32 protein-coding genes, 1 tRNA gene and 3 pseudogenes are annotated in these 41,825 nt (G+C 70.2%); 17 read left to right on the forward strand and 19 right to left on the reverse strand.

What is annotated here, in order from left to right; translation table 11 throughout:
- Together IE247_RS32370 and IE247_RS32375 are read left to right on the forward strand one after the other, a co-directional pair.
- Positions 1 to 598: M23 family metallopeptidase (locus IE247_RS32370; protein ID WP_190126932.1), on the forward strand; the 598-nt coding region annotated here is incomplete at its 5' end.
- A gap of 159 nt (positions 599 to 757) precedes the next feature.
- Complete coding sequence (locus IE247_RS32375; RefSeq protein ID WP_190126933.1) at positions 758 to 1,549, forward strand: SGNH/GDSL hydrolase family protein; 792 nt, start codon at positions 758 to 760, stop codon at positions 1,547 to 1,549.
- A gap of 48 nt (positions 1,550 to 1,597) precedes the next feature.
- Here IE247_RS32375 and IE247_RS32380 read toward each other — a convergent pair whose 3' ends face one another.
- The 4 genes and pseudogenes from IE247_RS32380 to IE247_RS32390 all read right to left on the reverse strand — a co-directional run bounded on the left by IE247_RS32380 (position 1,598) and on the right by IE247_RS32390 (position 4,548).
- Complete coding sequence (locus IE247_RS32380; RefSeq protein WP_190126934.1) at positions 1,598 to 2,485, reverse strand: STM4011 family radical SAM protein; 888 nt, start codon at positions 2,483 to 2,485, stop codon at positions 1,598 to 1,600.
- 8 nt (positions 2,486 to 2,493) lie between these two features.
- Positions 2,494 to 2,691, reverse strand: a pseudogene (locus tag IE247_RS34655) (STM4012 family radical SAM protein); the annotation flags it as partial.
- A gap of 331 nt (positions 2,692 to 3,022) precedes the next feature.
- Positions 3,023 to 3,625 carry a SpoIIE family protein phosphatase gene (locus IE247_RS32385; protein WP_190126935.1) on the reverse strand — a complete coding sequence of 201 codons (603 nt, stop codon included), beginning with the start codon at positions 3,623 to 3,625 and terminating at the stop codon, positions 3,023 to 3,025.
- 167 nt (positions 3,626 to 3,792) lie between these two features.
- Positions 3,793 to 4,548, reverse strand: a complete 756-nt coding sequence (locus IE247_RS32390) for a DUF6415 family natural product biosynthesis protein (protein WP_190126936.1) — start codon at positions 4,546 to 4,548, stop codon at positions 3,793 to 3,795.
- Positions 4,549 to 4,650: 102 nt separating this feature from the next.
- Here IE247_RS32390 and IE247_RS32395 point away from each other — a divergent pair, with 102 nt between their 5' ends.
- Complete coding sequence (locus tag IE247_RS32395; protein ID WP_190126937.1) at positions 4,651 to 5,694, forward strand: helix-turn-helix domain-containing protein; 1,044 nt, start codon at positions 4,651 to 4,653, stop codon at positions 5,692 to 5,694.
- A gap of 67 nt (positions 5,695 to 5,761) precedes the next feature.
- Here IE247_RS32395 and IE247_RS32400 read toward each other — a convergent pair whose 3' ends face one another.
- Positions 5,762 to 6,721 carry an STM4015 family protein gene (locus IE247_RS32400; RefSeq protein ID WP_190126938.1) on the reverse strand — a complete coding sequence of 320 codons (960 nt, stop codon included), beginning with the start codon at positions 6,719 to 6,721 and terminating at the stop codon, positions 5,762 to 5,764.
- A gap of 182 nt (positions 6,722 to 6,903) precedes the next feature.
- Here IE247_RS32400 and IE247_RS32405 point away from each other — a divergent pair, with 182 nt between their 5' ends.
- The gene (locus IE247_RS32405) at positions 6,904 to 7,230 is read left to right on the forward strand and encodes a DUF8820 family protein (RefSeq protein WP_190126939.1); all 327 of its coding nucleotides are present in this window, start codon (positions 6,904 to 6,906) and stop codon (positions 7,228 to 7,230) included.
- A gap of 116 nt (positions 7,231 to 7,346) precedes the next feature.
- Positions 7,347 to 8,411, forward strand: a complete 1,065-nt coding sequence (locus IE247_RS32410; protein WP_190126940.1) for a DUF6745 domain-containing protein — start codon at positions 7,347 to 7,349, stop codon at positions 8,409 to 8,411.
- A gap of 32 nt (positions 8,412 to 8,443) precedes the next feature.
- Here IE247_RS32410 and IE247_RS32415 read toward each other — a convergent pair whose 3' ends face one another.
- The gene (locus tag IE247_RS32415) at positions 8,444 to 9,064 is read right to left on the reverse strand and encodes a TetR/AcrR family transcriptional regulator (protein ID WP_229869501.1); all 621 of its coding nucleotides are present in this window, start codon (positions 9,062 to 9,064) and stop codon (positions 8,444 to 8,446) included.
- 258 nt (positions 9,065 to 9,322) lie between these two features.
- On the opposite strand from IE247_RS32415, the gene IE247_RS32420 reads away from it, so the two are divergent.
- Entirely contained in the window at positions 9,323 to 10,567 is a 1,245-nt protein-coding gene (locus IE247_RS32420) for an MBL fold metallo-hydrolase (protein ID WP_190126941.1), read from the forward strand.
- 36 nt (positions 10,568 to 10,603) lie between these two features.
- Here IE247_RS32420 and IE247_RS32425 read toward each other — a convergent pair whose 3' ends face one another.
- Both IE247_RS32425 and IE247_RS32430 read right to left on the reverse strand, forming a co-directional pair.
- Positions 10,604 to 11,209 (reverse strand): TetR/AcrR family transcriptional regulator, encoded by a 606-nt coding sequence (locus IE247_RS32425; protein ID WP_190126942.1) that lies wholly within the window; start codon positions 11,207 to 11,209, stop codon positions 10,604 to 10,606.
- A 127-nt stretch (positions 11,210 to 11,336) separates the two neighbouring features.
- Positions 11,337 to 12,632 (reverse strand): MFS transporter, encoded by a 1,296-nt coding sequence (locus tag IE247_RS32430; protein ID WP_190126943.1) that lies wholly within the window; start codon positions 12,630 to 12,632, stop codon positions 11,337 to 11,339.
- A 616-nt stretch (positions 12,633 to 13,248) separates the two neighbouring features.
- Between IE247_RS32430 and IE247_RS32435 the strand changes: the two genes are divergently transcribed.
- The 5 genes from IE247_RS32435 to IE247_RS32455 are packed head-to-tail and all read left to right on the forward strand — an operon-like array spanning position 13,249 to position 17,016.
- Positions 13,249 to 14,991 carry a sensor histidine kinase gene (locus IE247_RS32435; protein WP_373305640.1) on the forward strand — a complete coding sequence of 581 codons (1,743 nt, stop codon included), beginning with the start codon at positions 13,249 to 13,251 and terminating at the stop codon, positions 14,989 to 14,991.
- A gap of 7 nt (positions 14,992 to 14,998) precedes the next feature.
- On the forward strand, positions 14,999 to 15,433 hold the full coding sequence (locus IE247_RS32440; protein ID WP_190126945.1) for a roadblock/LC7 domain-containing protein: 435 nt from the start codon (positions 14,999 to 15,001) through the stop codon (positions 15,431 to 15,433).
- A 2-nt stretch (positions 15,434 to 15,435) separates the two neighbouring features.
- Complete coding sequence (locus tag IE247_RS32445) at positions 15,436 to 15,807, forward strand: DUF742 domain-containing protein (protein WP_190126946.1); 372 nt, start codon at positions 15,436 to 15,438, stop codon at positions 15,805 to 15,807.
- The gene (locus IE247_RS32450) at positions 15,785 to 16,447 is read left to right on the forward strand and encodes a GTP-binding protein (protein WP_190126947.1); all 663 of its coding nucleotides are present in this window, start codon (positions 15,785 to 15,787) and stop codon (positions 16,445 to 16,447) included. Before IE247_RS32445 ends, IE247_RS32450 begins: the two co-directional genes overlap by 23 nt.
- Positions 16,444 to 17,016 (forward strand): GAF domain-containing protein, encoded by a 573-nt coding sequence (locus IE247_RS32455; protein ID WP_190126948.1) that lies wholly within the window; start codon positions 16,444 to 16,446, stop codon positions 17,014 to 17,016. The genes IE247_RS32450 and IE247_RS32455 overlap by 4 nt, the downstream gene beginning before the upstream one ends.
- An 80-nt stretch (positions 17,017 to 17,096) precedes the next feature.
- Here the strand turns inward: IE247_RS32455 and IE247_RS32460 are convergent, their stop codons facing one another.
- A complete protein-coding gene (locus tag IE247_RS32460; RefSeq protein WP_190126949.1) occupies positions 17,097 to 18,293 on the reverse strand; it encodes an acyl-CoA dehydrogenase family protein in 1,197 nt (398 codons plus the stop codon).
- Positions 18,294 to 19,015: 722 nt separating this feature from the next.
- Here IE247_RS32460 and IE247_RS32465 point away from each other — a divergent pair.
- Positions 19,016 to 19,092 (forward strand) — tRNA-Pro (locus tag IE247_RS32465).
- Positions 19,093 to 19,347: 255 nt separating this feature from the next.
- Here IE247_RS32465 and IE247_RS34660 read toward each other — a convergent pair.
- Both IE247_RS34660 and IE247_RS34665 read right to left on the reverse strand, forming a co-directional pair.
- Positions 19,348 to 19,722 (reverse strand): annotated as a pseudogene (locus IE247_RS34660) (hypothetical protein); the annotation flags it as partial.
- Complete coding sequence (locus tag IE247_RS34665; protein ID WP_229869502.1) at positions 19,649 to 19,936, reverse strand: hypothetical protein; 288 nt, start codon at positions 19,934 to 19,936, stop codon at positions 19,649 to 19,651. The gene IE247_RS34665 and the pseudogene IE247_RS34660, both read right to left, overlap by 74 nt.
- Before the next feature lie 1,211 nt (positions 19,937 to 21,147).
- Here IE247_RS34665 and IE247_RS32475 point away from each other — a divergent pair.
- Positions 21,148 to 23,220, forward strand: coding sequence for a M4 family metallopeptidase (locus IE247_RS32475; RefSeq protein ID WP_190126950.1), 2,073 nt, complete (start codon positions 21,148 to 21,150; stop codon positions 23,218 to 23,220).
- A 477-nt stretch (positions 23,221 to 23,697) separates the two neighbouring features.
- Here the strand turns inward: IE247_RS32475 and IE247_RS32480 are convergent, their stop codons facing one another.
- The 6 genes and pseudogenes from IE247_RS32480 to IE247_RS35165 all read right to left on the reverse strand — a co-directional run.
- The gene (locus IE247_RS32480) at positions 23,698 to 24,576 is read right to left on the reverse strand and encodes a hypothetical protein (RefSeq protein ID WP_190126951.1); all 879 of its coding nucleotides are present in this window, start codon (positions 24,574 to 24,576) and stop codon (positions 23,698 to 23,700) included.
- A gap of 192 nt (positions 24,577 to 24,768) precedes the next feature.
- A complete protein-coding gene (locus tag IE247_RS32485; protein ID WP_190126952.1) occupies positions 24,769 to 25,713 on the reverse strand; it encodes an erythromycin esterase family protein in 945 nt (314 codons plus the stop codon).
- Positions 25,714 to 25,846: 133 nt separating this feature from the next.
- Entirely contained in the window at positions 25,847 to 26,728 is an 882-nt protein-coding gene (locus IE247_RS32490; RefSeq protein ID WP_190126962.1) for an IS5 family transposase, read from the reverse strand.
- A gap of 520 nt (positions 26,729 to 27,248) precedes the next feature.
- On the reverse strand, positions 27,249 to 28,322 hold the full coding sequence (locus IE247_RS32495) for a hypothetical protein (RefSeq protein ID WP_190126953.1): 1,074 nt from the start codon (positions 28,320 to 28,322) through the stop codon (positions 27,249 to 27,251).
- A gap of 32 nt (positions 28,323 to 28,354) precedes the next feature.
- Positions 28,355 to 28,822 carry a DNA/RNA non-specific endonuclease gene (locus IE247_RS35160; protein ID WP_506005042.1) on the reverse strand — a complete coding sequence of 156 codons (468 nt, stop codon included), beginning with the start codon at positions 28,820 to 28,822 and terminating at the stop codon, positions 28,355 to 28,357.
- Positions 28,823 to 28,834: 12 nt separating this feature from the next.
- Positions 28,835 to 32,426, reverse strand: a pseudogene (locus IE247_RS35165) (DUF6531 domain-containing protein); the annotation flags it as partial.
- A 443-nt stretch (positions 32,427 to 32,869) separates the two neighbouring features.
- On the opposite strand from IE247_RS35165, the gene IE247_RS32510 reads away from it, so the two are divergent.
- Positions 32,870 to 35,854, forward strand: a complete 2,985-nt coding sequence (locus tag IE247_RS32510; protein ID WP_190126956.1) for an NACHT domain-containing protein — start codon at positions 32,870 to 32,872, stop codon at positions 35,852 to 35,854.
- Between the two features lie 892 nt (positions 35,855 to 36,746).
- On the opposite strand, the gene IE247_RS32515 is transcribed toward IE247_RS32510, so the two are convergent.
- The gene (locus tag IE247_RS32515) at positions 36,747 to 37,454 is read right to left on the reverse strand and encodes a hypothetical protein (protein ID WP_190126957.1); all 708 of its coding nucleotides are present in this window, start codon (positions 37,452 to 37,454) and stop codon (positions 36,747 to 36,749) included.
- Positions 37,455 to 37,733: 279 nt separating this feature from the next.
- On the opposite strand from IE247_RS32515, the gene IE247_RS32520 reads away from it, so the two are divergent.
- Together IE247_RS32520 and IE247_RS32525 are read left to right on the forward strand one after the other, a co-directional pair.
- On the forward strand, positions 37,734 to 38,054 hold the full coding sequence (locus IE247_RS32520) for a hypothetical protein (protein ID WP_373305641.1): 321 nt from the start codon (positions 37,734 to 37,736) through the stop codon (positions 38,052 to 38,054).
- A gap of 1,128 nt (positions 38,055 to 39,182) precedes the next feature.
- Positions 39,183 to 39,701 carry a pyridoxamine 5'-phosphate oxidase family protein gene (locus IE247_RS32525; protein ID WP_190126958.1) on the forward strand — a complete coding sequence of 173 codons (519 nt, stop codon included), beginning with the start codon at positions 39,183 to 39,185 and terminating at the stop codon, positions 39,699 to 39,701.
- 153 nt (positions 39,702 to 39,854) lie between these two features.
- Here IE247_RS32525 and IE247_RS32530 read toward each other — a convergent pair whose 3' ends face one another.
- Positions 39,855 to 40,001, reverse strand: coding sequence for a hypothetical protein (locus IE247_RS32530; protein WP_190126959.1), 147 nt, complete (start codon positions 39,999 to 40,001; stop codon positions 39,855 to 39,857).
- A 1,185-nt stretch (positions 40,002 to 41,186) separates the two neighbouring features.
- Between IE247_RS32530 and IE247_RS32535 the strand changes: the two genes are divergently transcribed.
- Entirely contained in the window at positions 41,187 to 41,366 is a 180-nt protein-coding gene (locus tag IE247_RS32535) for a hypothetical protein (protein ID WP_190126960.1), read from the forward strand.
- Positions 41,367 to 41,825 lie beyond the last annotated feature (459 nt).

The raw sequence follows: 41,825 nt of genomic DNA on the forward strand, positions 1-41,825 counted from the left end.
CTCCTGCCCCGGCCGAGCCGGCCGCCGAAGCCCCGGCCGTCTCCTCCGGCTACACCACCCCGCCGCCCCGCAGGCGGAGAAGACCGCGCCCGCGCCCGCCGCCGCCGCTTCCGCGCCCTCGGCCCAGCCCGCCGCCCCGGCCCCGGCTCCTGCCCCGGCCGAGCCGGCCGCCGAAGCCCCGGCCGTCTCCTCCGGCTACACCACCCCGCTCGCCTCCGCCGCGGTCACCACCGCGTACCGCGCCTCGGGCGCCATGTGGTCCAGCGGCTACCACACCGGCGTCGACTTCGCCGCGCCCACCGGCACCGCCGTACGGTCCGTCGGCCCGGGCACCGTCGTCTCCGCGGGCTGGGCCGGTGCGTACGGCAACGAGGTCGTCATCCGGCACGCCGACGGAACCCACTCGCAGTACGCCCACCTCTCCTCCCTCTCCGTCTCCGCCGGACAGAGCGTGAGCGGCGGCACCCGGATCGGCCTCTCCGGCTCCACCGGCAACTCCAGCGGCCCTCACCTTCACTTCGAGATCCGCACCGCCGCCGGATACGGCTCGGACATCGACCCGGTGGCGTATCTGCGCCAGCACGGCGTCTCCCTCTGATCCCTCCGACACACCCGAATCCCCTCGTACCGCACCGCGTCGCGAGGGGATTCGGCCGTATTCCCGTCCGGTGGATATCGTGCGGTGGTATAGATCACCTCCCGTCAACCCCTCCTTACGGTCGCGTAGGTCACATCTGTAAGGACAAGATGAGTTCTTGTGGCAGACGATTCGAGAACAGAGACCAAGGGCGAGATCGGGTCGTACGCGGCGATCGGTGACAGCTTCACCGAGGGCGTCGGAGACCCCGGACCGGACGGGAGCTACATCGGCTGGGCGGACCGCTTCGCGGTTCTCCTCGCCGATCGCAGGCCTGAGCACACATTCCGCTACGCCAATCTGGCGGTGCGGGGCCGTCTCCTCGACCAGATCGTCGCCGAACAGGTGCCGAGGGCCAGGGAACTCGCTCCCGACCTGGTGTCGTTCTGTGCCGGGGGCAATGACATCATCCGGCCGGGCAGCGACCCCGACGATGTGGCCGAGCGCTTCGAGCGTGCGGTCGCCGACCTCACGGGCGCCGTCGGCACGGTGATGGTCACCACCGGATTCGACACCCGCGGGGTGCCGGTCCTGCGTCATCTGCGGGGCAAGGTCGCCACCTACACCGCGCACGTACGAGCCATCGCCGACCGGTACGGCTGCCCCGTGCTCGATCTGTGGTCGCTCCGCTCGGTGCAGGACCGGCGTGCCTGGGACGGTGACCGGCTCCATCTCTCCCCCGAGGGGCACACCCGGGTCGCCCTCCGCGCCGCCCAGGTGCTGGGGCTCGACATCCCGGCCGACCCCGACCAGCCGTGGCCCCCGCTGCCCCCGCGCGGCACCCTGGAAGTACGGCGCGACGACATTCACTGGGCCCGTGAGCACCTCGGGCCCTGGATCGGCCGCAGACTGCGCGGCGAGAGCTCGGGCGACCACATCGAGGCCAAGCGCCCCGATCTGCTCCCGCTCTGAGGCACGGCGCCACCTTCGGGGCCTCTTGTCCGGACCGGGCAAGAGGCCCTACCCATGGCGGCCGATCGTCACGGACACCGGCCCGGCGGGCGGCCGCCGGGCCGGGATTCGCTCCCGCACACCGCCCGCGGAGACGGCGTACAGAGGCAGCGGCTCCACAAGGGCAAAGCCGCTGTGGGAGGCGCAGACCGCGCGCGGACAGGCCCGGGGCCCCAGCGCCGCGCGGTAGGAACCGTCGTAGAGATTCCCCAGCTCCTCCCGGACGAAGTGACAGCGGCGCACCGTGCCCTCGCCGTCCACCGAGATCACCGAGGCGCCCGTACGGCAGGGCAGCCCCGCCGACCGGTGCGGATCGCGGCTGTAGGGGAAGAGGCCGTCCAGCTCCGTCCACTCGGCGGCCTCCGCGTCCGTGTAGCGGTGCCCGTCCGCCGCGTTCACCCAGAGATAGATGTGCTCGGGCAGCTCGGCACGGAGCCTGCGGGCCTGCTCCAGATGTTCGGGCAGCCCGACCGTGCCGACGCTGAACCGGACCCCGAGCCGGTGCAGCTCATGGCATTTGCCGAGGAAGCGGTCGTAAGGCGTCTGCCCCGGGTGGTAGGTGCACCAGAGCGCGACGCTCTCCCGATCGGCTTCGGCGAGCCAGTCGGTACGGCAGCTCAGATTGGTCTGGATCGCCACCCGCCGCACCTGCGGCAGCCGGGACAGCTCGACGAGCGCGCGCCGGTACCAGGACCGGGTCAGCCCCTCGCCCCACGGGGTGAACAGCACCGACAGCCGGTCCTCGGTCCCCGCCGCCGCCCAGGCGGTGAACCGCTCCAGCGCCGCCCGGTCCGCCCGCAGCCGCTCCGTGCTGTCGCGCCGCTTGGCGAACGGGCAGTACGGACAGTCGTAGTCGCAGGAGGAGAGCGGTCCCCGGTAGAGAACGGTCAGATCCATGGCGTCCCTCACCTCGGCTCGTACTCGGCCATCGCCGAGCGCACGGACGGCGAGAACAGCTCCGGCCCCAGCGCGTCCGAGTACGCCAGCCCCAGCTCGCTCAGTCTGAGCAGCCCCGGCTCCGAGGCTCCGTCGAGCCGGCCCAGTTCCGTGAAACGCGCCGGCTCAACCCCGAAGTCGTCCTCCGGACCGGTCCCGAACCGCTCGCCTCACTCTCAGTCGGACGATCCCCGAGGCTGGGTACAGGCAGCGAGCGGTAGGGCGGCTGTGAGCTTGCCCGCATGTGCGGAGCGTGTTCCGTGCGCCACTGGTGGCTCAGCCTGTGATGCGGCAACAGCGGCGTCAGACCGATACCGCTTGGTCAACCCGTTCCGGCCGTGCGCGGGGTCTGGTGGCAGGGGTGGGCGCAGCGGATCGTGAGGATCGGTGTCTCGGCCGGAGACTGATGCGGGAGGCGTATCTCCTGTGGGCCGGGGCACAGTTCGCACTCGCCGGGGCGGCACTCCGGGGTGAGCCGCTGCTGCCGGGCCGGGGTGGTCATCGGGCGGGTCGCCGGAACTCCCGCACGGGCCTGTTGGCGCTGATGACGAGGGTTGTCGCGTCGTCGCGTTCCCCCTTCGTGTCCGGCCCGGCCGCCGCGACGAGGGCGTCGGCGAGGGCCTGCGGATCGGCGGTGTGCTCGCGGGCGAGGGCCTCCAGCCTGTCGCGGCCCGGGTCGGCCCCGTCGGAGAGGAGGATCAGCAGTTCCTCCGGCGGTGCGCCGGACGGGACCACGGTCGGCGCGACGGCGGTCGCGAGGGAGACGTGAAGGCGCTCGCCCACTCCCTGGGGGACCGTCCGCGCGATCAGATGCCGGCCGTCCCAGCCGTACGCCACGGCATCGCCCGCCACGCAGATCTCGACGTCCCGTCCGGGGCAGACGACCGCGACGACCACGGCCCCGTCCGGCCCGGCCCCGGGCACGGGCTCCGCCACGAGCGCGGCAGCCGTCAGCACCCCCGCGACCGCCCCCTTCCGCGCCCCGATCGCCGCCGCCGCCCACGCCAGACGCTCCGCCAGCACAGGCGCGCCCTCGTCGTGCCCGGCCAGATCGACCAGAGCGGCCGCGACCGTGCCGTCCGACGCGGTGAACACGGACACGGCGTCCGCATTGTTCGGACCAGTGCCCTGCCGAGTGGCAACGAAAACAGTGCCGAGCGGTTCGGTGCGGGACATGAGTGCTCTCACGATCGTGTTCGGGGTGGTTGGGGCGGCGGGAGCGGAGCGCGGCAGCCGGATGTGGGAACGGGTACAGGGGCTGAGGCTCATCAGCCGTGCGCGAGGTTCTGGTAGTGGTTCGTGAGGGAGAAGGTGGAGCGAGCCAGCCGCCGGGCGTGCTGGTAGGAGGCGTCCGGGCCGAAGCCGGGCGGCGTGATGAACCGCCGCCTCGCCTCGTTCAGGCCCACCCGGGCGACAAGGACCGCAGGATCTTCGGGAGCGGACCGCTCGACACGCTGCGCGACCTCGCCGATCAACAGCTCCACATGACCGCGCAGCAGTTCCGTCAGCGCCGCCAGCTCGTTCTCCGGCAGCTCGCCGCCGGAGACGAGGAGCCGCCGTGCGTTTCCCTGCATCGTGGGGAGGTCGAGCGGTTGTTCAACGTCCTGGGATCGCGCCTGCGGCCGTCGGGCGTTGAGGGGGCGCGTCTCAGCCGCGTCGCTCTCCCCGGCGGTTGTCTCTGTGTGCCCGCCCACCTCAAGGACACGGTGCCGCAGGGCGATCCTGTACTCGCCTTCGCGGTTGAGGCGATCCCAGTCGTGGATCAGACAGACGGCAGGGCCCGAGGCGAGCCCCATCGCCGTGCACAGGCCATCCAACAGCGGCCGATGGTGGAACGAGAGGGCATTGTCCCCAAGATCCACCCACGTTCCCGCGATGGTCCACCCCCGGCGCTCTGCATACTGCCGGCAGTGGTCCAGACGTTCTTCGAGGAGCCCTCCGGCCAGTGTGGCGTGCCTGTCGTAGATGAAGGCGTGGGTTGCCACTCCGGGCTCCCCGGCAGGTGTGGCCTGTTCGTTCGTCATCGTGCGTCTCTCCGAACCGACTCGGTGTGGACGAGACGATCCTGGGCGTGCAGCCCCGCCAACCTCATACAGCCCTGAAGGCTTCCGGCGTATATTCCAGTCATGAGCGGTAAGGCACCGTGGACGGACGTGAGGCTGCGTGCCGCATGGGCACGTGGAGACTGGGCCGCTGTCCTGCGCGAATTTCGCCGCGCGACAGGTAGGACGCAGCAGGCGCTCGAAGCACTGATCGGCATGCCGCAGCCTCATATTTCCGCCATCGAGTCCGGCCGCAGGCAGGTGAAGACCGCAGTGGTGAAGGCTCGCATCACCGAGGGGCTGAAGGTGCCGGACGAGCTGATGGACGTTGGTCAGACCAAGGAGTACGGAGACTGGTCGCCTTCCGGCGAACTGCGGGAACGGATCGCCCACGGACACCGGACCGGACGAACGGACCTGCGCACCGCCCGTTGGATCGGCGAGGTTCTCGCGACCCAGCGCTGCGCGGAGGACGAGGTGGGAGGCAACGAATTATGGGCGGTGGTGCGCAGCCAGACGGATGCGGTCACCCGCTTGATCCCCGGAACATCCGGGGACATCGCAGATCAACTCATGGGTCTGGCATCGGAACACGCGCACTGGCTGTCCTGGGTGGCGTGGCAGAACAAGAAGTTCGGGGCCGCGCTCTCCTGGCTGGACATCGCACACGGGTGGGCCGCCGACGCCGCACTCGCCGATATGACGAGTTGGCTTCACCGGGTGAGGGCCAACTATGCCCGGAAACACGGCGATCCCGTACGAGCGCTGCGGACGGCAGAGTCAGCACGCGGCATCGTCGGTCTGTCACCTGCCGCGTCATCCGTCGCAGCGCATGAAGCGTCGCTCGCCGCCGCCGCCGTCGGCGAGCGTGACCGGGCGCTGCGGCTTGCCGAGCAAGCTGCCGGCGATGCCGCGCGGGTCCCTGACGAGGGCGACCGCCCGGGTTGGCTCTACTGGCTCACTCCCACCCGGGCGGCGCTCCATGCCGCGGATACGGCCTATGCCTGCCACCGGTGGCAGGAAGCCGCAGCGGGCATCAGCGAGGTACTTCCGGGCCTGGAGGGGTACCCGCGAGACCACGCCCACTATCGCTCCCGCATGGAAGACGCCCTGCGGCGGAGCCGTTGACCCCCTCGGCGGGATCCATTTTCAGGACGCCAGGGGCCCGAGGCGGTTTCCGAGCCGGTTCACCGGCTCACTCCGCCACGGCGGTGTACCGGTGGTCTTCCCGGCCGTCCGGGTCGGGGATCTCGTGCCCGTCGGCGAGGTCGACTTCGACGCCCGCCGGCTCCAGGGCCCCGGCCAGCCGCTTCGCCATCGCCTCGCCGATGAAGTGGTGGTGCAGATCCAGCTTCTTCAGATGGGTGAGCGGCTGGCCGCCCAGCAGGGCCTGCGCACCCTCGTCGCCCAGGGTGCCCATGGACAGATCGAGGCTCTCCAGCCGGGCGACGACGGGAGCGCCGGCGAGCCCGTCGGCGATCAGGTCCTGCATGTCGCTGTTGCGCAGCGCCAGATGGGTCAGCCGGGGCAGCCGGGTGCCGGTGAGGAACGGCTCCAGGTCGCGGATCTCCGCCGTCGCCCCGTACTCCGAGGTGCCGAGCCAGAGGTCGAGCCGCTCCAGCGACGGCAGCTCGCTCGCCGCGATCCCTCGCACGACCTCGCCGTCCAGCCCGCCGGTCTCGACGGTGAGCGAACGGAGCCGCTTGTGCCGCACCGGGGGGAAGACCAGGTCCTGACCGCCGCGGACCCCGAACTCCAGCAGCTCCGGATAGGCGTCGAGCAGTGGTGTCACCAGGCCCTGGTTGATCCACGAGATCTCGCACTGCTCACCGGTGATGTCACCGAGGAACAGCGCCCGCAGCGCCGGGAACCGCCCGGCGGCCCCGGCCAGCGCCTCGACGACGGGCGCGGAGCCGCTGTCGTACGGCTCCAGCCACATCCCGACGATCAGAGCCCGCACCTCGGAGGTGTCGACCGAGGCGGCGAAGCGCTCGAAGGCGCTCGTCCACTTCTCGTCGGAATTCTCTCCGTACTCGTCGACGGCGATGCGCCAGGCCACGGTGGACGCGGGCGGCAGCTTCGCCTCGAAGCCGGCTTCGGGGAAGTCGAACACGGGCAGGCCGTGCAGCTCCTGCAGATGCTCCGAAATGGTCATGGCGTACGACTCCAGACACCGGGCGGCGTTGATCGGCTGGTTGGGAGAAGTTGTACCAAGCCGCACTGACAACGCCCGCCGGGGGGCCGGTCCCGAGCCGTGCGGAGCCGCGTTGTCAGACCCGGCCGTTAGCGTTTTCGGCAGTTCGGCGCACTCGGCGCCGGACGTTCGAGGGGAGAGCCATGTACCGGCAGGGAGATGTGCTGATCGTGCCCGTCGCACAGGAGGCCGTGCCGCCGCATGTCCTCGCCGCCCGGGGCGAGTCGAGGGACGCGCGGGGACGGCTGGTGCTCGCGCTCGGCGAGGTCACCGGCCACGCCCATGCCGTGCCCGGCCCCGGCCGGCTGGTGCGCGAGCCGGGTCCGTTCGGCCCGATGGTCCTCCATCTGCCGGAAGGCGGCCGGGTGGTCCACGAGGAGCACGCCGTGATCGCACTGCCCCGGGGCTGGTACCGCGTGCTGCGCCAGCGCGAGTATCTGCCGGGCTCCGTCCGCGTCGTCGCCGACTGACCGGCCTCCGCCACTCATTCGGCATCACTGACACCACCAGCGTCACCGGCACCATCCGCGATTGAGCACCACACCGATCGAACAGCGCAGAGCGCAGAGTAGGGACGGGGAGACACATGCAGGACATGGAGAAGTGGCGGGCCGTGGCGGCGGCGACCGGACCGGCGGACCGCCCGGCGGCCGAGGACGGCATCCGCCTCGCCTACCGCACCGCGGGGCTCACCGAGCCGGAGCGGATCATCTGGGCCGACTCGCCCCGCGCGGGCGTGGAGGCCGTCCGCGCCCTGAAGGACGCGGGCCGCCCGGTCCGGGAAGAAGTGCGCACCCTGCCCTGGGCCCAGGAGCGCCGCCGGGTCCACGACGAGCTGGGGCCCGCGGGCTGGACGGAGCTGTGGAGCGTCACCGGCGCCCTGCTCTGGGACGGCACCCGCGCGCTGGCCGAGCGGATCCGCGAGGCGGTCGTGGCCGAGCTGTCCGCGGCGGACGGCGCGCACACACCGTCCGCCGCGCCCCTGGAGGACGGATGGCTGCCGCTGGTCGAGATGTCCGCCACCGAGACCGAGATCCGGATGATCCTCCTGGACGCCGTTCTCGGACAGCACGACGCGGCCTGGCTCGCCGCCTTCGACGGCCGCGGCGAACGGCTCGAAGGACTCGCCCGCGTCGCCGCCCACGCCGGCTGGTGGTGGCCCTACGAGAACGCCGCGGTCGTCTGCGAACGCCCGGTCGAGCTGCACCGGGACGAGGCCGGCCGGCTGGACAGCGGCACCGGCCCGGCGCTCGGCTTCGCCGACGGCTTCGGGCTCCACGCCTGGCGCGGCATGCCGGTGCCCGCGGAGTTCCTGAAGGAGCTGTCCTCGCTCACCCCCGAGCGCGTACGCGCCGAGGAGAACGCCGAACTGCGCCGGGTGATGCTGGAGTTCTACGGCTACGACCGCTATCTCGCCGAGTCCGGGGCCCGGCCCCTGCACCGCGACGAGACCGGTGTGCTCTGGCGAATAGAGCTCAGCGGCGACGAGGACGTGGTGATGGTCGAGGTGGTCAACTCCACCGCCGAACCGGACGGGTCCTTCCGCACCTACTGGCTCCGGGTGCCGCCCGCCACCAGGACCGCCAGAGAGGGCGTCGCCTGGACCTTCGGACTCACGGAGGAGGGCTACGAACCGCTGCGCCAGACCTGAGCGGGGGCAGGGACCCGGGACCGCGGCGGTGGTCAGCGGGTGGCGGCGGTCAGGGCCTCGCGCGGCAGTCCGAGCTCCCGGGCGAGCGCCTCGTCCGTCCACTCCAGCATCGCCGCCCGGGTGAGGGAGCCGGCGTACGAGGTCATCTGCACGGCGAGCCCGTCGAGGAAGGCGGTGAGCCGCCAGGCCGCCGAGGCGGGATCCGCGCAGGGGAACTCGCCGTTCGCGGCGCCCTCCGCGATCACTTCGGTCAGCGCGGCCTTCCACTGCTGATCGAGACCGCGGGTCACCTCCCGCAGCGCGGGCTCACGCAGCGCCACCGACCAGCCCTCGATCCACAGCCGCCAGCCCTTGGCCGTGCCGGTCGGCGCGTACCAGCGGACGGCGGCGCGCAGCCGGCGCAGCGCGGAGGTGCGGCGGCCCAGCAGCTTGCGCAGATGGGCCAGGTCCCCGTCGGCGGCATGGGTGAACGCCGCCGCCAGCAGCTTCTCCTTGGTCGAGAAGTGATACAGGACCAGAGCGTTGCTCACCCCGAGAGCCGAGGCGACATCGGCTATTCGCACCGCGGCGACACCGCGCCGCTCGATCTGTTCGACGGCGGCCGCGAGGAGTTCCGCACGCCGCTCCGCCACGCTCATCCGGACTCTTGCCACGGCGACACCTTACACAGGCGATCTTCGTGGGAGGCGGTGAAATCGAAAGACGAGGAAAGGGGCTCAGCCGTTCTGTGCCCCTTTCTGCGGCCTTGCCTCGCACCCCCCGAACCCGCCGCGCAGGAACATCGGGGCCGCCGCGCACGTTGCTCCGACCGTGACGCCCCGGAGGCCCGGGGCCCGCCCGTGCGGCCGATCCGCACGCCGCACTGTCACAGCCCGCGCACATAATGAGAAGACCCGACACCAGGAGGTGCCGTGACCGGCGCCGGTTCACCCCACCCGCTGAGATCCCGGCTGCGCTCCCTGCGGTCGGCCGCCTTCGGCGCCGATCCCGCCGGAGCGCGGATGGACCGGATCAGAAGCTCGCCCAACTTCGCGGACGGAGTCTTCCAGAATCCCGTCGCGGCCAGGACCAGACCGTCCGGCGTGCCCATGACCGAGTTCGCCAGGATCTACTTCGAGAAGGAGGCCCGGGCCCGCAGGGCTCCCAAGGGCCCGATCCCCCTCCACCCCACCACGCTCACCGATCTGGCCGAGCCCCCGGCGTCCGGGCTGCGCCTCACCTGGATGGGGCATTCCACCGTGCTCGCCGAGATCGGCGGCCGGCGGGTGCTGTTCGACCCGGTCTGGGGCGAGCGCTGCTCTCCGTTCTCCTTCGCCGGACCCAAGCGGTTCCATCCCGCGCCCGCGGCGCTCGCCGCCCTCGGCCCCGTCGATGTGGTCGTCATCTCCCACGACCATTACGACCACCTCGATCTGCCCACGATCAAGGCCCTGGTCTCCACCGACACGGTCTTCGCGGTCCCGCTCGGCGTCGGCGCGCACCTGGAGCGGTGGGGGGTGGCCCCCGCCCGGCTGCGCGAGCTGGACTGGAACGAGACGGCGGAGGTCGGCGGCCTCCGGTTCACCGCCACCCAGGCCCGGCACTTCTGCGGTCGCGGGCTGCGCAATCAGCAGCACACCCTCTGGGCGTCCTGGGTCGTCGCGGGCCCCGAGCACCGGATCTACCACAGCGGTGATACGGGATACTTCCCCGGTTTCCGGGAGATCGGCGCCGAGCACGGCCCCTTCGACGCCACCATGATCCAGATCGGCGCCTACAGCCAGTACTGGCCCAAGGGGCACACGGACACCACACCGGCCCCCGGGGCATGGCCGGACATCCATATGACGCCCGCCGAAGGGCTCCAGGCCCATCTCGACCTCCAGGGGGACCGGCCGGCGGGTGTGCTGCTGCCGATCCACTGGGGCACCTTCAACCTGGCCCTGCACGCGTGGGCGGAGCCGGCCGAGTGGATGAACGACATCGCCGAGGAGGCCGGCCTGCCGGTCGCGTTCCCCGTCCCCGGCCGCCCCTTCGAGCCCGCCGGGCCGCTGCCGACGGCCCCCTGGTGGCGCGAGGCGTCCAGACCGCTGGCGCGCCCGTGGCGTCGCCGCGCGGAGCCGGACGTGACACAGGGGGAGGCCCTGGGAGAGGTCGAGCTGGCCGCCGATCACTGACATCGGGCGGCAGCCCCAAGCAGCCCCGCCCGCCGGTCAGAGCGGGCGGTCGTCCCCTTCGCCGGGTTTCCCGGGGCCGCCGGAGGGGAGCAGGATCTCCCGCAGCACGGTCTCGTACTCGTCGGCGGTCGGCGGAGTGTCGGTCAGCAGCGCCTGCATCAGCATGCCGTCGACCACGGCGACGAGGATCCGGATCCGTACCGGACTGCTGGTGTAGCTGCGCGCGAAGTCCGCGAGGGCATCCAGCCAGCGCTGTGTGGGGCCGCGGAGGCCGGGCCGGCGGGCGGCCAGGAGGAAAAGCTCGTACTCGGCGAGCAGCCGGTCGGGCACGGACACCACCTGGGCCATCAGCCGGGCGAGGGCACGCAGGCTGGTGTCGGTGCCGTCCACCTCGGCGGCGAGCCGCCGCATTCGGTCGGCGTCCTCGTCCATGCAGGAGGTCAGGGCCGCGGTGAGCAGGTCGTCGATGCTCTTGAAGTGATAGGCGGCGGCCGTGGCGGGCTGCCCGGCCTCGCGGGCGATGGCGCGGTGGCTGGCGCCCGCGACGCCCTCACGGGCGACGACCTGGAGGGTCGCCTCGATCAGCTCCCGCTTGCGGCGCTCACCCTTGGCCAGGCGTCCGTCGGTGCTCGGCTCTCCCAATTGCTCTCTCCCGATGGTCTCTCCGCGACCTCGTGCCGGGACCGGCCGCCGCGACGCCGATTCCCCGGAGACGATACCCGCTCGCGGGTGCCGTTCCCGGGGGCGGCGGGATCTCGATGACGGATCCTCAGAGCGCCCCCGCCCGCCCGACAGGCTCGGCCCCGGCGGCCCCGGCGGCCCCGGCGATCTCAGCGCCTCCGGGGGCCCCGGGGGACTTCGCCCGGCCGGTCCGGGCGAGGAGCGGGCGCTGGCCGACGAGCGCGAGGAGCACGAGGGCGACCCCGGCCGCGACGGCGACGAGGAAGCCCCCGGTGGGGCCGTACGCGTCGATCATGGCCCCGGAGACGGCCGCCCCCAGGGCCACGCCCACGCTGAGGCCGGTGATCACCCAGGTCATCCCCTCGGTGAGCTTGGCCGCGGGCACCGTCCTCTCGACCAGCCCCATGATGCTGATCATGGTGGGGGAGAAGAAGAGACCGGCGAGGAAGACCGCGGCCGCCAGCGACCGGACACTGTCGGCCAGCAGGAACGGCAGGGTGGTCAGCGCCGTGCCCACAGCGCCCAGCAGAAGCAGCCGGGGGAGCGGGGTCTTGAGTTCGAGGGCGCCGAAGACGAGTCCCGAGGCGGCCGAGCCGATGGCGTAGGCGGAGATGACGACGCCCGCTCCGGCCGCCATGTTCTGCTCCTTGGCGAAGGCCACGCCGGCCACGTCCACCGTGCCCACGATCACGCCGCCGGCGACCAGGGTGAGGGTCAGCAGCCGCAGGGCCCCGATCCGGATGGCCGAGCCGCCTCCCCCGCTGCCTCCGCCGCTTCCCCCGGTGGGCGGGAGCACGGGAGGCTCGGTCCGCTTCTGCGGTACGAACAACAGGACCCCGAGCGCCAGCAGCGCTGTCGCGGCCAGCGGACCCGCCTCGGGGAAGAACGCGGTGCACAGCGTCACGGCCACCGCGGGGCCGACCACGAAGGTCAGCTCGTCCACCACCGACTCGAAGGAGAGGGCGCTGTGCAGCCGCGGATCGTCGCGGTACAGATGGGCCCAGCGGGCGCGGACCATCGCGGCCATGTTGGGCAGCGCGCCCGCAGGCACGGCGCAGGCGAAGAGGGCCCAGGCCGGGGCCCCGTGGCGGACGCACAGCAGGAGCGCGCCCATCGAGAGCACGCTGACGCCCATGGCGGGGATCAGTGTCCGTCCCTGGCCGAACCGGTCCACGAGACGGGAGATCTGGGGACCGAGGAGGGCCGTCGACAGGGTGAACGCGGCGGCGACGGCACCGGCGAGACCGTACTCGCCGCGCGTCTCGGACAGCATCGTGATGATGCCGATCCCGGCCATCGCCATGGGCAGCCGGGCGATGTAGCCGGCGAGGGAGAAGGCCACCGATCCGGGGGCCCGGAACAGCGCGCCGTACGGATTAGCCACGTCGGCCACCGCCGTCGGCGGGACGGGATCGGAACAGCTGAGCGGGCATGGCGGGGCCTCCGTGCCGACCGGCGGGAAACGCGGACCTAACTTGAACGATCGTATCAATTGAAACGAGTGTTTAAGTTTCTGGCCGCACGGCCCACCCCGCGAAGGCGATCCGCGCCGCGCCCGCGCCCCGTTCGTCGCTGTCAGTCGCCGCCCGCCCGGCCGGAACGGCCCGTTCTTTTTCGCACCGGAGTGCGGGCCCTCATACCAGAGCGGGGTGAATAGCGGGGAACTTTGTCAACTCCCCGTCGTCCACGCTCATGAGGCGACTACTGTGTGTGGCCAGTGATCAACGGTGGGCTTCCAACGCCCGCGCCGTACGCCGTTGTCCGAGCCGGACCCCACACCCAGCACAGCCGATCCCCCGAGTACGCATGCCGAACCCTGGGACCCCCACGTACCAAGGACGCAGATGTCTCCTTTACGCGCACCCGCCACGCGGCCGGACCGCCGTGAGGGCGGGCGCCACGGCCGGTCAGACACCCGCCCCGCCCCCTCGGCGGACAGACCGCGTCCCCTGCCGCCCACACCGGAAAACCGCATTCGCCCACGCCTGCTCCGCACGGCGGTGCTCCCCGCACTCGTCGCCGCGCTGAGCGGCGCGACCGCCGTCACCTTCACCGTACGGAGCACAGCGCCCCCGCCCTCCGCGGCGCTGTGGGCCGTGCTCACCGCCACCGCCGCCCTCGCCATGGCCGCCGTCGCGGCGGCCGCCCTGGGCGCCGACCGCATGGCCTCCTCACTGCTGCACCGCCTCTCCTCGCTGCGCCGCTCCACCGACCGCCGCCAGGCGGACCTGCGCACCGTGGTCGAACGGCTCCGTCGCGGAGACGGACCGCCCCCCTCCCGCCCCCTGCCGCAGCCACCCCCGAACGCGGACGAACTGGATCAGCTCGCGCTGGGGCTGAGCCGCTCGCACGAGACCGCCGTGGCCTCCGTGGTGCAGGCGTCCAAGCTCTCCAGCAGCGTCGGCAACGAACAGAAGCTGGAGGTCTTCGTCAATCTGGCCCGGCGGCTCCAGTCGCTGGTCCAGCGGGAGATCCAGCTCCTCGACGAGCTGGAGAACGAGGTGGAGGACCCCGAGCTGCTCAAGGGCCTCTTCCATGTCGACCACCTCGCCACCCGCATCCGCCGCCACGCGGAGAACCTCGCCGTGCTCGGCGGCGCGATCTCCCGCCGCCAGTGGTCCAACCCGGTCACCATGACCGAGGTGCTCCGCTCCGCGATCGCCGAGGTCGAGCAGTACCCCCGGGTCAAGCTGGTCCCCCCGATCGACGGCACCCTGCGCGGGCACGCCGTCGCCGATGTGATCCACCTCCTCGCCGAGCTGGTCGAGAACGCCTCCGCCTTCTCCGCCCCCCACACCCAGGTACTGCTCCGCGCCCAGCATGTGACGGCGGGCATCGCCGTCGAGGTCGAGGACCGGGGCCTCGGCATGCCCATGGACGAACAGAACCGGATGAACGCACTCCTGGCCGACCCCGATCAGGTGAATGTCGCCCGGCTGCTCCAGGACGGGCGCATCGGCCTCTTCGTCGTCTCCGCCCTGGCCCGCAGACACGGGATCGCGGTCCGCCTCCAGTCCAACATCTACGGCGGCATCCAGGCCATCCTCGTCGTGCCGCAAGGGCTGCTCGGAGCCGAGCCGGGAGGGCTCCAGCACATCGACACCACCTCCTCCGGCGACACCGTGGGCCACGACCGGGCCCGGCCCGCCCTCACCGCCCGCACCGCGGCACCCCCGGAGCACCCCCACCCCCACCCCCACCACCGGCCGGCCGCCGCGCCCGAGCCGCCCGCCGCCCACCCCGGGCCCCGGCCGCAGTCCGGCCCCCGGCCGCCCGAGCGGCCCCAGCCCTCACCGGTGCACAGCACCCCCAGGACCCTCGCCCCGCTGCCCGTGCGGGCCGAGCACGTCGACCGCCCCAACCCGGCCGCCGCGCGCCCCGGCGCCCATCCGCGGTCACGGCCCCCGGCCCGACCCGCCACCGAACGGCCCAGCCTGCCGGTCGTGCCCATCGGAGTCGTACAAGAGAGCCTGGGCCGCCCCCAACTCCCCAGGCGGCGCAGCCAGGAGCACATAGCTCCGCAGCTCAGAATGGGTCCGCCGATCCGCAAGGACGACGACCACGCCATCGCCGACCCCGGACTGATGGCGGCCTTCCAGCGAGGCATCGAACTCGCCGAGGCGACAGCGCCTCGGGGCGCGGGCACCGCACCCGCCCCGGAATCGGAGCCGGAGCCGGCCCCGGCGAACGCCCGGGCCCGACATTCCGAACCACAGCGCCAAGACAACACCTCCAAGGAGTAGATGCACCATGGCGAGTGATGCGCCGAACGGCCAAGCCTCGGACCTCGACTGGCTGCTCAGCGGTCTGGTCCAGCGCGTGCCGTACACCCGCAACGCGGTACTGCTCTCCTCCGACGGCCTGGTGAAATCCGTCCACGGGCTGGACCCCGACAGTGCCGACCATCTGGCGGCGCTCGCCTCCGGCCTGTACTCCCTGGGCCGCAGCGCCGGAGCGCGCTTCGGGGACGGCGGCGAGGTGCGCCAGGTGGTCGTGGAACTCGACTCCACCCTGCTGTTCGTCTCCACCGCGGGCTCCGGCACCTGCCTGGCCGTCCTCGCGGGCCGGGAGGCGGACGCCGCCGTACTCGGCTACGAGATGGCGATGCTCGTGAAGAGCGTACGGCCGTACCTGACCACCCCGGCCAGACAGTCGAGCGGGGCGCCGAGCATTGCGGGTCGCTGACCGTGCCCTTCCCGCCGGACGGGCCGCTGCTGGACGACGCGGCGGGCCGGCTCGTCCGGCCGTACACGGTGAGCGGCGGGCGCACCCGGCCCACGGCCGAACTGGATCTGCTCTCCCTGGTGATGGCCACCGGGGCCGCCCCCCGGGAGAATCTCGGCCCCGAGCACGCGCTGGCGCTCGGCCTGTGCGGCGGCCCGATCTCGGTCGCCGAGATCTCCGCCCATCTGGGGCTCCCCGCCGCCGTGACCAAGGTGCTGCTCTCCGACCTCGTGGAGTGCGGCGCCGTCACCGCCCGGGCCCCCCGCCGTCACCACCCCCCGACCGACCGTTCCTTGCTGGAGGCAGTGCTCGATGGCCTACGACGACGGCTCTGAAGTCGACGGCTCCATGCCGTACGACGCCTTCCCCACCGCCCTGAAGATCCTGGTCGCGGGAGGCTTCGGGGTGGGCAAGACCACCTTCGTGGGCGCGGTCAGCGAGATCGAACCGCTCAGCACGGAGGAACTGCTGACCCAGGTCGGCATGGCGACGGACCCCCTCTACGGCGTCGAGTCGAAGTCCACCACCACCGTCGCGATGGACTTCGGCCGGATCACCCTCGACGAGCGCCATGTGCTCTACCTCTTCGGGACGCCCGGCCAGGAACGCTTCTGGTTCATGTGGGACGAGCTGTCCAGCGGGGCGTTCGGGGCGGTCGTCCTCGCCGACACCCGCCGGCTCCAGGACTCCTTCTCCGCCGTGGACTTCTTCGAGGGGCGGGGCATCGGATTCGTCGTGGCCGTCAACGAGTTCGACGGCGCGTACCGCTACGAACCCGACGAAGTGCGCGCGGCGCTCGATCTGGGACCCCATGTCCCCGTCGTGATGTGCGACGCGCGGATCGCCAGCTCCGGCATCGGGACCCTGGTCACGCTCGTCCAGCACCTCCTTCTCACCACCATCGCCCCCGCCGCCCCCGCCCCCGCTCCCGCCCCCACCTCTGCCCCGGCCCCGAGCTTTGGAGCTCCGACATGACCTACCACCCCACCGGCCATCTGCTTCTCACCCCCATCGACCGGGAAGCGCCGGTGCGGGTGCGACGGCTGCGTCAGCTCGGCTTCGGCGACCGCCCGGACCCCGCCTTCGACCAGTTCGCGGACCATCTCGCGGCGGTGACCGGCGCCCCCTACTCCATGGTCAACTTCATCGACGAGAACCGGCAGTACTTCGCCGGGCTGCACACGCCCTCCGGCGAGCACAACGGCGCCGATCTGTCGGCCGCCGCCGCGGCGGGCAGCGAGGTCAGCCGGTTCATGGCCCGTGACCACGGCTACTGCCCCCATGTGGTGGTACGGCGGAAGGCCCTGGTGCTGGAGGACGTCTGCGACTACCCGAGATTCGCCGGGAACCCGGTCGTCGACGAGATCGGCATCCGCTCCTACCTCGGCGCGCCGCTGATCGACCGTACCGGGATCGCGCTCGGCACGATCTGCGTCGTCGACACCGAGCCGAGGCCCTGGGGCCGGGCCGGACTGGAGACGATCAAGGCGCTGGCCGCGGAGCTGATCGAGCAGATCCACCGCCGTGAGGACGGCGCGATCTGAGCGCCCGCCCGCCACGCGGCTCCCCCGGGGGTTCCTCCAGCTCTCCCGGGGACGCCACCTCTCCAGATCGGCCCACCCGCTCAGACCGCCGGTTCCAGCCGTACTGTCTCGGACAGCCGCTGGGACCACTGGCCCTTCACCGTGTCGAGCGCGACCTCCGCGAGACGCAGCAGCTGTACGTCCGAGGTGCCCGCCGGGGCGAACATGTGCAGGGCGTCACGCAGATAGCGCTCGATCGGCCGGTCGGTGAAGAGACCGGCGGCCGCGTGTATCTCCATGGCGCTGCGCGCCGAGTCGATCGCCGATTCCACATTGATCAGCTTGGCGTTCATCAGCTCCGCGTCACACGGCAGCCCCTGGTCGAGGAGGTGCACGGCGTGGTACGCGGCGAGACGCGCGGTCATCAGGCTCGACTGGAGCTTGCCCAGCTTCAGCTTGATGGAGGGCAGATCGTGCAGCGGCTTTCCATAGCGATGCCGCTGGGCGCAGAACCTGGTGGTCTCGTCGAGGATCGCCTGATGGATCCCGAGCGACACCGCTGTGAGATTCGCCCGCCCGTACAGCACGCTGGAGGAGTACGCCACGGCGAGCCCGTCACCCTCCGCGCCCAGCCGATTGCGGACCGGCACCCGGCAGTCCCGGAAGAACAGCTCACCGAAGCTGAAACCGTGCAGCCCCATGGCCGGGAGCTGCTCCCCGGTGCTGAATCCGGGCCGGTCGGACTCGACCAGGAACGCGGTCAGCCCTCCCGACCCGGGGCCCGTCCTGACGACCACCCCGTGCAGGTCGCCGACGTGACTGTTGCCCACGTACACCTTCCGTCCATTGAGGATGTACTCGTCGCCGTCCCGTACGGCGGTCGCCGCCATGCCCAGCACATGGCCCCCCGACTCCGCCTCCGTGACGGCGATCGTCGGCAGGCAGTCGCCCGCGGAGATCAGCGGGAGCCAGCTCTTCTTCTGCTCCTCGTTCCCGAAGTGGACGATCTTGGCCGCGCCCAACTGGGACGCCTGCACCATCGCGCCCATCGCCCCGCTGACCCGGGACAGCTCCTCGATGATGATCGTCTTGGCCAGATGGCCCGCGCCCATGCCCCCGTGGTCACGGCTGATCGTCGCGCCCAGCCAGCCCTGCCGGGCTATCAGCCGCGACAGCTCGCGGTGCGCCGTGCGGGAAGCCTCCATCGCGGGGATCCTCGGGCGCACCTCCCTCTCGGCGAACTCTCTGACCCGGCCGCGCAGCCGATGGTGAAGCGGATTGGTGAAGTACCCGTCCATCACGAGCCTCCCTCTGCGAAACGCCTGCTCGGGCGATTGTTCGAGCAGGTGGTGCATCGACAGTGGTCCCCCGTACCAAGAGGCCGACCACCTCGGTTCTGCCGTACGGCATTCCCTCCGCACGGATGTGTGCCACATGCCAACGGCAATGGATTCCTGGTGCATGGGCATCGGGCGACGGCGAGCCGTCTCAGGCGTACACAGTTACGGCATCCGGCACCATCTGAAGAACCGATACGGCATAGACCTGGCCGGAAGCGGGTGCATCCGGGTGGCACGCCCGGAGTACAGAACCAGCCGTACCAGCGCACTGGGGCATCCGTCAGCGTGCGCAACAGGACAGGTTGCGAGCAGCGCGCGAGAAGGCGTGCTTCTGGCCGCGCGCCCCCGTCCCCGAGGGCGAGGTCACCATGATTTTGCCCCAGTATGCGGGTGAGTGCCGGGGAGTGCCGGGGGTCCTCCCGTCATGTTCCAGGGCGTGCGGCACCTCTCTCGTGAGCCGTTTTCACGCCGGGCACGCCAGAACACCCATAAAAAGCTCCCGCACCACCCTCCGATCCCCCTCGACCCCCCGCCCCCGAGTGTCGGGAACGCATGCCTTGTCTCGGATCGGCCGTGAGTGCCTCCCGCCCGCCCGGTTCGGTGGTTCGTGACCACCGCTCCGAGTGCGGTATTGTTCTCATGCGCGTTCAGCCAGGGGAAACCCCAGGTCAGACGGGCACCGGGACGTGGCGCAGCTTGGTAGCGCACTTGACTGGGGGTCAAGGGGTCGCAGGTTCAAATCCTGTCGTCCCGACCAGCGTTTTCGCAGGTCGGAGGCGGTATCGGAGAAATCCGGTACCGCCTTTCCGTCGTTCCTGGGGACCAGTTGGGGACCACGCGGTCTGGCGACGTCTTCCGGGGAGGGGCTGGACGGCGGGGCTGAGGGGCGCGCGGACGGGGTTGAGGTGGGCGGTGAGGGCTGTCCCGGCATTGGTGATCTGGGGCGGGGCGTGTCGGGGTGGAGGTAGCGCTGGGTGGTGAGCAGGGAGCCGTGTCCGGCGATCTTGCGCAGGACGTGGGCGGGGCCTCCGGCGTCGGCGAACCAGGTGAGTCCGGTGTGGCGGAGGTCGTGCCGTCGTAGGTGTTCGAGGCCGAGCGAGAGGACGACTTCGTCCCAGCGGGTGGCGTCGCGCAGGACGGCGGCGAAGACGACGACCTCGCCCCATCCCCGGTAGTTTTCGTGGGAGCGGTCCACGAGTGCCTGGGCGAGACGGTGCGGTCGACAGCTCCATTGGTGATCATGCGGACGGGGAAGTGCCCGAGCGCGGGGACTACCCGGCGGCGCCAGCCTGCGAGATGCGGATCGAGCGTCTTTACAGCTCCAGGCCGCGCAGGGCCAGGTCCATGGTGGCGGTGCCGTACTCGGCCGGCGACATGGTGGCCACATCCGGCGCGATCCCGGCCTCCACGGCCTTGAGGATCCCGGAGATCCAGTCCTCGGCCTCGTCGTGCGTGTCCTTGCCCTCGGAGAGGGACCTGCGGCACCTGGAGACGGGGTCGAACCAGCGAACGCGCGCACGGTAGGGCGAGGCGCGGTCGGGGCGGTGCTCGATGTCGCCGGCCGCCCGCACACCGAGCGGAACAGCCTCGATATGGGGCATCAGACCGCCGCCCCCGGCGTGACACGGCGCTCGGCGAGCCAGGTCTCCACATCGCGGGCGCTGCAGAAGACGACACGCCCACTCACCGGGACGTACGGGGGACCTTGCCGGGGATGCGCGGTGCGCCAGCGCCGGAGGGGTCGACGCGCAGGAGGCGGGCGAGTTCCCCGGTCGAGTACCAGGTACCGGACAGCGGCCCTTCCGGCTCGGTGCCGGAAGATGTGCCGGATGGAGTCGAACGGGAAGTCGTGAAGTCCCGAGAAGAGGGCCGGGCGAGGGGCACTGGACGGGGTGGGCGAAGGGTGTGTGTGCGGGTGGTTCACCCTTCAAATCTCCGAAAGATCCCCAGTTATAGAAACCGGGGATCACCTGCTGTAAAGCCACCCGCATACGCCAGGGAGGCCAATGTCAAACGGATGTGGGGCAGATGGCCATTCCGGAAGCTGACGTCCTTGGTGCCTGTGAGATGGTGAAGCCCTGTTCAAGTGGAGTGGCAGTCCGCCCTGGACCTCTGGTTCCGAGCGCCAGTAGGAAGCCGATTCACTGCACAGTGCTGGAAGTTGCCAACAGGTTTTTTGTCTGCTGGTGGTACAGATGTGGCGGGCTGGTGACCTGCGCAGATGTAAGGGGCGAGGGTTTGAGGCAAGGGCTTGGCCCGGGAGCGGTCCGGATCTTGCTCCTGCGGGCAGTGCTCTCCCACTGCAGACGGCCGAGTTGTTGCGAATGCTCCAGGGGGATGACGAGCAGTGGATGCTCTGTGCGCAGCCAGGCCCTGGACATGGCTGTAGAGCGGGGCGTGGATTTCGAAGAGCTCGGTGGGATCGAGATCTCATCCGCCAACCGCTCCCGGCCGCCGCATCGCGCCGCCCCGGCGGCGGCTTTTCGTCGGGTCCGCAGCCTATTTCCGCGTAATTAACGCGTCGGTAATCGGGACCGAGGGGGTTGTAACGGTCCCCGGACCGGCGCGTTGTGATCGGGGACGGTGAGGGGACTGGTGAGTTATGGCCAATTCACCTACTCCTTCTGCCACATGGGCATCTTGGGGGGCCAGAATTCCCCATAGCCTCTGGCAACGGTGCGCCGGACGTGTTCCGTGCGGATACCCGTGTGCCCGGCCGGGGGTCGTACAGACGCCGGGCGATGCGCCGTCGGTGCACCTCTCCGACGGGACGGCCGGGGCCGTGACAGACCGTTGACGCATAGGAGTTGAGATGACGCCACTCCCTCGCAGAGCATCAGCCGCCGCAGCGATGATCACCGGATTAGCCCTGTTCGCGGTGGTCCTGCCGCCGGGCGTCGCGGGGGCCGCACCCAGGGCGGCCGAGGTGGTGCCCCGGTCGGGTGCGCTGCCCTCGTACATCAGTCCGGCCGAGCAGGCTCGGCTCCTCGCGGACGCCACCGCCGCCCGCGAAGGGACCGCGAACCGGCTCGGGCTGGGGGTCAAGGAGCGGCTCGTGGCCCGGAGCGTGCTCAAGGACATGGACGGCACCCTGCACACCCGGTACGAGCGGACCTACGACGGGTTACCCGTCCTGGGCGGCGATCTGGTCGTGCACACCGCTCCGTCCGGGCGGATGAAGGGTGTGACCAGGGCGAGCAAGGACCGGATCGCCGTGCCCGGCACCAAGCCGGTCCGGAACGCGGGCTCAGCCGGTGCGTTCTCGGTGCGGGCTGCCGAGGCGGCGGGCACCGAGGGCGCGGTGGTCGGGCGGGCACCGCGCAAGGTCGTCTGGGCGGCAGGGGACGGGCGGCCCGTGCTGGCCTGGGAGACCGTCGTCAAGGGGACCCAGGCCGACGGCATGCCCAGTGAACTCGATGTCGTCACCGACGCGACCACCGGTGCCGAGCTGAACCGCCGCGAGGCGGTGGTGAACGCCATTGGTACCGGGGCCCCGCGCAACACCGGGGCCGAGCCCGCCAAGGCCGGGCGGGTCGAGGGCAGGGGCGTCGGGCACAGCCGCCACAGCGGCCGGGTCGAGCTGGGGACCTCCCGCTACGGCTCCCTGTACACCCTGACCGACAACGCCCGGGGCGGACACCGGACGTACGATCTCATGAACGACCAAAGCGGCCAGGGCAACGGCGGCCGGCTCGTCACCGACACCGACAACGTCTGGGGCGACGGCACCTCGGCGAACCGGCAGACCGACGCGGTCGACGCCGCCTATGGGGCCCAGGTGACCTGGGACTACTTCGCCGAGGTGCATCAGCGCTACGGCGTACGGAACGACGGCGACGGCGCGTCCAGCAAGGTGCACCAGACCAACAGCCGTGGCGCCTACTGGTACGACTCCTGTTTCTGCCTGGTGTACGGCGAGAGCGGAACCACCCCGTACACCTCCATCGACATGGCGGCCCACGGGATGGCCTCCGGACTCGTCGCCGCCACCACGAACTTCTCCTACTACGGGGAGTCCGGCGGGATCGCGGCGGCGACCAGGGACATCTTCGCCGCCGCCGTGGAGTTCCACGCGGGCAACCCCCGCGATCCCGGCGACTATCTGACCGGCGAGAACGTCGACCAGGGCGGCCTCAACCACCGGTACCGCCAGATGGACCGGCCCTCGAAACAGATCAGGGGCACGGACTACTGGCATCCCCGGATCAGTTCGAGCCAGCACGGTGTCTATATGGCCGGACCGGCCACGCACTGGTTCTATCTCCTCTCGGAGGGCGACGGTGCCAAGACCGTCAACGGCGTCGCCTACGACAGCCCGACCCATGACGGACTGCCCGTCACCCCCATCGGCCGGGCCGCCGCCGAACGGATCTGGTACCGCGCCCTCACCGTCCACATGACCTCCAGCACCGACTATCTCGGCGCGCGCGCCGCCACCCTCGCGGCGGCGGCCGACCTGTACGGTGCCTCCTCACAGACCTACCGCAAGGTCGCGGAGGCATGGGGTGCCGTCAACGTCGGCACCCGGCCGGGAGGTTCGCCGCGACCGGTAGGGCCCAGCTTCGAGAACACCGCCAACTACCCCTTACCCGCCGACGCCTCGACAGCCGAATCACCGATCACCGTCACCGGCGTCCCCGGAAAGGCCCCCAATATCCTGCTCGTCGATGTGAACGTCGTCGACTCCGGCCAGCTGATGGAGCTGGTGGCCCCGGACGGCAGTACGTATCCCCTCGTCAATGGCTTCTCACTCGAAGGCAGCCCCAGCATCTCCACAAGCGGCGTCGACGCATCCGCCGAGACCGCCAACGGCACCTGGAAGCTGCGGGTCCGGGGCAGCGGCTACTACTCCGGGTACATCGACAGCTGGAAGCTGACCTTCTGACCTGTAATCCACTGACCCGATGGCCCCGGGCTCAGGTTCCGCGCCGGCACTGGTCGGGCCGCAGTAGCGGGAGGCCCGCGACGACGCCACAAGCCGCGCCAGGAACAGGCGCGGCCCCCATGTTCGTCGTTCGTCTGATCGTGTGAGGCAAGGGCCGGGGCTCAGGAGGGTTCGAGCTGTTCGAGGACGGTGCGGACGGTGCGGAATGCGTGGTGGGCATCGCGGCGACCAGAGGGGTGGTGCGGGTTCCGGCGAGGTCGCGGGCGGAGTCGAGCATCCGGGCGGTGGTGGTGGCCTGGCCGTCGTAGACGCAGGCGAGACTGAGGTTGGCCAGCAGGCAGGTGCTGTGGGCGGGTCGACTTCGACCTGCTGCGGGATCCGCTCAAGGCCACCGCGGCCCGGCCCGGCCGGATCCGCTGACATCGCCGGGCGGGTGCCGGGCGGCGCCGGACGCCCGCCCGGGGCGAGAATCGGGAGTCAGGCGCAGCCGAACCCCTGCCTGGGCGCCGGCCACAGCTCGACGCCCCGCGGAGTGCGGATGTACACCCGCGAGGCGTCCGGCGTACGGAACAGGGCCCGCTCGCCCTGCCGGTAGCCGGTGTCACGGGCTTCGGGGGGCAGAACGGCATCCCCGTCGTACCGTGTGGAGAACTCCTCCGGGGGGAACACCCCCCGGGGATCGCGGACGTACATCCGCTTCTCCCGCCCCTCGCCGAGATGGAGGAAGTGCGCCGACTGCCAGTCGCAGTGCTCGGGCCCGGCCGAACTGCTCATCCGGGTGACGGGCACCCGTCGGCCCCGGGCGTCGGTCCAGATCTCGTACTCCTTGGAGTCGGTGTAGCTCGCCGGCAGCTCGGCCGGATCGCAGGAGGCGCTGGTCTCCGGGCCCCAGCCCGGCCGGTCCTCGGCGACGACCACCGCGACCTTGGTCTCGCCCTTCACATCGAAGGAGTACAGCACCCGGTCCCCTTCCTCGCGCTCCACGCGGTAGCCGCTCCTCGGGACATCGGGCTGCTCGATGTCTAAATAGAGCTTCAGGCCCTCCTCCGGGGTCGATCCGCCGTCCCCCTTGCTCCAGGGGTCGCTGATCCCGCCGCCGTACATCTCCCCGTCGCACTCCACGGCCCGCCCGGCGGCACCGGAGGCGTCCCGGAGCCGCCGGGGGTCGTCCTCTCCGCCGTCGCTGGTCTCCTTGACCGGAACGGCCAGCGGCCCGTCGTACGGCTTCGCCGGGGGAGTGCCTTCGATCACCAGCCCCCGCCCCGCGTCGTCCGTCCCGGCCCCGCCGCCGCATCCCGCGACCGCCGCCGTGAGCGCGAGCGCTGTTGCCAGCGTCCCGACCAGACCCTTGCGCATATGTCCGCCTCCAGGAGTTCCGTGTCCGTGGCGGTCGGACGGACGACCCGCCCCGCTGGTTCCCCCGGGAGCGCCGGTGATGATTCCCGCACGTCAAATACGTTCGTTCCAGGGGACTAGGCCCTGTCCGGCGGATCAGTGCATATCTGCGTGGCGGAGCCGGCGTCTGCGGAATGCTCCGCCGGGCAGCCTTCAGGGCAAGGGCCGGGACGGTGTCACCTCTTGCGTGTGGACGACGACGTCGAACCAGCTCGCGAGTGACCCGCCCGACATGTGGTGGGCCGCATCATCCCCGGGGTCGTAGAACGGGCCGATCAACCGTGTGCGCGTCGGGGCGTCCAGGAGGCGGCGGATCGGCTCGGGTTGCGATGTGCCCAGATCCAGGACGTATCCCGCCCTGTTCTCGGCGGCCGCATGGAGCAGGCTGTCGACGAAGTCCGGGCGTGGAGCGGGCAGTGGCTGGCCGATCGAACCATGCGCCATGGTCAGGCCCACGGACCGGTAGTCCAGTCCCAGTCGTTCACGCAGGTATCCACCCATATTCTGGTGCGACTCCAGGGGCTCGGAGGGGGACACGGTACGAGGGGCGCCGACGGCGGTGTGCGCCATGCCACCCCAGTAGACGACCTTGTCGCCGGTGAGCTGCTGCCACCAGCTCACACCGTCGGCCAGCGTGCGTTCCAGTTCGGCCAGACCATCGAGCCGTGTGGTATGCCGCACCGGTTCAGCAGGGAACTGCGCGAAACGTACCGGGTCGCCTGGGTGACGCTTGTTGTAGGACCGCATCCAGTGGACGAGATCGAGGATCTCGGCGGTCTGCCAGAACGACCGTGCCTTTCCCAGCAGTACACGGGGGTCTCCATCGCCGGTGGCGACGTAGACGTCCAGCCCGAGGCGCCCAGGGTCGTCGCCCTCCAGGGCAAGGGAGCGGAACCCCTCTTCTTCCACCAGCAGCCGCACGATGCGATGCGCCACGTCCGACAATTCGCGTGTCTGTCGGGCAGCTGCTCCAAGCGCCACGATCTTGGCGTCCCGCACCAGCGGGGCGAGCGGCCGCAGATCGTCCAGTGGCTCGTCAGGCTTCATGTTCACGAGCACCTGGGAGTTCTTCTTGATCCATTCGGTCACTGTCTCCATTGGCCTGCCCTTCATGCCCGAGCTCCGCTTCTTGCGGACCACTCCAGGGGATCGTCTGATCTCAAGCTTGGTTGAGGTCAAGAGCCTGTGACGTCGAGTCGGCGCGCTCATCACTGGAGCGGCCTGTAGTGGCTCAGGGGCGTATCCAAAGGCGTATCGCGACCACCGTGACGGCTCCGTGGAAGACGTAGGCGCGTTTGTCGAACCTCGTGGCCACGGCCCGGAAGTTCTTCAAGGCGTTGATCGTCCTCTCGACTTCGTTTCTGCGCTTGTAGATCGCCTTGCTGAAGCCCGTAGGCCTGCCACCTCGACTGCCGCGTCGTTGGCGGCGGGCTCGCTGGTCCTTCGGCTCGGGAATGGTGTGCTTGATCTGGCGTCGCCGCAAGTAGCGGCGGTTTCGGCGAGAGGAGTATGCCTTGTCTCCACCGAGATGGTCGGGGCGCGTCCGGGGCCGTCCACCGCCCTGGCGGCCGACCCGGATGCCCTCCATCACAGGGATGAACTGCGGGGCATCGCCCCATTGGCCCGGCGTGATCAGCAGGGACAGCGGACGGCGCCCGCCCTCACCGGCGAGATGGATTTTGCAAGTCAGTCCGCCCCGGGAGCGTCCGAGTCCCTCGCCGGGACGGTGTTGCCGGGGCGTGCGCCGTTTTCCCGGCACCCTCGGCAGACTCTTGCGTGCGCCAGCTGCGTGCTGATGGGCACGGCAGGACGTCGAGTCCACGCTCACCATCGACCAGTCGATACGGCCCTCGGCATCAGCGCCGACCAGGACGGCCGCGAAGATCCTGTCCCAGGTGCCGTTCGCCGACCATCGCCGATGCCTCTCGTGCACCGTCTTCCACGGACCGAAATGTTCAGGCAGATCCCGCCACGGCACCCTGGTCCGGAGCCGGAAGAGGATCCCGTTGATGACCCTGCGATGGTTCTCCCAACGTCCGCCCCGCTGCCCTGGCATGGGCAGATGCGGCTTCAGCCGTGCCCACTCCTCGTTCGTCAGATCTCCCCGCCCCATGGCCATATGCCAACGATCCGTCACGGAACCAGTCACATGATCCGCCGGACAGGCCCTAACCCTCCAGGGTTGATGACGACCCTGCGGTTCCACCCCATCACCGCAGACAGCCCCCTGTTGCAAACCCTCCAGGGTTGATGACGACTTGTAACCAGAGGGCGGGTGCCGGGCGCTGGAGTGCATCCGGGCCGTCATCAGCCCTGGAGGGTTTGTAACCTGCGCGGTGAGCGAGATGCACGAGCGATCCGGAGGTATTGCTCCGCACCCGATCGCGATCCGAAGCGGGGGCCGTGGGCCTGCTCCGCCTCTTACGCCACAGCGTAGTGGCCCCTCCGCAGTGCACTGCGGAGGGTCTGGAATCAGCGGAGATGACCCGCACGCGTCGACTCTGCCCGCCAGCCTCAGCCGAAGCGTCCCACGAATGTGCTCACTTGGGCGCGGCGAGTCGAAGTCCACAGGTGCTTCCAGGTATGCACCACCTGGCCCTCGTCGCTCTTGACGAGCTGTGTCGAAGGTCGGCTTACTGGAAGTTGAGCCGGTGGGGGTGGGTGGGGTCGGTCGGGCAGGTGAAGATCTGCATGAGTCCGCGTCCGAGGTATACGCCGGTCGGGACGTTCGCGCCCGGGGTGTGGGCGGTGTCCCGGTCTTCGAGTGGTACCCAGCTCAGTGTGCCGTTGTCCCATTCCCGGTCGTGGATGGTCAGCAGGGGGCGCATGGCTGTCCCGCAGGAGCAGGTGACCGGGGCGGGGTCGGTGAGGTGCCACGAGGCGAATCCGCCGGTTTTCCAGCCCGGGGGAATGGACAGGTCGTGCTGGTAGGTGACCTCGTCCCTCTCGGAGGTTTCGCCGCCTGCGGCGGCCTCGTACTCCGCGTAACTGCTGTAGCTGCCGACGCTTGCGGAATCCTCCTCCGCGTCCAGGAGTTCCTCTTCCCAGAGCTCGATGGACTCCTGCAGTTCCTCGCTCAGCAGGCCCGCGTATTCATGCTCCACAATCCGCTCGGGATGGAGGACGCATGTATTCGGTACGCATTCCTTGCGGCCCACGACCACAGGCTCGGGATTGCCCGGAAGAGTGTCCGTGACATTCGTCGAGCGCCGCCATTTCAGTACCACGTCGATCGTGTGGTCCGGTCCGTGTGCCTCGAACGGGCACCAGAGGACCTGAAGAAGGTCATACCCCTCAGGGCCGGCCAGATCCTGGATGTCACGGGTGAACAGCTGAGCCACGGCCAGCAGCGGAATCGGGTCCCCATCGCTGACATTGGGGGCGTGTACGCCTGCTTTGAAGCCGGCCAGAGTTTCGAGTTCGGTCTCGGACGGGCCGTTCTGGGGATCACGCCGCCATGCCGCGTCGAGGATCCGGCGTTCCCGTCGCACGTCCGCCAGGAGGTGTCCCGTGCCCTTGCTGTGCGGGGCGGTGCACATCGGCCAGGGTTCGGACGCGGGCCACAGGAACGGGCCGGCCACCGAACTCTCGTGTGGTGTGGGGGAGCCCTGGCGAGGATGCAGGCGGGTGCTCGTGCGGCGGTTCTGGCTGAGTTCGGGGAACTGGGCCTCGATGTCGGCGGGCCGCTCGGGCGTGGTGCGGGTCACGCTGGTCCTCTCTGTGGCGGTTCAACCGGATGCTACACGGCTGTTCGAATTCCGGCGGCGGGGTTGTCCAGCCTGTGGGCGAAGACGAATCCGCGATTGCCGAAGGCGGTGAATTCAAGGCGTATGGGGACCGGATTATTGCCCTCGTAAATGGGTTTGATGTTGTACTGGACTGTCTCGCCCTTCTTCACCGCGTCGTAGATCTTCTGCTCGACCTGGTCCCGCTGGTCGGGTGAATTGGTCGGACTCTGGGTCTGCGTCACCAGGTTGTGATAGGCCAGTCTTCCCTTGCCCGCGCCTCCCAGCCGGTCGGCGAGGAGGTGTCCGCGCGCCTCGTTGAAGGCCGTCCCGTTCCCGCGCCAGCCCGGAGGGCGCAGTGAGCCGGCTTCCGAGCCCGTGTGCAGCATCTCGGGGCGCAGCTGTGCGTAGACGCCGGTGGGTCGGCCCAGGTGGTCGAGCCGGCCGTAGCGGATGCTGTCCCCGCCGCCGTATGCGTCCATCTGGCAGCGTTTGGGTGCCAGTCCGAGCGGGTCGGCCCAGGCGAAGGGGTTGAGGACGTATGTCGAGGGGTTGGGCGCGGGGGAGAGTCCCAGTGGGTCGGGGCTGAGGTAGCGGGCGGTGTCGGGGTCGTAGTGGCGGAAGTAGTTGTAGTGCAGGCCCGTCTCGGGGTCGGCGTACTGGCCGGGGAAGCGCAGCGGTGTGTAGGCGGTCGCTCCGGTGTTCCAGGCGGTGGTGCCCCAGCAGGTGGAGCGACTGCGCCAAACCGTTTCGCCCGCCCCGGATATGAGTTCGGTGGGTGTTCCGGCCAGGTCGGAGACGATGGCGAAGAACCGGGCGTCGACCTCGCCTTGGTCCAGCGCCCTGCGCTCGTACTGGAGCAGAGGCCGGTGCCCTTCGTACTCCCAGGTCAGAACCGTTTCGGTGGCCGAGTCCGACTGCTCGGCCAGATGTGTACCGTCCCAGGTGAAACGCACAGTCTCGGCGACGGCCTGCTGGTCGGCGGCCATGCGGTGCTTGGCCGTACGCCGCCCCAGCGGGTCGTAGGTGTAGCGCCACAGTGTTCCGTCGGGGGTGGTGCACGACAGGAGGCGGTCCGCGGCGTCGTACGCGTAGCGCCAGACATCGGGCTTGCGGGACAGCCGGGTGCGCCGCCGCAGGACGACCCGTCCGGCTGCGTCGTACTCGTAGCGGACCGATCCCGCTGAGACGAGCCGGCCGCCGTCGTAGCCGCGGTGGCCGCGGGCGTCGGCGTGGCCGCCCTCCTCGGGCCACTCGGCTGAAGTCTGGTTTCCCGCCCGGTCGTAGGTGTAGTTCTCCTGCCAGCCGGGAGCCGTGATCCGCAGCGGGCGGCCGAGCGGATCCAGGGAGATGTGTTTCTCCCGGCGGGAACCCGATGCCGACTCCGTCAGAGAGACCGGGTAGCTGTCGGCCCGGTAGCCGTGGTCCCGGGCGTGCAGGACGCTGTCGCCGACGGCCAGCGACTGACGAACAGGTCTGCCGCGTGTGTCCCAGGCCGTGGTGAGAGCCACCGGTGCACCGGGTGCGCCCCACGAGCGGGTCAGCTCCCGGCCGAGGGCGTCGTGGGAGAAGGCCAGGGTGTGTCCGTCGGCGGTGAGGGAGACACGGGCGCCGGCCGCGCTGTACCGCTGTCTGCTGACGGCGCCTGTGGGTGTGGTGCGGGAGAGGCGGCGGCCGAGCAGGTCGTAGGTGTAGCGGCTGGTACGGCCGTCGACGGTCTCCGCGACGAGCTGCCCCATCATGTCCCGCTCCATGATCAGCGTGGAGGTGGGGGACGCCGCCCCGATCAGCTGGCCACCCGCGTTGTACGAGTACCGTGTGACTGAGCCGCCGGTGTCCTGGGCGATCAGCCGGTTCATGGCGTCCCATGCGTAGGTGACGTTCTGCCCCAGGGGAGTGACACGCGATGTCAGACGGCCTGCGGCGTCGTACGCGTAGCGGGTCTCCCGGCCGTCGAAGTCGGTCTCGGCCGCGAGCCGGCCCGTACGGTCGTACGTGTACTCCCAGGCCTGCCCGAGCGGGTTGGTCACCCGCACGAGGCGCAGCTCGGTGTCGTAGCGCAGTTCATGGCGGGCTCCGTCGGCGGTCGTGCGGGTCACCGGCTTGTCGAAGGGCCCGTACGAGGACTCCGTCACACCGCCGTGGGCGTCGGTGTGGGTGAGGCAGTTCCCCTCGCCGTCCCAGGTCCACGATTCCCGGCTGGACCTCGTACGTGAACGCGGAAGACAGGAAACCGTCGGGACCCACGGTGCGTACGACACGGCCGTCGGCGTCGTACACGTACTGGAACGTCGACAGGTTCCGGTCGGTCCAGGACGTGATGCGGCCGTCCGCGTCGTACGTGAAACACATCGGCCGCCCAACAGGGCCGGTCAAACTGGTCAGATCCCCGGCCGTGTCATGGCCGTACGCGAGAAGGGTGACCGGCCCGGAAGGCGCGCGAACCGCGAGTTCGGTCACCCGGGACGCGTCTGCCGCCAACTGGACCGTGTACCCGCCGCTGTGCCGCACAGCCGTCGGCGCGCCGTCGGAACGCCGGGCGAAGACCACCTGGTTGTCGTTGCGGTCACTGAGTTCGCTCAGCCAGAACGCGGACGAGGAACGGTAGGGGCTACCGCTGAACGACCGTGTCAGACCGCTTGCCGGATCGGTGATCCGGTAAACAGTCGCATCCTCCTCGTACCCGCCGTGGAACAGCGGCAGGCGCGCCCCCTCCACCGGCAGGACACCGCCTGTCTCATCAGGCGTCGGAAGACGGGGATAGATGAGCAGGGAGCCGTCCTCCCGAGCCCAGACGGCACCCTGCCCCTTCGGGTCCGGCTCGATGCGTTCGTCGAGTGTGGACGCCCAACTGCGTCCGAACCACCGGCCGTAGCGGTATTCCGACAGGTGGGTGCGGCGCAGGACGAGGGGGAGGACGCCGGGGAGCGCCAGGTCGGTCTGCGGCAGTGTCATTTCCCCGGTGGCGACATCAATGGGGTCGCTCTTGCAGGTCTTCTTGTCGAGCGAGATGGCGTTGCGGCGTGGGTCCGCTGCGGCACCGTCGAGAGAAGCAGGCCGAAGACGGGCATCGCCGCCATTGCCGCCCCGGCCGGCGCTCCCGCCCGTGCCGCGGCTGCCGCCGCCGTCTCTGCCCTCACCGGGGTTGACCTTCTTGACACTGTCGCGGACACCGCGATCAGTCTCCTTGTGCGTGGCCGAACTCTTGGCGATGGCCTTGGGCAGCGCGGTGCCCACGTGCTCACCGAGGTCGTTCAGGCCCTTGGTGAGTTTGCCCGTCACCTGCTCGATCGTCGTGTCCAGGGCGGCGGTCAGGGAGTCCTTGCCCTTGGCCCGGCCGTGGTGTCCCTTGGCCTTGCTCAGCTTGGTGCCCGTCTTGGTCCGCATGGATATCTGCACGCCCGCGAGCTTCGTTCCGGCCCGGCTGTGCTCGTCGTGGTCGATGTCCGGACCGCCACCGGGTCCGGGGCCGCCCGCTTGGCCGGCGGACGCGAGCCGCAGCCCCTCCGGTGTGCCGGTGGCGTCCAGCGCGGTCTGGATCGCCAGGTCGGTCACGATGGTCTCCAGCGCTGCCACCGCCGGCTGGGCAAGCGTGGCGGCGATCTCCGACAGGGCCGCCTCGGCCATCTCCTGGAGGATCCGCTTGAACGCGATACGCGTCGCCGCGATCTTCCCGCCGGCCAGCAGCACGGACAGCCCGGCTGTCACCGGCGCGAACGCGAGCGTGATCCCGATCGTCGCGCACAGATCCGCGAGCTCACCCACCGCGGCGATCTTCCGTGCCACGATGATGTCCGCGACCCGGTCCAAGGCCTCGGCGACGATCCGCGCGGCGGACGCCAGGTCCTTGTGCTTGCCCTGAACTTTCGACCAGTGCCTGTCCAGCGCGGTCAGCGACTCGCTCCGCCCGCTGGAGAGGAGCCGCTGGACGTGCTGATGAGCCGAATAGCCATCACCGTCGGCGTCCTCGGCGAACTCCCGCAGCGCGTCCGCCATGTCACGGTAGGCGTCCTCGTCGACGTTGGGCCACCCCACACCGACGATGTCCAGCATGGTGTCGACGCCCTCAGGCATCGTGTAACCCACGCGCAAGCCCCCGTACAGCCACGGCCGGAATGAAGATCAGCCAGCATGTCACGGACGTATCGAACACTCCTGCGAGGTTCCCAGCCACCCTGAAACCACGTCACATCAGGCAGACATGACGGCTGCTTCCGGAAGCAGTCCCCGCATGAGGCCGCCGACACCGAGACGGCCCCGCACGGTGAGCACCACCGTGTATCGGACACCGTCACTGAGTGTCCGTGCCGTTGAACCGGGCGGTGCCTCGGCCGCGACAGACGGTCCGGCCTGGCACCAAGTCCGAGGCAATGGGCGGGCCTTCGAGGGGCGGGGTCCCCTTCGGCTGCGGCGTCACCAGACGGGAATCCCGCAGCGTCTCCTTGTTCGAACAGTGCTCCTGCGCCACGCCGCTGTGCCAGAGTGCGTCAGGGGACAGTCGCAACCGACGCGCGGACACGGGGGGCGTTGTGGGGGTACGCGGGCTGCTGTCGTTTGCGGACGCGTTGGCTCTGCTTGGCAGCGATCCGCCCGCCGTCGCCGCGCTGGACCGGGCGCTCGGCGGGGTGCTGAATGTCGCGACGGGCGGGGTCAGCGACGGGATCGTACGGATCGCCGATGCCCAGGGCAGTGTGCTGGCGCTCGGCCGTGGTGCCGTACTCGGCATTGGACGGCACCTGGGCCGCGCCGACGGCCGTGCCGCGCGCACTGAGCTGCTGCACGCCGCCCACACTGTGATCGTCGTTCTCGCCTGGTTCGAGGCACTGGAAGAACGGCCTCTGCCCGTCCGGCTGGAGGATCTGCGGCTCACCCGCAGTGAACAGCTCGCTCTCACGGGCTCCCCACACGCAGCGGAGCACGGTGCCGCGTTCACCCGCGCGCTCGCCGCCGTCGACGCACCGAGCCCCACGCCCCACCGGCCCTTCGAAGCGGTCACGGACCAGCTGCGGCGCTGGTACGAGGCTTTCTCCGCGAGGTTCCTCGACTTCGCCGAGGGACTCCGCGTCTGGAGCGCGCAGACGGAAGCCGCCCGCGACCAGGCCCAACGGGTGATCCGCACCGAACTGCCCCGCGAGGCGATCCGCCACTACGAGTCCCTGTACGCCAGGCTCGCCCAGGAGGCACCGGAGTTCGGGTTCTGGACAACCCAGATCGAGCACCAGGCCACCCGAACCGAGGTGCGCCGCTCCCTCGGGGGCGTTACCGAGCTGCTCGCCGGCCTGACCCGCACGGTGCGTCCCCTCACCGACATCGCCGCGGCCCTGGCCCGCTCGTCCGAGGCTGTGCTGACCCGGCCCGTCCTGGACGCCTCGTCCGGACCGGAAGGCATACGCGTACCAGCCCTGCGGGAGATGTACCTCGACCCGGACTTCCGGGTGCGTGAGGTGGCTGGTACCAGCGGTCCTGCCACTGAGTCCTGGTGGCAGGACGCCCCCGTACGCCAAGACCTCACCGTCTACCTCGCCGGAGCGCTGACGTCCGCCGAAGCGGCCGGCGCACCCCTCCTCGTGCTGGGGCAGCCGGGCGCGGGGAAGTCCGTCCTGACGCGGGTTCTCGCCGCCCGGCTGCCCTCCGCCGGCTTCATGCCCGTCCGCGTGCCGTTGCGGGACGTCAGCACCGAAGACGACCTCCAGAGCCAGATCGAGCAGGCAGTGCGCACCGCGACGGGGGAGCGGCCGTCCTGGCCGGAACTCATCCGATCGGCCGGCGGTGCCGTGCCCGTCCTGCTCCTCGACGGGTTCGACGAACTGCTGCAGACCACCGGGGTCCACCACAGCGACTTCCTCATCCGCGTCGCCCGGTTCCAGCAACGCGAGGTGGAACAGGGACGTCCCATCCGTGCCCTGGTCACCAGCCGCATCGCCGTCGCCGACCGGGCCCGCTACCCCGACGGCCTCGTCGCGCTGCGACTGGAGCCCTTCCGCCCGGAACAGATCCGCCGCTGGCTCGACCTGTGGAACGAGGCCAACGCCGACTGCTTCGCCGCCCGCGAGCTACGACCGCTGACCTGGGGGGCTGTGGAGCGCCACCTGGCGCTCGCCGCGCAGCCACTGCTGCTGACGATGCTGGCGCTGTACGACGCCGCCGACAACGCTCTGCACCGTGGCAGCGACAATCCCCTCGACGAGACCGAGCTGTACGAGGAACTGCTCACCTCCTTCGCCCTCCGCGAGATAGACAAGGCCGGCCCCTCACCCGCCGCTGTACCGGACGATGAGGCCCGGGCCCGGGCCGAACGGGAACTGCAACGTCTCTCCCTGGTCGCCTTCGCGCTCCACAACCGCCGCCGGCAGTGGGTGTCGGCCGCTGAACTCGACGAGGACCTCACGGCACTGCTGGGCCGGGCCTCCGCCGAGACCTCGGGATTCCGCACCCCGATCGACGCCGCGGAGGTGACACTCGGACGCTTCTTCTTCGTCCAGCGTGCGCAGTCCGTACGGGATGGCCGCGTGCTGGCCACCTACGAATTCCTGCACGCCACGTTCGGCGAGTACCTGGTTGTCCGCCTGGCCCTGCACGTTCTCACCAGCCTCCTGACACACCGTCCGTCCCTGTCCGACGCCCGGAACAGCATTGACGACGACCTCGCCTACACCCTGCTCTCGCACGCGCCACTGTCCTCCAGACAGATGCTGCGGTTCGCCGGCGCGATGGTACGCGGCATTCCGGCTGCCGAGCGCGACCGACTGGCGCGCCTCCTTATCAGCGTGCTGGAGCAGCATGGGCAGCGCACGCAGGAACCTCACCCCGCCTATCGGCCCACCCGCTCTCCTTCCTCCCCCCGGATGCGGACCTCAGCCCGCCACGGCGTCTACGGCGCCAATCTGGTTCTGGTGATCCTGCTCCTGCGGGGGCGTGTCACCGCGGGCGCGCTGTTTCCGCTCTGGAACGACTATGGCAGCGCCTGGCACCGCCATGTCCTGCTGTGGCGTTCCGCGTTCGACGAGGAGCAGTGGACCGATTTCGCCCTGTCCCTCTCGGTGCGGCGCACCTGGACCGAGCAGGGCCGGGAACTGGAGATATCCCTGCGGTCCGGTGCCTTGGAACCGCCGGAGCCAGTGGACATGAACTGGCTGTACGGCCACCTGCGAGGCAATGGTGGCGCGGGATGGTCGCGAACGTACTGGGACGAGCTCCGGCACAAACTGGATGTGTCCGGCGGTACGAACGACGGCGTTGTACGGCATGCCATAGACCCGGTCTTCGCGTGGCTCGGACCGGCCGTCACCACATTCCTCACCTCCCCGGGCGAGCCCGCCACCTCTCTGGCACACGATCTGCTGAAGTTACTGCTCGGCGCGGCGGACCTGTCGCCCGGCGAACGAGCCGCTCTCCGGGCACGAGTCCTGCACGGCCTCGGCAACGCTCCCTCTGATCTTCAGGACCGCATAAGGCGTCTGCTCGCCGAACGGCCAGACCCGCCCCCGGGGACCGGCCCGACCAACGACGCCTGAAGGGCTCCATCGCCCCTGCTCCGGAGCCGCCTGATCGCTGAGCGTTGCTCGAGACCGCCGACCTCCGTTGCCGCTCTCACCTCGATCGCGCTCCAGCGTCCGGTGCCGGAACACTGTCGCCGATGGCCTGGCCTGCGGGCACTCCGTCGCGTCCGTAATGGCAAGCCGTGGATACATCCGCAGCAGCGCGCTGCTGCGGATCGCGGAAGCCGAAATGGAGGCGCGCGGCTCACCTCTGCTTCGCGCGGAGGACATGCCTGCCGGCCTACCTGGGTGTGCTGGTTCAGCGCAGTGAACAGCGTAATGTGGCTGCGGAACCGCAGCACTTGAGGTCGGATCGTAGCGACGGGTTGCCGATACATCCTGCCCCTGGTGCTGTTGGCGGGTTCGACGGATGGGGATCAGGAGCTGGTTGCGCCTCCCAGAGGCTGAAGCTCCTGCGCTTCGCGGCGGATGAGCAGGCTGCCGAGGCTGGCAATCCCTGGCGGGCGGGCATCACCCTCCCCTCAACCCCGAAGTGAGCACACGCCGTCGCAGCCTTCCTCCCCGTGTCTGACCAGAGAGCGGGCCGGTGAAGGGGATGGGGAGAGCGGGCCTCCGGCGGCCTGTGAGACAGCCCATGGTCCGGATCGTCTCTCAGGCGCGCTGGGCCCGGGCATACACCTTCTTGGCCGTGGAGCCCAGTGGCTCGCACCGCTCGCTAACGGCGTCTGACGTGGCAGCTGCTGCGGCCGCCGGTACAGCCGCAGCGGGGCTTGGCGCTTCAGGTTGGGGACCAGTTGGGGACCACACGGTATACGTGGCAGCGCACACCATGACCTTCTGTGCACAGCCTGCGCCCTAGTAAGTTCCCTTATGTCTAGATAATCGAGCCGACCCTCACTCCTGGGGGTCAAGGGGTCGCAGGTTCAAAACCTGTCGTCCCGACCAGCGTTTTCGCAGGTCGGAGGCGGTATCGGAGTAATCCGGTGCCGCCTTTCCGTCGTTCTTGAGGGCCAGTTGGGGACCAGGCGGTCTGGCGACGTCTGCCAGGGGCGGGGTTGAGGTGGACGGTGCGGTCGACGGCACCGTTGGTGATCATGCGGACGGGGAAGTGGCCGAGCGCGGGGGCCACTCGGCGGTGCCAGCCTGCGAGATACGGATCGGGCGTCTTCGGTTCCAGGCCGCGTAGGGCCAGGTTCATGGTGGTGGTGCTGTACTCGGTCAGCGACATGGTGGCCACGTTCGGCGTGATCCCCGCCTCCGCGGCCTTGAGGATGCCGGAGATCCAGTCCTCGGCCTCGTCGTGGGTGTCCTTGCCCTCGGAGAGGGATCTGCGGCGCTTGGGGGCGGGGTCGAACCAGCGAACGCGGGCACGGTAGGGCGAGGCACGGTCGGGCCGGTGCTCGATGTCGCCGGCCGCCCGCAGCCCGGGGCGGCAGTCTGATGCCCCATACCGAGGCTGTTCCGCTCGGGGCAGTGCTGGAAGTTGCCAACAGGTTCTTTGTCTGCTGGTGGTACAAAAGCTGCGATGCGCTGACCAGCGGGAATGCGCGTCCGGCTGGTTTCGAACCAGTGTTGGCCCGGTAATGGTCCGGATCTTGATCGCCTGGTTGGCCAATGGCTGTGTGGCCGCCTGCTTCAGCTGTTGCTGGTCCGGCCGGGGTCAGCCCCCGGTCACCGGCGACCCCGGATGCAGCCGCCACCGGCGAGGTGCCAGCGCGGGGGTGTACGAGAACAGCCGGGCAGTGCCGGGTGATTTCGCGCGAGCACGGGAGAGCCTGGACTGAGCAGAGGCTCTACTGAGCGCCCCCAGCCCCGCGGAGTGCTTCACACGGTGTGTCATCGGGAAGAGATCGGTACCGACGGATTTGAGGAAAGTCGCAGGTCGGAGGCCATATTGCGTCGCCTCTCGCGGACGATTTTGGCCCTGGGGGAGGCGCTGCTCAGGCTGGGTGGTGATGTGGCGACGGTCCGGCGCAAGCAGTGCATGGCCTGCCGGCGGCTGCGGAACTTCGTCTGCGTCCCGCCGGCGTGGCAGGCGAAGCTCCTGGCCTATGGGAAGGTCGACCCGGGGGAGGTCGACCTCGTGCCCGGGTTAAGCCGGGATGTGGCGGGGCTCGGTCACCACGGTACGGGGGACCTGGGGGTGCAGCTCCGGTCCGAGCGGGACCTGGAGCGGGCCGGGGAACTGTTTCGCCTCACCTGCGCGGGGGCGTAGCGGCGATCCGGTGCCGCACAGTTCTGGCCGCGGTGTGCGATGGGGGCTGGTGGTCGTGCGGATGGCCTTTCGGTGGCGCGGACAGGTCGTGGCGGTGGAGTAATCAATGGTCCGGTGGTTCCCCAGTTTCCTGAACCGGGGAGCCCTCGCTATCGTGCTCGGCGATCGGTTCCGGGGGACACGGCCGACTTCCGAACCCTCGAACTCACCAGGGTGGGGCGGCACGCCTGCGGTTTCCCTCGGGAAGGTTCGCTAGTGTGCTCCGACGCCGTCAAGGACGCCGAGGGGATCTGTTTCCAGGCTCGTGAAGCCCTGCGCCGGTAGTCTGGACTGCCGCAGAGTGCCGTTCATGAGGGACGAGGGCTTCTCGGTGGAGGCTCGCAGGTCGAGTGCGGCGGTCCCGGCTCGGTCCTTGATGATGAAGTGCTGGTCCGCTCCGTAGCTCTCGTCAGTGTTACCCCGGAACCGTGCCACTGGAAGAGGCAGGCCGAAGGCGGGGTCCAGAAGGGCGGCGAGGACGTGATGTGAACCCGGTCCATGTCCGCGTACGTACGGGAGCGGACTACCAGTTGTGCCACGTTGGCTCAGTCCGCTGTAGCCGTCGGGCCCCACGCGGTGGGGAAGGACCACCAGCCGCTACCCCTTGCTGGACATCCAGAACTCCTGGGATGTTCGCTCCATGCCGGGGGGCTGGAGATGCACGGGATCGAACACCGTATGGGACCAAACGGCGGCGGGGACTCGCAGGAGCCTTCCGAACTGTGGAGGGGGCGGCGGTCCGCCCAGGCACAGGCCTTGGGAAGATCGCCCATATGGCATTTCTCCACATCGACCAGGTACTCGGCGACCGCCCCTTCGCCGAAATAGGCGAACCCTCCCTAATCAGAGTTAAGAAGACTTTTTGAGTCTTGGGGGCTCTCCAACAGCCGACGGGGGCGTGGTGGGCAAGGAGTGGAGGATTTCTCGCTCGCAGCACAGGGGTATGGCGAGTTGCAGGCCAGGCTTCCCGTGAACAGCCCCCACCTGTTGCCATCCACGCAGCACCGAGCGCAACCCGCGCGGAGCAACCTCACCGCTGCTTCATCAATGACGACAGAGGGTGTCGGGTTTACGGCCGACGATGGACGTATGCGCGAAACCCCAGAAGAACTCAACAAGCTCCAGTCCCTCCTCGGCACCTCCCTCTCCGGCTCGACCGCACACCTCCGCTCGATCGTCGAGGGCCGCACCATCACGGCGGCGCAGCTCACCGGGGTCCTCACCGGCATGTGCACGCTCGCCCTCTCCACGGTGACCGCAAAGGGCGAACCGCGGATCAGCGGCGCCGACGGGCACTTCCTGCACGGCCGGTGGCACTTCGGCACGGCGCGCAACGCCGCCAAGGCCCGTCATCTCGCGGCCCGTCCGGCCGCCAGCGTCGCGCACCTGCGCGGCGAGGACCTCGGCGTGTTCACCCACGGCACGGTGGAGGAGCTGAACCCCGAGGACGCCGAGACCACGGCCGACTGGCAGGAACTCCTCGCCTACTTGAAGGACTTCTACGGCGACGACGCCTTCGACTGGAACCGCGAGGTCGTCTACTACCGGCTGAACCCGCACTGGATGACCGTCTACGCCCCCGACCTCGACAAGCTCATCGGCACGTGACGCTGGGCCCGTCGACGAGGGCCTGCACCCACGGAAGCCGCAGAGCACGACGGCGGACCCTTGAGTTCCCACCGAGAACCCTTCAGTTTGCGTGAACTTACGGGACTCCCCGGATGTGAGTAGGTGAGGTACAGAAAGTGCCGCTGAGGACGATCATGGTCTGGTCGGCGTAAGCATGGTGATCCGGTTCTTGTCCTCGCGGCGGGCCTTGCGCTGGGCCGGGACGGCCGGAATGCCCTGGCCGCCGTGGTCGCGTGCGAGGGCGGCGATGGAGCGGTCCTCCAGGTACGCGGTGCGCACGTCTTCCAGCTTGTTGACGGGACGGCGGGACGATGCCCGCCCTTGTTGCCCTTGGCCTCGGCGGCGCGGCCTACCCGCTCGGGCGTGGCGGGTACCACGGTCGGCTCGGGGTCGCGCCCCGGCGTTTCCCGGGCGGGGCTTCGCGGGGAACGTGGAGCTCTGTGCCGGACAGGAGTCCCCCGTCCGCGTGTTGCACACCCCGCGGAAGTGACTCCCTGTACAGTGCCGTGGCCGTTTGAGTGAGTGAGTGGGAGTGGGGGTTCGGTGATGGTGCGATCGGGTTGGCGGACGCCGGGTGTCGCAGCGGCCGGGGTGGTGGCTCTGCTGGTGGGGGCGGTCCCGGCGGCGGCCCAGGGGGAGCGGGCCGAGCAGCGTGCGGCGGGCGGGCATGTGGTGTTCACCGAGACTGGCGCTTGGCAACCCCCCTACGGAGTGAAGGAGTTCACGGTCTATCTGTGGGGAGCGGGGGGCGGCGGAGGTGGCGGTGCCTCCGGCAGCGGCGGGGGCGGAGGCGAGGGGTGGAACCTCTTCTTCCCGGAACTCGGGGGCATCGGGAGCGGCGGGAGCGGAGGCGGCGGCGGGGGCGGAGGCGCGGGCGGCGGGGCGGGAGCGTTCGTTCAGTGCCAGGTCGCAATCCCCCCGCGTGACTGGCAAGTTGTGCCGGTTCGCTACGGTCTTGATGTGGGCCAGGGCGGTAGCGGCGGCGCGGGCGGAGCTGCGGCGGCCGGCGGCAGCAGGGGTGCGGGTGTCATCGGGGGGAACGGGGCCGATGGCGGCCGTGGTCGTAGTACCGCCGGTACGACGCCCTCGGATTCCGCAATCCATGAGTTCGGCCTTGTGTCTGATCTTCTTGCCGCCGCCGGCAGCGGGCGGGGCGGGCCAGGGGGGCCGGCGGGCGGCCCCGGACGCGGCGGGCAGGGATTGACGAAGGAGGACGTCCCCGGAGGGGACGCTGCGCCTGCCGCTGAGGGCGGCGCCGGCGGAACGCCCAACCGCGGCCTGACACGCTGTGTGGGGGAGGCGGGGGCTGCCGGAGGTCCCGGAGGAGGCTCCGGCAGCGGCTTCTCGGTGAATACGGAACGGTTCGGGGCCGACGGGGGTCGTGCAGGACGGGGCGGCCCGGGGGCAGGCGCTGCTCCGAAGGCGGGTGACACGATCACCCTTGCCGACGGAACGGCCTATACCGTGCCCGCCACCGTGGGCCGGGGCGGCAGCGGCAGTGGTGGCGGTGCGGGGGGCCGGGGAGGGGACGGGGCTGTCGGCCCGGAGGTGCCCAACAAGGACGGCACCGGGTCCGAAGCCGGACAGGCCGGTACCGCAGGGGACTCGGGGCTGGTGATCATCGCCTGGTCTGCCGACTCGTGACTCCGCACCGGGATGCGCTTCGAAATATTCCGTGGGACGACGTGCGGGGAGTGCTCCGGGTTGGGGGAGGCGTCGCGACTCGGATGGGACATCGAGGAGTTCCACACGGTTGTGCGTCGCCACCGCCTCGTACGCGGCTGGGAGACTGCCGTCCACTGGCTGCGCTCCGCCAACTCCGCCCGTTTCTTCCGCCGCCGGACTACCCGTAATCCTTGACGGCCGCACCATTTGGGTTCGGGCCGGGCCCGAAGGCGAGGGCCCGGACACATCCGTTGAGGGGGGCGCACCCCAGTGCGCATCGATCACCCTAGGTCGTGTCTTCAAAGTCCCGTCTGCCTGTCGTGCCCTGGCACGCACTCCTCCTGGGCCTGGCGGCCCGGGAGGTACCCCCACGCCGCGTTGTCGTCAGTCGCCTACGGCCCCCTGGGCCTGGCGGCCCGGGTGGTACCCCCACCGCGT

This window comes from Streptomyces inusitatus, assembly GCF_014651115.1.
In the GTDB taxonomy this organism is placed as follows: Bacteria; Actinomycetota; Actinomycetes; order Streptomycetales; family Streptomycetaceae; genus Streptomyces; species Streptomyces amakusaensis.

Coding starts and splice junctions, on each gene's coding strand:
- IE247_RS32400 (WP_190126938.1), bottom strand. CDS start 6,721: ATGACCATTTCGGAGCATCTGCAGGAGCTGCACGGCCTGCCCGTGTTC.
- IE247_RS32405 (WP_190126939.1), top strand. CDS start 6,904: ATGTACCGGCAGGGAGATGTGCTGATCGTGCCCGTCGCACAGGAGGCC.
- IE247_RS32440 (WP_190126945.1), top strand. CDS start 14,999: ATGGCGAGTGATGCGCCGAACGGCCAAGCCTCGGACCTCGACTGGCTG.
- IE247_RS32485 (WP_190126952.1), bottom strand. CDS start 25,713: ATGGAGACAGTGACCGAATGGATCAAGAAGAACTCCCAGGTGCTCGTG.
- IE247_RS32410 (WP_190126940.1), top strand. CDS start 7,347: ATGCAGGACATGGAGAAGTGGCGGGCCGTGGCGGCGGCGACCGGACCG.
- IE247_RS32380 (WP_190126934.1), bottom strand. CDS start 2,485: ATGGATCTGACCGTTCTCTACCGGGGACCGCTCTCCTCCTGCGACTAC.
- IE247_RS32475 (WP_190126950.1), top strand. CDS start 21,148: ATGACGCCACTCCCTCGCAGAGCATCAGCCGCCGCAGCGATGATCACC.
- IE247_RS32455 (WP_190126948.1), top strand. CDS start 16,444: ATGACCTACCACCCCACCGGCCATCTGCTTCTCACCCCCATCGACCGG.
- IE247_RS32390 (WP_190126936.1), bottom strand. CDS start 4,548: ATGACGAACGAACAGGCCACACCTGCCGGGGAGCCCGGAGTGGCAACC.
- IE247_RS32480 (WP_190126951.1), bottom strand. CDS start 24,576: ATGCGCAAGGGTCTGGTCGGGACGCTGGCAACAGCGCTCGCGCTCACG.
- IE247_RS32525 (WP_190126958.1), top strand. CDS start 39,183: ATGCGCGAAACCCCAGAAGAACTCAACAAGCTCCAGTCCCTCCTCGGC.
- IE247_RS32450 (WP_190126947.1), top strand. CDS start 15,785: ATGGCCTACGACGACGGCTCTGAAGTCGACGGCTCCATGCCGTACGAC.
- IE247_RS32490 (WP_190126962.1), bottom strand. CDS start 26,728: ATGGGGCGGGGAGATCTGACGAACGAGGAGTGGGCACGGCTGAAGCCG.
- IE247_RS35160 (WP_506005042.1), bottom strand. CDS start 28,822: ATGGACGCATACGGCGGCGGGGACAGCATCCGCTACGGCCGGCTCGAC.
- IE247_RS32460 (WP_190126949.1), bottom strand. CDS start 18,293: ATGGACGGGTACTTCACCAATCCGCTTCACCATCGGCTGCGCGGCCGG.
- IE247_RS34665 (WP_229869502.1), bottom strand. CDS start 19,936: ATGCCCCATATCGAGGCTGTTCCGCTCGGTGTGCGGGCGGCCGGCGAC.
- IE247_RS32395 (WP_190126937.1), top strand. CDS start 4,651: ATGAGCGGTAAGGCACCGTGGACGGACGTGAGGCTGCGTGCCGCATGG.